The organism is Rhodococcus yunnanensis NBRC 103083 (assembly GCF_001895005.1).
Classification (GTDB): Bacteria; Actinomycetota; Actinomycetes; order Mycobacteriales; family Mycobacteriaceae; genus Rhodococcoides; species Rhodococcoides yunnanense.
This window is the reverse complement of the sequence record NZ_BCXH01000029.1, coordinates 1-46,591: the sequence shown is the minus strand read 5'-3', so window position 1 is coordinate 46,591 and position 46,591 is coordinate 1. Positions and strand designations below refer to the sequence as shown.

General features: G+C 62.9%; 48 protein-coding genes, 1 tRNA gene and 1 other RNA gene. 18 read left to right on the top strand and 32 right to left on the bottom strand.

The window, feature by feature from the left end; genetic code table 11:
- The coding region (locus tag RY1_RS28245) for a cbb3-type cytochrome c oxidase subunit I (RefSeq protein ID WP_174565485.1) at positions 1 to 998 on the bottom strand (998 nt) is incomplete at its 3' end.
- Between the two features lie 248 nt (positions 999 to 1,246).
- Here RY1_RS28245 and RY1_RS28240 point away from each other — a divergent pair.
- The 4 genes from RY1_RS28240 (at position 1,247) to RY1_RS28225 (ending at position 4,104) form a co-directional block, all read left to right on the top strand.
- Positions 1,247 to 2,371: an ABC transporter substrate-binding protein gene (locus RY1_RS28240; protein ID WP_245819994.1), complete on the top strand. Its 1,125-nt coding sequence runs from the start codon at positions 1,247 to 1,249 to the stop codon at positions 2,369 to 2,371.
- Position 2,372: 1 nt separating this feature from the next.
- Positions 2,373 to 2,846: an NUDIX hydrolase gene (locus RY1_RS28235; RefSeq protein WP_072807359.1), complete on the top strand. Its 474-nt coding sequence runs from the start codon at positions 2,373 to 2,375 to the stop codon at positions 2,844 to 2,846.
- Positions 2,847 to 2,985: 139 nt separating this feature from the next.
- Positions 2,986 to 3,903 carry an SPFH domain-containing protein gene (locus RY1_RS28230; RefSeq protein ID WP_072807358.1) on the top strand — a complete coding sequence of 306 codons (918 nt, stop codon included), beginning with the start codon at positions 2,986 to 2,988 and terminating at the stop codon, positions 3,901 to 3,903.
- A 3-nt stretch (positions 3,904 to 3,906) separates the two neighbouring features.
- Positions 3,907 to 4,104 (top strand): type II toxin-antitoxin system antitoxin, encoded by a 198-nt coding sequence (locus tag RY1_RS28225; protein ID WP_072807357.1) that lies wholly within the window; start codon positions 3,907 to 3,909, stop codon positions 4,102 to 4,104.
- A gap of 27 nt (positions 4,105 to 4,131) precedes the next feature.
- On the opposite strand, the gene nrdF is transcribed toward RY1_RS28225, so the two are convergent.
- The 6 genes from nrdF to RY1_RS28195 form a co-directional block, all read right to left on the bottom strand.
- Positions 4,132 to 5,133 carry a class 1b ribonucleoside-diphosphate reductase subunit beta gene (nrdF, locus tag RY1_RS28220; protein ID WP_072807356.1) on the bottom strand — a complete coding sequence of 334 codons (1,002 nt, stop codon included), beginning with the start codon at positions 5,131 to 5,133 and terminating at the stop codon, positions 4,132 to 4,134.
- Between the two features lie 48 nt (positions 5,134 to 5,181).
- On the bottom strand, positions 5,182 to 7,344 hold the full coding sequence (gene nrdE, locus RY1_RS28215; protein WP_072807355.1) for a class 1b ribonucleoside-diphosphate reductase subunit alpha: 2,163 nt from the start codon (positions 7,342 to 7,344) through the stop codon (positions 5,182 to 5,184).
- A gap of 34 nt (positions 7,345 to 7,378) precedes the next feature.
- Complete coding sequence (gene nrdI, locus RY1_RS28210) at positions 7,379 to 7,843, bottom strand: class Ib ribonucleoside-diphosphate reductase assembly flavoprotein NrdI (protein WP_072807354.1); 465 nt, start codon at positions 7,841 to 7,843, stop codon at positions 7,379 to 7,381.
- 20 nt (positions 7,844 to 7,863) lie between these two features.
- Complete coding sequence (gene nrdH, locus RY1_RS28205; RefSeq protein ID WP_072807368.1) at positions 7,864 to 8,097, bottom strand: glutaredoxin-like protein NrdH; 234 nt, start codon at positions 8,095 to 8,097, stop codon at positions 7,864 to 7,866.
- Between the two features lie 588 nt (positions 8,098 to 8,685).
- A complete protein-coding gene (ykgO, locus tag RY1_RS28200) occupies positions 8,686 to 8,808 on the bottom strand; it encodes a type B 50S ribosomal protein L36 (RefSeq protein WP_072807353.1) in 123 nt (40 codons plus the stop codon).
- A 41-nt stretch (positions 8,809 to 8,849) separates the two neighbouring features.
- The gene (locus RY1_RS28195) at positions 8,850 to 9,422 is read right to left on the bottom strand and encodes an NAD(P)H-dependent oxidoreductase (protein ID WP_072807367.1); all 573 of its coding nucleotides are present in this window, start codon (positions 9,420 to 9,422) and stop codon (positions 8,850 to 8,852) included.
- A gap of 118 nt (positions 9,423 to 9,540) precedes the next feature.
- On the opposite strand from RY1_RS28195, the gene RY1_RS28190 reads away from it, so the two are divergent.
- Both RY1_RS28190 and nadE read left to right on the top strand, forming a co-directional pair.
- Positions 9,541 to 10,122 (top strand): TetR/AcrR family transcriptional regulator, encoded by a 582-nt coding sequence (locus RY1_RS28190; protein ID WP_174565497.1) that lies wholly within the window; start codon positions 9,541 to 9,543, stop codon positions 10,120 to 10,122.
- 104 nt (positions 10,123 to 10,226) lie between these two features.
- Positions 10,227 to 11,072 carry an NAD(+) synthase gene (gene nadE, locus RY1_RS28185; RefSeq protein ID WP_072807352.1) on the top strand — a complete coding sequence of 282 codons (846 nt, stop codon included), beginning with the start codon at positions 10,227 to 10,229 and terminating at the stop codon, positions 11,070 to 11,072.
- Positions 11,073 to 11,088: 16 nt separating this feature from the next.
- Here nadE and RY1_RS28180 read toward each other — a convergent pair whose 3' ends face one another.
- The gene (locus RY1_RS28180; RefSeq protein ID WP_072807365.1) at positions 11,089 to 11,376 is read right to left on the bottom strand and encodes a MoaD/ThiS family protein; all 288 of its coding nucleotides are present in this window, start codon (positions 11,374 to 11,376) and stop codon (positions 11,089 to 11,091) included.
- Entirely contained in the window at positions 11,324 to 12,412 is a 1,089-nt protein-coding gene (moaA, locus tag RY1_RS28175) for a GTP 3',8-cyclase MoaA (RefSeq protein ID WP_072807351.1), read from the bottom strand. Before moaA ends, RY1_RS28180 begins: the two co-directional genes overlap by 53 nt.
- Before the next feature lie 188 nt (positions 12,413 to 12,600).
- On the opposite strand from moaA, the gene RY1_RS28170 reads away from it, so the two are divergent.
- From RY1_RS28170 to RY1_RS28160, 3 genes are read left to right on the top strand one after another with little or no spacing between them, the layout of a single operon-like run.
- A complete protein-coding gene (locus RY1_RS28170; RefSeq protein WP_072807364.1) occupies positions 12,601 to 13,785 on the top strand; it encodes a molybdopterin molybdotransferase MoeA in 1,185 nt (394 codons plus the stop codon).
- Positions 13,782 to 14,780, top strand: a complete 999-nt coding sequence (moaCB, locus tag RY1_RS28165) for a bifunctional molybdenum cofactor biosynthesis protein MoaC/MoaB (protein ID WP_072807350.1) — start codon at positions 13,782 to 13,784, stop codon at positions 14,778 to 14,780. The genes RY1_RS28170 and moaCB overlap by 4 nt, the downstream gene beginning before the upstream one ends.
- On the top strand, positions 14,777 to 15,190 hold the full coding sequence (locus RY1_RS28160; RefSeq protein ID WP_072807349.1) for a molybdenum cofactor biosynthesis protein MoaE: 414 nt from the start codon (positions 14,777 to 14,779) through the stop codon (positions 15,188 to 15,190). The genes moaCB and RY1_RS28160 overlap by 4 nt, the downstream gene beginning before the upstream one ends.
- On the opposite strand, the gene RY1_RS28155 is transcribed toward RY1_RS28160, so the two are convergent.
- The 3 genes from RY1_RS28155 to RY1_RS28145 are packed head-to-tail and all read right to left on the bottom strand — an operon-like array spanning position 15,187 to position 18,678.
- Positions 15,187 to 16,518 (bottom strand): class I SAM-dependent methyltransferase, encoded by a 1,332-nt coding sequence (locus RY1_RS28155; RefSeq protein ID WP_072807348.1) that lies wholly within the window; start codon positions 16,516 to 16,518, stop codon positions 15,187 to 15,189. The two genes, RY1_RS28160 and RY1_RS28155, sit on opposite strands and share 4 nt — an antisense overlap.
- Positions 16,519 to 16,540: 22 nt before the next feature.
- Positions 16,541 to 17,587, bottom strand: a complete 1,047-nt coding sequence (locus tag RY1_RS28150) for a CobW family GTP-binding protein (protein ID WP_072807347.1) — start codon at positions 17,585 to 17,587, stop codon at positions 16,541 to 16,543.
- Positions 17,588 to 17,598: 11 nt separating this feature from the next.
- The gene (locus RY1_RS28145; RefSeq protein WP_072807346.1) at positions 17,599 to 18,678 is read right to left on the bottom strand and encodes an N-acetylmuramoyl-L-alanine amidase; all 1,080 of its coding nucleotides are present in this window, start codon (positions 18,676 to 18,678) and stop codon (positions 17,599 to 17,601) included.
- A 315-nt stretch (positions 18,679 to 18,993) separates the two neighbouring features.
- On the opposite strand from RY1_RS28145, the gene RY1_RS28140 reads away from it, so the two are divergent.
- Entirely contained in the window at positions 18,994 to 20,715 is a 1,722-nt protein-coding gene (locus RY1_RS28140) for an FAD-dependent oxidoreductase (protein WP_072807345.1), read from the top strand.
- Positions 20,716 to 20,893: 178 nt separating this feature from the next.
- The gene (locus tag RY1_RS28135) at positions 20,894 to 21,241 is read left to right on the top strand and encodes a histone-like nucleoid-structuring protein Lsr2 (RefSeq protein WP_072807363.1); all 348 of its coding nucleotides are present in this window, start codon (positions 20,894 to 20,896) and stop codon (positions 21,239 to 21,241) included.
- 184 nt (positions 21,242 to 21,425) lie between these two features.
- Here the strand turns inward: RY1_RS28135 and RY1_RS28130 are convergent.
- The 19 genes from RY1_RS28130 to prfB form a co-directional block, all read right to left on the bottom strand.
- Positions 21,426 to 21,498 (bottom strand) — tRNA-Ala (locus RY1_RS28130).
- 97 nt (positions 21,499 to 21,595) lie between these two features.
- Positions 21,596 to 22,345 carry a DsbA family protein gene (locus RY1_RS28125; protein WP_072807344.1) on the bottom strand — a complete coding sequence of 250 codons (750 nt, stop codon included), beginning with the start codon at positions 22,343 to 22,345 and terminating at the stop codon, positions 21,596 to 21,598.
- Between the two features lie 39 nt (positions 22,346 to 22,384).
- On the bottom strand, positions 22,385 to 23,614 hold the full coding sequence (locus RY1_RS28120) for an MFS transporter (protein ID WP_072807343.1): 1,230 nt from the start codon (positions 23,612 to 23,614) through the stop codon (positions 22,385 to 22,387).
- Positions 23,611 to 25,251: a phosphoglucomutase (alpha-D-glucose-1,6-bisphosphate-dependent) gene (pgm, locus tag RY1_RS28115; protein WP_072807342.1), complete on the bottom strand. Its 1,641-nt coding sequence runs from the start codon at positions 25,249 to 25,251 to the stop codon at positions 23,611 to 23,613. The genes RY1_RS28120 and pgm overlap by 4 nt, the downstream gene beginning before the upstream one ends.
- A gap of 123 nt (positions 25,252 to 25,374) precedes the next feature.
- Positions 25,375 to 26,169: a DUF1295 domain-containing protein gene (locus tag RY1_RS28110; protein ID WP_072807341.1), complete on the bottom strand. Its 795-nt coding sequence runs from the start codon at positions 26,167 to 26,169 to the stop codon at positions 25,375 to 25,377.
- A complete protein-coding gene (locus RY1_RS28105; RefSeq protein WP_072807340.1) occupies positions 26,166 to 27,482 on the bottom strand; it encodes an SAM-dependent methyltransferase in 1,317 nt (438 codons plus the stop codon). Before RY1_RS28105 ends, RY1_RS28110 begins: the two co-directional genes overlap by 4 nt.
- A complete protein-coding gene (locus RY1_RS28100; RefSeq protein ID WP_072807339.1) occupies positions 27,479 to 28,750 on the bottom strand; it encodes an SAM-dependent methyltransferase in 1,272 nt (423 codons plus the stop codon). Before RY1_RS28100 ends, RY1_RS28105 begins: the two co-directional genes overlap by 4 nt.
- Positions 28,747 to 29,481: a DUF1365 domain-containing protein gene (locus tag RY1_RS28095; RefSeq protein ID WP_072807362.1), complete on the bottom strand. Its 735-nt coding sequence runs from the start codon at positions 29,479 to 29,481 to the stop codon at positions 28,747 to 28,749. Before RY1_RS28095 ends, RY1_RS28100 begins: the two co-directional genes overlap by 4 nt.
- Positions 29,478 to 30,743 (bottom strand): NAD(P)/FAD-dependent oxidoreductase, encoded by a 1,266-nt coding sequence (locus RY1_RS28090; RefSeq protein WP_072807338.1) that lies wholly within the window; start codon positions 30,741 to 30,743, stop codon positions 29,478 to 29,480. The genes RY1_RS28095 and RY1_RS28090 overlap by 4 nt, the downstream gene beginning before the upstream one ends.
- Positions 30,740 to 31,408, bottom strand: a complete 669-nt coding sequence (locus RY1_RS28085) for an alpha/beta hydrolase (protein WP_072807337.1) — start codon at positions 31,406 to 31,408, stop codon at positions 30,740 to 30,742. Before RY1_RS28085 ends, RY1_RS28090 begins: the two co-directional genes overlap by 4 nt.
- A gap of 132 nt (positions 31,409 to 31,540) precedes the next feature.
- Positions 31,541 to 31,911, bottom strand: a transfer-messenger RNA (tmRNA) gene (gene ssrA, locus RY1_RS28080).
- Positions 31,912 to 31,993: 82 nt separating this feature from the next.
- Positions 31,994 to 33,361: an NAD(P)H-binding protein gene (locus RY1_RS28075; RefSeq protein WP_072807336.1), complete on the bottom strand. Its 1,368-nt coding sequence runs from the start codon at positions 33,359 to 33,361 to the stop codon at positions 31,994 to 31,996.
- A 67-nt stretch (positions 33,362 to 33,428) separates the two neighbouring features.
- Positions 33,429 to 34,292, bottom strand: a complete 864-nt coding sequence (locus RY1_RS28070; RefSeq protein ID WP_174565496.1) for a DMT family transporter — start codon at positions 34,290 to 34,292, stop codon at positions 33,429 to 33,431.
- Complete coding sequence (gene smpB, locus RY1_RS28065; protein ID WP_072807334.1) at positions 34,289 to 34,762, bottom strand: SsrA-binding protein SmpB; 474 nt, start codon at positions 34,760 to 34,762, stop codon at positions 34,289 to 34,291. Before smpB ends, RY1_RS28070 begins: the two co-directional genes overlap by 4 nt.
- 121 nt (positions 34,763 to 34,883) lie before the next feature.
- On the bottom strand, positions 34,884 to 35,789 hold the full coding sequence (gene ftsX, locus RY1_RS28060) for a permease-like cell division protein FtsX (protein WP_072807333.1): 906 nt from the start codon (positions 35,787 to 35,789) through the stop codon (positions 34,884 to 34,886).
- Positions 35,790 to 35,854: 65 nt separating this feature from the next.
- Positions 35,855 to 36,544, bottom strand: a complete 690-nt coding sequence (gene ftsE, locus RY1_RS28055) for a cell division ATP-binding protein FtsE (RefSeq protein ID WP_072807332.1) — start codon at positions 36,542 to 36,544, stop codon at positions 35,855 to 35,857.
- A 61-nt stretch (positions 36,545 to 36,605) separates the two neighbouring features.
- Positions 36,606 to 37,055: an Rv3103c transmembrane domain-containing protein gene (locus RY1_RS28050; RefSeq protein WP_072807331.1), complete on the bottom strand. Its 450-nt coding sequence runs from the start codon at positions 37,053 to 37,055 to the stop codon at positions 36,606 to 36,608.
- On the bottom strand, positions 37,052 to 37,969 hold the full coding sequence (locus RY1_RS28045; RefSeq protein WP_072807330.1) for a mechanosensitive ion channel family protein: 918 nt from the start codon (positions 37,967 to 37,969) through the stop codon (positions 37,052 to 37,054). The genes RY1_RS28050 and RY1_RS28045 overlap by 4 nt, the downstream gene beginning before the upstream one ends.
- A 5-nt stretch (positions 37,970 to 37,974) precedes the next feature.
- Positions 37,975 to 39,087, bottom strand: a complete 1,113-nt coding sequence (gene prfB, locus RY1_RS28040) for a peptide chain release factor 2 (RefSeq protein WP_072807361.1) — start codon at positions 39,085 to 39,087, stop codon at positions 37,975 to 37,977.
- Positions 39,088 to 39,487: 400 nt separating this feature from the next.
- Between prfB and RY1_RS28035 the strand changes: the two genes are divergently transcribed.
- Both RY1_RS28035 and hisN read left to right on the top strand, forming a co-directional pair.
- Positions 39,488 to 39,979, top strand: a complete 492-nt coding sequence (locus RY1_RS28035; RefSeq protein ID WP_072807329.1) for a beta-class carbonic anhydrase — start codon at positions 39,488 to 39,490, stop codon at positions 39,977 to 39,979.
- Positions 39,980 to 40,039: 60 nt separating this feature from the next.
- Complete coding sequence (gene hisN, locus RY1_RS28030) at positions 40,040 to 40,822, top strand: histidinol-phosphatase (RefSeq protein ID WP_072807328.1); 783 nt, start codon at positions 40,040 to 40,042, stop codon at positions 40,820 to 40,822.
- 9 nt (positions 40,823 to 40,831) lie between these two features.
- On the opposite strand, the gene RY1_RS28025 is transcribed toward hisN, so the two are convergent.
- Positions 40,832 to 41,200: a DUF1304 domain-containing protein gene (locus RY1_RS28025; protein ID WP_072807327.1), complete on the bottom strand. Its 369-nt coding sequence runs from the start codon at positions 41,198 to 41,200 to the stop codon at positions 40,832 to 40,834.
- Between the two features lie 124 nt (positions 41,201 to 41,324).
- On the opposite strand from RY1_RS28025, the gene RY1_RS28020 reads away from it, so the two are divergent.
- From RY1_RS28020 to RY1_RS28000, 5 genes are all read left to right on the top strand, one after another.
- Entirely contained in the window at positions 41,325 to 42,731 is a 1,407-nt protein-coding gene (locus RY1_RS28020; protein ID WP_072807360.1) for an acyl-CoA dehydrogenase family protein, read from the top strand.
- A gap of 55 nt (positions 42,732 to 42,786) precedes the next feature.
- Positions 42,787 to 44,010 carry an acyl-CoA dehydrogenase family protein gene (locus RY1_RS28015; protein WP_072807326.1) on the top strand — a complete coding sequence of 408 codons (1,224 nt, stop codon included), beginning with the start codon at positions 42,787 to 42,789 and terminating at the stop codon, positions 44,008 to 44,010.
- Positions 44,011 to 44,163: 153 nt separating this feature from the next.
- Complete coding sequence (locus RY1_RS28010; protein WP_072807325.1) at positions 44,164 to 44,499, top strand: YciI family protein; 336 nt, start codon at positions 44,164 to 44,166, stop codon at positions 44,497 to 44,499.
- 13 nt (positions 44,500 to 44,512) lie between these two features.
- Positions 44,513 to 45,769, top strand: a complete 1,257-nt coding sequence (locus tag RY1_RS28005; protein ID WP_072807324.1) for an RNA polymerase sigma factor — start codon at positions 44,513 to 44,515, stop codon at positions 45,767 to 45,769.
- 292 nt (positions 45,770 to 46,061) lie between these two features.
- The gene (locus RY1_RS28000) at positions 46,062 to 46,286 is read left to right on the top strand and encodes a hypothetical protein (protein WP_072807323.1); all 225 of its coding nucleotides are present in this window, start codon (positions 46,062 to 46,064) and stop codon (positions 46,284 to 46,286) included.
- The last annotated feature ends 305 nt before the right edge of the window (positions 46,287 to 46,591 follow it).

The following is a 46,591-nucleotide window of genomic DNA, read 5'->3' as shown; positions in this document are numbered from 1 at the left end:
AAAAACGTCATGAACGAGAAGAACGGCAACAACACCGCACCGGTCGCATACATGTGATGCGCCCACACCGCGATCGACAGCGCCGCGATCGCGATCGTCGCATAGATCAACGTGGTGTACCCGAACATCGGCTTACGCGAGAACACCGGGAAAATCTCCGACACGATCCCGAAGAACGGCAACGCGATGATGTACACCTCGGGATGACCGAAGAACCAGAACAAGTGCTGCCACAACAACACCCCACCGGTCGCCGGATCGAACAGATGCGCACCCAGATGCCGATCCGCCGCCAACCCCAACAACGCCGCCGTCAGCAACGGAAACGCCAGCAGAATCAGAATCGAGGTCACCAGAATGTTCCAGGTGAAAATCGGCATCCGGAACATCGTCATCCCCGGCGCCCGCAAACAGATCACCGTGGTGATCATGTTGACCCCACCCAAAATGGTGCCCAAACCAGCCACCGCCAACCCCATGATCCACAAGTCCGCACCCACACCCGGCGAATGCAACGCCGACGTCAGCGGCGTGTACGCCGTCCACCCGAAGTCCGCGGCACCACCCGGGGTGATGAACCCGGCCGTGGTGATCAACGCCCCGAACAGATACAACCAATACGAAAACGCATTGAGCCGCGGGAACGCCACATCAGGGGCACCGATCTGCAACGGCAGAATGTAATTCGCGAACCCGAACACGATCGGCGTCGCATACAACAACAACATGATCGTGCCGTGCATGGTGAACAACTGGTTGTACTGCTCGTTGGACAAGAACTGCATCCCCGGCACAGCCAACTCGGCGCGCATCAACAACGCCATCAACCCACCGACCAAGAAGAACCCGATCGAGGTCGCGATGTACATGATCCCCAACACCTTGGGATCAGTCGTCGTCACCGCCTTGTGAAGAAAAGAACCCTTCGGTCCCATCCTCGGCGGAAAAGGCCTCGCCGCCGTCACAGCGGGAGTCGGCCTAGGCGCTAGGGCAGTCACTGATCCTCCTGAAGATGCGTCCCACCCCGAGCATGCGAGGGGACGTCCTGGTGTCTTGCGCTCTAAGAATCGTAGACCGTGTGACGGCGGCATGCCGAACCGGTCCTACCGTGTGTCGTATTCGAGCGTCGGACCTGCAAGAGAACCCCGCCGGTACTGCGGCGCCCACCGGATACGTCGGCCCGGTATGCCTCCGACACGACCCACCTGCGGTGAATGTCGTGAGCCCATCGGACGGTGGATAAGGTGTGACAGCACCCCACTTCGGTAAGGAATTCGACGAGTTGCCCACACACACGCACGTGCCCGCCGTGTCATCCGCACGACGCGTCGGAGTCGCACTCGCACTAGCCCTCGGCGCCGCGCTCGTCGCCGCGGCATGTGCGGACACCCCGGCATCGAACGACGACGCGTCCACGATCGTGCGCAGCACGACCAACGTCGCTGGCGCAGGAGTGGTCGGTAACAACCGCCCCACCACCGGGGTCTGCCCGGCGACCGCACCGGTCGACCCGGCCGGAGCAGAAGGAGCGGTTCGATCCGTCGGCTCCAGCGAGGGCGTCGTACAGGTTCCCGCAGATCCGATGCGGATCGTCGTTCTCGACTCCGCGTCCGTGGACGCCACGTGCGCCCTCGGGGTATGGGAGCGGGTCGTCGGTGCATCGACGCTGGATCCCGACTTCCGCGGCGACGGAGACCAGGCCCTGTACCTCGGAACCGGTATTGCGGAGATTCCGAGTGTCGGCGTAGTCGGATCCCCCGACGTCGACGCCATCGCCGCCCTGAATCCCGATCTGATCATCGGCGCCGACTCTCTCGGGTCGAAGACATACGCCTCCCTCACCGACATCGCGCCGACAGTCCTCACAGGCTCCGACGCCGGGTGGAAAAGCACATTCCTGCAAGCTGCAGCGGCACTGGGCCGTGGCCAGACCGGATTCGACGAACTCGCCCGCTTCAGCGCCGACGCCCAGCAGGCCGGACGCGACGTGAACGCAACACAGACGCAGGCGTCCGTCGTACGGTTCCTGCCCGATTCGATCGTCACCGATGCGCCGACGTCGTTCGCCAGGGAAGTTCTCGGCGAGGTCGGAGTCCAGCGTCCGCCGACGCAGACCGAAGCAGCAAACACCGTCTCGACCGACGATCTGTCCGCTGTCGAGGGCGATATCGTCTACGTCCGTTTCGACGGCGACGACGGTGAGTCCTTCGGAACCGACGTCATGGGCAGTACCGGGTGGGAAGATCTCGGGGCGGCGAAGGACGGCCGCATTTTCGCTGTCGACGACACGGTGTGGTCCGGCAGCGGAATCGTCGCAGCACGCGCCATCGTTGCGGATGTGACCAACTCTCTGAACGCGTACGTTTCCTGACATGCCGATACCCGAATTCGTCCTTGCTCTTCGCGACCGGGTCGGCACCTCGCCGCTATGGTTGTCCGGCGTCAGTGCAGTTGTGCTCGACGCCGAAGGCCAGGTGCTGTTGACGCTCCGACGAGACAACGGATTGTGGGCGATCGTCTCCGGCATCCTCGAACCCGGCGAGGAACCAGGTCCTGCGGCGCTCCGCGAGATCGGTGAGGAAACCGGAATCGACGCCGAGCTCGTGCGGTTGACCAGCGTCGACGTGACCGAGAAGATCACCTACCCGAACGGTGATGTGGCGCAGTACCTCGACATCACCTTCCTCGCGCGCCATACCGGCGGCGAAGCCCACGTCGCCGACGACGAGAACCTCGCCGTGCAGTGGTTCGCACCCGACGCACTGCCCGAGGATCTCTCGGACACCTCGCGCCTACGAATCGACAAGGCGCTCACCGGCGGTCCCGAGGCCTGGTTCCGTCGCTGACATCCGCTCCCCCGGTCACCCCAGAGTGAGTGAATGTCACACCCGATAACTCAGAGTGACCGAATGTCGCCCTCGGTCACCCCAGAGTCACCATAAATGTGATATCACTTTAGTATCACCACGACGCGGGGAGGTTCACATGTCCACACTGACGACCGTTGCCGAGAAGCCCACGGGTACTCCGACGACCACGATTGCCGAGCGCCCGGGCTGGGATCTGCCGGGGTGGTCGATGCTCGGCGTCGGCCTCGTCCTGTTCTTCGGCGGTATTGCCGCGTTCATCTTCGGCCTGCCGCTGTCGTTGCCGGCATTGAGCGTCGCGGGCGTCGTACTGTTCATCCTGTCGCTGCCGGCCCTGATCGGACTGACCCTCGTGCAGCCGAATCAGGCTCGCGTGCTGCAACTTCTGGGCAGTTCGTACAGCGGCACGCTCCGCACACCCGGACTCCGCTGGACCAACCCGCTGACCATCAGGAAGGCGATCTCCACACGGATCCGCAATCACGAGACCGGTCAGTCCAAGGTCAACGACGCCGACGGCAATCCGATCGAGATCTCGGCGATCGTGGTGTGGCAGGTCGCCGACACTGCGCTCGCGTTGTTCCAGGTCGACGACTACGAGGAGTTCGTCGCGGTGCAGACCGAGTCCGCGGTCCGTCACATCGCCGGCAGCTACCCGTACGATGCCGAGGGCCGAATGTCGTTGCGCGAGAACGCCGATGAGATCACTGCGGCAATGTCCCTCGAAGTACACGCGCGCGTCAGGTCAGCAGGCGTCGAAGTCATCGAGACACGCATCAACCGCCTCGCCTATGCGCCGGAGATCGCACAGGCGATGCTTCGACGTCAACAGGCGGGTGCAGTGATCGCGGCGCGTCAGCAGATCGTCGAGGGAGCTGTGGGAATGGTCGAGATGGCCTTGGCGAAACTCGAGGACAAGCATGTCGTGGAGCTCGACGAGGAGCGGAAGGCGACCATGGTGTCCAACCTTCTCGTCGTCCTGTGCAGTGATCGAGATACACAGCCCGTGGTGAACACCGGATCGTTGTACCAGTGACCCATGGCTGCCGAACGTAAGAAGATCCTTCTTCGGCTGGACCCAGCGGTGCACGACGCATTGGCCCGCTGGGCTGCCGACGACCTCAGGAGCACCAACGCGCAGATCGAATTCCTGCTACGGCGTGCGCTTTCCGAGCAGGGACGTATGCCGAAGAACGCGGACGACATCCGGAAGCAAGGAAGGCCCCCCGGTTCGTAACCGGAGGGCCTTGCTCGCATAGGGGGATCAGAAGTCCCAGTCGTCGTCCTCGGTGTTGACGGCCTTGCCGATGACGTACGACGACCCGGAGCCGGAGAAGAAGTCGTGATTCTCGTCGGCGTTCGGTGAGAGTGCCGACAGAATCGCCGGGTTCACGTCCGTCTCGTCCTTCGGGAACAGGCCCTCGTAGCCGAGGTTGTTCAGCGCCTTGTTGGCGTTGTAGCGCAGGAACTTCTTGACGTCCTCGGTGAGTCCGATCTCGTCGTAGAGGTCCTGGGTGTACTCGACCTCGTTGTCGTAGAGCTCGAAGAGCAATTCGAACGTGTAGTTCTTCAGCTCCTCGCGCTGAGCTTCGCTGACCTTCTCCAGGCCCTTCTGATACTTGTAACCGATGTAGTAGCCGTGCACGGCCTCGTCGCGGATGATCAGGCGGATGAGGTCGGCGGTGTTGGTCAGCTTGGCCCGCGAGGACCAGTACATCGGCAGGTAGAAGCCCGAGTAGAACAGGAACGACTCGAGCAGCGTCGACGCGACCTTGCGCTTGAGTGGATCGTCACCCTTGTAGTAGTCGAGGACGATCTCGGCCTTGCGCTGCAGGTTCGCGTTCTCCTCGGACCAGCGAAACGCATCATCGATGTCGCGGGTGGCGCTGAGTGTGGAGAAGATCGAACTGTAGCTCTTGGCGTGGACGGACTCCATGAACGCGATATTGGTGTACACCGCTTCTTCGTGCGGAGTGATCGCGTCGGGAATGAGGCTGACTGCACCCACGGTGCCCTGGATCGTGTCGAGCAGCGTCAAACCCGTGAACACACGCATCGTCAGCTGCTTCTCGACGGCGTTCAGCGTTGCCCACGACGGGATGTCGTTGGAGACCGGCACCTTCTCGGGAAGCCAGAAATTGCTGGTGAGCCGCTCCCAGACTTCCGCGTCCTTGTCGTCCTGGACACGGTTCCAGTTGATGGCGGAGACGCGGTCGATCAGTTTGATCTTTGCCCCGTCCGCGGGTGAATGCGGTGCAGCAGTCATGAGATGTCCTTGAATGGGTTCGAGTGGGTGTCGATCAGAGAGCGCCGCTCACAGCATGCACGAAACGCAACCCTCCACCTCGGTCCCCTCCAGCGCCATCTGACGCAGGCGGATGTAGTACAGCGTCTTGATGCCCTTGCGCCATGCGTAGATCTGAGCCTTGTTGATATCGCGTGTGGTGGCGGTGTCCTTGAAGAACAGCGTCAGCGACAGGCCCTGGTCTACGTGTTGCGTCGCAGCAGCGTAGGTGTCGATGATCTTCTCGTAACCGATCTCGTATGCGTCCTGGTAGTACTCCAGGTTGTCGTTGTCGAGGTACGGCGCCGGGTAGTAGACGCGGCCGATCTTGCCTTCCTTGCGGATTTCGATCTTCGACGCGACCGGGTGAATCGAGGACGTCGAGTTGTTGATGTACGAGATCGATCCGGTCGGCGGGACGGCCTGCAGGTTCTGGTTGTAGATGCCGTGCTGCTGCACCGATGCTTTCAGCGTGGTCCAGTCGGCCTGCGTCGGGATGTGCAGGTCTGCTTCGGTGAACAGCGACGCGACGCGTGCCGTGCTCGGCTCCCACACCTGATCGGTGTACTTGTCGAAGAATTCACCGGAGGCGTACTTCGACTCCGGGAATCCTTTGAAGTAGCTGCCCCGGTCCTTGGCGAGCTGGTTCGACGCCTGGAGCGCGTGGAACAGCACTGTGTAGAAGTAGATGTTCGTGAAATCGATGCCCTCGGTCGACCCGTAGTGGATGCGCTCGCGGGCGAGGTATCCGTGCAGGTTCATCTGGCCGAGACCGATGGCGTGAGAGTCGTTGTTGCCCTGCTCGATCGACGGCACCGAATAGATGTGCGTCTGGTCGGAGACAGCGGTCAAACCGCGGATCGCGACAGCGATCGTCTTGCCGAAGTCGGGCGAATCCATGGCCTTGGCGATGTTCAGCGAACCGAGGTTGCAGGAGATGTCCTTGCCCACATGACTGTAGGAGAGGTCGTCGTTGAACTCCGACGGCGTCGAGACCTGAAGAATCTCGGAGCACAGATTCGAGTGAGTGATCTTGCCCTTCACCGGGTTTGCCCGGTTCACGGTGTCCTCGAACATGATGTAGGGATAGCCGGATTCGAACTGCAGCTCGGCGAGAGTCTGGAAGAATTCGCGCGCCTTGATCTTGGTCTTGCGAATTCGCTTGTCGTCGACCATCTCGTAGTACTTCTCGCTGACGTTGATGTCGGCGAAGGGAACTCCGTAGATGCGCTCGACGTCGTACGGCGAGAACAGGTACATCTCTTCGTTCTTCTTCGCCAGCTCGAACGTGATGTCCGGGATGACGATTCCCAGCGACAGAGTCTTGATACGAATCTTCTCGTCGGCGTTCTCGCGCTTGGTGTCGAGGAACTTGTAGACGTCGGGGTGATGCGCATGGAGGTACACGGCACCGGCGCCCTGACGCGCTCCGAGCTGGTTGGCGTAGGAGAACGAGTCCTCCAGCAGTTTCATGATGGGGATGACACCGGACGACTGGTTCTCGATCCGCTTGATCGGAGCGCCGGCCTCACGAATGTTGCTGAGCAGCAAGGCAACACCGCCACCGCGCTTGGACAGCTGCAGAGCGGAGTTGATGGAACGACCGATGGACTCCATGTTGTCCTCGATACGCAACAGGAAGCAGGACACCGGCTCGCCGCGCTGCTTCTTTCCCGAGTTCAGGAACGTCGGGGTCGCCGGCTGGAAGCGCCCTGCGATGATCTCGTCGACCAGGTCGGTTGCCAGTGCCTCGTCACCTGCAGCGAGGGTGAGCGCGACCATGCACACCCGGTCTTCGAATCGCTCGAGGTAGCGCTTGCCGTCGAACGTCTTGAGTGTGTACGACGTGTAGTACTTGAACGCTCCGAGGAACGTCGGGAACCGAAACTTCTTGGAATACGCGTGGTTGATGAGGAACTTGACGAACTCACGGGAGTACTGGTCGAGAACCTCTGGCTCGTAGTAGTTCTCCTCGACGAGGTAATCCAGCTTCTCGTCCAGATCGTGAAAGAACACGGTGTTCTGGTTGACATGCTGAAGGAAGTACTGATTGGCGGCTTCGCGATCCTTCTCGAATTGGATCTCGCCGTTGGGACCGTACAGATTCAGCATCGCGTTCAGCGCGTGGTAGTCGAGATCACCATCCGCTCGGACGGAATTGACGGGTGCTACCTCGGTGATGGTCGGTGCCACGGCTTGTCGCTCCAGTTTCTTTCGAGTCTTGTAACTAATGTGCGTGCGCTGCTCGCCGAGACTCTCGCTCCCAGAAATCTACGAGCCCCTCTCGGACCCTCTCGACGTCTTCGGGAGTCCCCATCAGTTCGAATCGATAGAGATACGGAACCGCGCACTTCTGTGAAATGACATCGCCTGCGAAGCAGAAGGAATCACCGAAATTGGTATTGCCCGCTGCGATGACCGCTCGAATCAGTGATCGATTGTGCTTGTCGTTGAGGAATTTGATGACTTGCTTGGGGACATACCCCGTGTCCCGTCCCGCGAATGTGGTTCCGCCACCGTAAGTGGGAAGGATCAGCACATACGGCTGGTCTACTTCGAGGCCCTCCGAGCGACGCAGGGGAATCCTCGTTGCGGGGATCCCCAGCTTGGTGACGAATCTATGCGTGTTCTCCGACGCACTCGAGAAGTAGACCAGCGGGTGTGTCGACGGTGGAGTGAGAGCCGAAGTCACAGCTCATCTCCGTCCTGTCTTCAAGCAGCGTTTGCGGTGAGCGACTTGATGCGATCGGGACGGAATCCCGACCAGTGATCCTCGCCGGCGACGACGACCGGAGCCTGGAGGTACCCGAGCGCCATGACGAAGTCACGTGCTTCGGGATCCTGCGAGATGTCGACGACGGAGTATTCGATGCCCTCTTTGTCGAGAGCGCGGTAGGTGGCATTGCACTGTACGCAGGCGGGCTTGGTGTAGACGGTGATGCTCATGTGGGGGTCCCTTCTCCCTGGCCGAAATCGCGGGTTCGCCGAGATGTCGATATGCGCCGAGATGTCGATATGCACTGCGATGTCGATTTGCACTGCGTGTTCGTTGACGTGTGCCGTCCGAGGTACCATTCGAGGCTCGAAGACACCGGCCAGGATCCAGATCAGGACCCGAGTCGGAGTCCGGAATCGAACCCGGAATCTCGACGGTTTCGAGGGGATTTCCACGGGCTCGATTCGGGTTTTCACCGCTTCGCGCGTTGTGGCCTCTCGACGGTTCAGACACTACACCTAGTGTCCGACATATGCCTACAACACGAGATGTTGCGAACAACATCCATGGAATTCGCTGGTCAGCGTCCTACGATTCCAAGAAATTTCGGCCCATACCGGCGTGTCGTGCGTCACATCTCCTCGCTCGCCGATGACTTACCGGACAGGCCCGTGAGCCACGCTCCGGACAGCAAGTCGACACGCCGCGCACCGAGGGTGAAATCGACCCATTTCATCCCTTCGTTCTCGGTCGGATCACATACGAGAAAGGGCCCCCGAACCGCACGGTTCGAGGACCCTTGCCCGAGCAACTGGATCTCAGCGCTGACGCGCTTTGAAACGTGGCTCCTTCTTGTTGATGACGAACACCTTGCCGTGACGTCGCACCACTTGCGCACCCGGCTTGGCCTTCAGCGATTTCAGCGAGTTCCGTACTTTCATGACAACACTCTACATGAAAACGATACTCATCACCGATAGGGTCAGGCGGACACCAATTCGTTCGAAGCCTTCACGAGCTCGGCGACGACCGACGAGATCTGCGCAGACACCTCGGAGTTCTCACTCGGGTGAGCCGTACCGAACTTGTCGATGGTTCCGCCGATGGCGAGCTCGACATCCTTGAGCACCTTGCCGCCTGCGATGCCCACGGCCTTACGCGCGTCGTCGTGTGCCCACTTGGCGCCGTTCCCGGACGGGGAGGCACTGATGACTGCGACAGGCTTGCTGCTCACAGCACCGGAGCCGTACGGGCGCGAGAGCCAGTCGATGGCATTCTTCAGGACGGCGGGGATGGTGCCGTTGTATTCAGGAGTGACGAGAAGGAAGGCGGTAGCCTTTTCCGCCTCGGCGCGCAGTGCGAGAGCCGCAGCCGGAACCTTTCCGTCGACGTCGATGTCCTCGTTGTAGAACGCAACCTCGGCGAGTGCAGCGGTGGAGTAGACAAGAGCGGTCGAACCCTCGGGAGCGAGCGAGGCCGCTGTGTCTGCGATCTGCTTGTTGACGGAATCGGCGCGGAGACTTCCGACCAGAACCAGTACGTGTGCTTGCGACATGTCGATCTTCCTTCGGTTTTCGGGTAGTGGCCGGTGTTCGACCCAATTCATACCACCCAACCGGACCGCGGTCCACATCTATTCCCGTACAGGTACAGTGTCCGATGTGACCGACTTCATGCTCCCGATAGCAGGCGAGGAGACCGAGCGATGCGACGCAGCACGCAATCGCCGTCTACTACTGGACGCAGCAGCAGAGTTGGTCGCAACGATCGGCGCCGACGCCGTCACCATGGACGGTCTCGCAGCCAAGGCGGGTGTGGGCAAGGGCACAGTATTTCGCCGCTTCGGCAGCCGGTCGGGCCTGATGCGGGCGCTACTCGATCACACCGAGAAGGAACTCCAGAGCGGGTTTCTGTTCGGTCCACCTCCCCTCGGCCCAGGAGCCGAACCGATCGACAGACTCGTCGCATTCGGCCGAGCACGCCTGAGCATCGTCGAGGTTCAAGGCGAGGTCATGCGGGCAGCGGAGAACTCCCTCGAATTTCGATACTCGGCACCGGCGCACATGGTCAACTACACGCACGTGCTCAACCTCCTCCGAGCGGCAGGTGTCGAGGGCGACCTCGAACTCCTCGCATACGGCCTACTGACGCCGCTGGAGGCCTCCCTGGTGCTCCATCAGTTCCGCGATCTGGGAATGCCGATGGATCGTCTCGCCGACGCCTGGGAAGACTTGGTGCGCAGAGTTACTCGGTAGAACGCATCGGTCGGTCTTCGGAGAGAGCGGGCATCGCGTCGGAAACACGGCCCGTCGGCAGACGTCGCGCCACGGGCGGCCGAGTGCGGACATAGGATGGCCCGATGGCACTACTACGTTCGGAACTGCGCACGCGCATCCTGCGCGAACTGGCGGTCCAGTCCACCATCGACCCCAGGGCCGAGATCACGCGACGCGTCGACTTCCTCAAGGCCTACCTACGCGCGACGCCTGCGAAGGGCTTCGTCCTCGGAATCAGCGGCGGCCAGGACAGCACGCTCACCGGAAAGCTCTGCCAGCGCGCAGCTTCGGAGCTACGCAGCGAAGGCGGCGAAGCCGCATTCCTTGCGGTCCGACTTCCGTACGGAATCCAGGCCGACGAGGCCGATGCCGTGATCTCGCTGAAGTTCATCGATCCGGATCGGACGGTGACGGTCGACATCAAGGCCGCAGCCGACGCATCGGCCGTCGCCACCGCGCGTGCTCTGGGTACCGAGGGCATTCGAGATTTCGTGCGGGGCAACATCAAAGCCCGCGAGCGCATGGTCGCTCAATACGCACTCGCGGGCGAACTCGGATACGTCGTCGTCGGCACCGATCATGCCGCCGAGGCGATCACCGGCTTCTTCACCAAGTTCGGCGACGGCGGCGTGGACATCACACCGCTCACCGGACTCACCAAGCGACAGGGCGCGGCACTTCTCCGCGAACTCGGCGCCCCGGAGAGTACCTGGAAGAAGGTGCCGACCGCCGACCTGGAGGACGACCGCCCTGCCCTCCCCGACGAGGAAGCACTCGGCGTGACGTACGACCAGATCGACGACTACCTCGAGGGCAAGGACAGCCCGGACGACGTCGCAGACACGCTGGAGCGCATGTTCTTGAACACCAGACACAAACGCGCCGTTCCGGTCACTCCGTTCGACGACTGGTGGACGACCGAGAACTGACCGACCCCGTTCGGCACTATCCGCCGGCGAACGGCGGCAGGATGTCCACCCTGTCGCCGAACGTCGCGCTGAGATCGCGGGTGAGATTCTCGCCCACGAGAAAAGCAGATACCCGAAGAACGTCCTCGAGCGCGTCGCCGTGCCTGTGCAGTACCGCGGCCTTCAATGCCGCGAGATCGCTTCCTTCTTGCAGGTCGAACGTCTCCGCCGTGCATCCCGACGCGTCCGCCGCGCCCGCAAAGTACCGGACCTCAACCACCGATTGCTCCCATGCTCCGTTCGGGAGGCACGAAATCAGCGGCATCGATTCCGTGTCCGGCCCATTTGTTCCACATTGCGCCGCGCCACAATTGCGCGATGTCGTCGTCGGTCGCTCCCCCGCGCAACGCGGCGCGCAGATCGGTTTCCTCGTCGCTGAACAGGCACGACCTGACGGTGCCCTCTGCCGTCAGGCGAGTGCGATCGCAGTCCGAGCAGAACGATCTCGTGACGGACGCGATGATGCCGACGGTGCTGCTGGTTCCGTCGACGACCCATTCCTCGGCAGGCGCGGACGGATCCGAGCGTCCGACCTCGCGCAGATCGAAGCGCGAGGACAGCACCTCGAGCAGTCGCTGCGCGTCGAGCATGTCGGCACGTGCCCACTCGTGATCGGCGTCGAGCGGCATCTGCTCGATGAATCGCAGCGCCACACCCTCGTTCAAGCACCACGCGAGGAGGTCCACCGCGCCGTGCAGCGTCTCGGGCATGAGCACGGCGTTGACCTTGACCGGTGTGAGACCCGCCCGTTGTGCCGCTCGAATCCCGGCCAGGACGGACGGCAGGCGATCGCGGCGCGTCAGTTCGGCGAAGTGTGCGCGGTCGACAGAATCGAGCGAGACGTTGACCCTGGTGAGACCGGCAGCAGCGAGGCGATCCGCCCGATGCTCCAACCCGACTGCATTGGTGGTCATCGCAAGCGGAATTCCTGGCACCCGTTGTGAGCACTCGGCGAGAATCTCGGCGAGATCTGCGCGCATCAGCGGCTCTCCGCCGGTGAACCGCACTTCCTCCACGCCGAGCTGCTCCACCGCGATGGAGACGACCCTGCCGATCTCGGTAGGGCTCAGAAGGTCGGATGTCGCAATAGCGGGCAGTCCCGCCTCCGGCATGCAGTACGTGCAGCGGAGGGAACATTTCTCCGTGATGGACACCCGAAGGTCTTTCGCGATTCGGCCGAAGCGGTCGATCAGCCCTGGCACATCCGGTCTGTCGTCCATCACCACGTCACCTGTGGTCTTCACCGAAGGTATTCCGAGCGCGACAGGTATTCCGGGCCCGACGACACCGCTGACGGACATGGACACCCACCTTCGACTCTCGAACCGCAGCGACGATCGTACGACGCAACTACATCCAGTATGCAGCCCGCGGCAAATCACGTTCGATCCACCGAGCATTGGCACCGATCCGGCGCGCTTAGGATCGGACTCATGACGAACCGATATGTGACGGCTGCACCGGATCGGGCGACTCGGGTGTGGACAGCGTGAGCGCAGCATCGGTAGAGGAGCACAGAGTGCTCACTCGCCGGCTGCTGAATCCGTTGACGATCCGGTCGGCCGAACCGGTTCCGGTGTCCGACGCACTCGGCCGGGTGGCCTACGCCGATGTTCTCTCACCGTTCGATCTCCCCCTGTTTCGCAACTCTCAGATGGACGGGTACGCCGTCCGATCGGCGTCCGTGGCAACAGTGCCGACAACCCTGCGCGTCACGAGAACCATCGCGGCCGGAGACACGGGATCCGAAGCGCTGGCACCGGATACCGCGATGAAGATCATGACGGGCGCGCCGGTGCCCGAGGACGCGGATGCGGTAGTGCCCGTGGAGAACACGACGCTCGACGGTGACCACGTGACGATCACCGTGTCTCGACACTCGGGTGAGTACGTACGCGAGCAAGGCAGCGATGTCCGTGCCGGGACGGTGTTGGTCCGCGCCGGACAGTTGCTCGAACCGCGCCACATCGCGGTCCTGGCCGCAGTGGGGTTGCCGTACGTCGACGTCTGCAGCAGACCGAGGGTCGCGGTGGTCACCACCGGCGCGGAATTGGTGTCCGCAGGCGAGAAATTGCGTCCCGGACAGATCTACGACTCCAACGGCGTCACTCTCGCATCGCATCTGCGAGCGAACGGCGCCGACGTCGTCGCAGTGTTTCGCAGCTCGGACGATCCTGAAGTGTTCCGCGGCATCCTCGACGACGCCGTCGCATCCGCCGAACTCGTCATCACTTCGGGCGGCGTCTCCATGGGCGACTTCGAGGTCGTCAAAGATGTGCTCGGGCCTCTCGGCGGGGAGTTCGGTTCGGTGCGAATGCAACCCGGTGGACCGCAGGGCACTGCCGTCGTCGGCGGCGTACCGGTACTGAGCTTTCCGGGCAATCCGGTGAGTACCGTCGTGTCGTTCCTGGTGTTCGCACGCGACATCGTGCGCGAGGCGGCAGGATTGGCGCCCATTCCCACTCGACGGCTGCCGCTGAAGAATTCGATCACCTCGGTCGCAGGCAAACGACAGTTCCTCCGCGGCACAGTGCAGGATGGACAGGTGACATTGATCGCAGGTCCCGGATCCCATCTCGTCGCCGCGATGGCGTGGGCGGACGTACTCGTCGACGTCGATGCAGACGTCACCGCTCTAGGGGCTGGTACCGACGTATCGGTGGTGGCACTGTGACCGGGTTCTCGCACCTGGACGCCGAAGGTCGTGCGCGGATGGTCGACGTCTCGCACAAGGCCGATACGACCCGAATCGCCGTTGCGGCCGGCGAATTGGCGACGACGGCCGAAGTGGTGGCACTGGTGCGCTCCGATGGGATGCCGAAGGCAGATGTCCTGGCGACCGCGCGCATTGCCGGGATTTCGGGTGCGAAGAAGACCTCCGAACTGATTCCACTGTGTCATCAGCTGTCGCTGTCCTCGGTCGATATTCGGTTCGGATTCACCGACACCACGATCACCGTCGAGGCGACCGCGAAGACCACGGGGCCGACCGGGGTCGAGATGGAAGCACTCACCGCCGTCGCTGTCGCCGGTCTCACTCTGCACGACATGGTCAAAGCCGTCGACCCTGCGGCGACGATGAACGGCGTGCGCGTGCTGACCAAGGAGGGCGGCAAACACGGACGTTGGTCACGCGAGAGCGCCGACGACCGAACATCGCCGCGATCGGGCCCACGTTCGGCAGTCGTGCTCGTCGCGTCCACCGGCGGCGCCAACGGAACCAGGGAAGACACGACGGGTCCGTCGATTGCTCGGTGGCTCACCGAGCGCAGCTTCTCCGTACGTGGACCGCTCGTCTACGCCGACGCCGATATCGCAGCCGGTCTCGGCGACGCCCTGAGCGGTGCACCGTCGATCGTGATCAGCACAGGCGGTACCGGTGTCTCCCCGACCGACGCGACTCCCGAAGCCACCAAGGCCGTCCTCGACAGAGAACTCCCCGGGATCGCCGACGCGATTCGACTGAAAGGCACTCATGTCACCCCGCACGCGACTCTGAGCCGAGGACTGACCGGACTCGCGGGCTCGACCGTGGTGGTCAACCTGCCGGGGTCGCCTGGCGGTGTGAAGGACGGTCTCGCTGTCCTCGGCCCGATTCTCGACCATCTGCTCGCCCAGGTCGCAGGCGACGGGCTCCACGACGACACGTCAGGAAGTGACCAGGCATGACCGAGCCGCTCGCGAAGATCTCCGCGGAACCACTCGATACCGCACTCGTCGAAGCAGCAGTCGCCGGAGTGGAGCACGGTGCTGTCGTGCTCTTCTCCGGCGTCGTACGCAATCACGATGGTGGCCGGTCGGTGACCGCGCTCGAATACCGGGCGCACCCGGATGCCGAACGGTTCCTACGACACTGTTGTGCAGAGGTGGCATCGGAATCCGGACTTCCTGTTGCCGCGGTACATCGGGTCGGCGACCTCGTCGTCGGCGATATCGCTCTCGTCGCCGCGGTGGCCTCGCCACATCGCGCCGAGGCGTTCGCTACGTGCGCGACACTCGTCGAACGAATCAAATCCGAGGTCCCGATCTGGAAGCGGCAGCATTTTGCCGAAGGCACCTCCGAATGGGTCGGCCTCTAGAGACGGTCCGCCGTTTCCCGCGGATCACCCAGCCATTGCGTCCGGGTCCGAGGAAGGCCGCTGACGCCGTCCTCGTCCGGTCGCACGGCCAGTACCTGATGGATCGTCAGACGCGAAGCTTCTTCGAAGCCGAGTGCGCTGCCCGCCAGATACAGCAACCACGTACGCGCCCGCGGCTCGCCGACTAGGTCGACCACACGATCCCACTCCCCCCGAAGTCGGGCTATCCAGGCGCGCAGCGTGATCGCGTAGTGCTCGCGCAGTGACTCACTGTCTCGCGTCTCCAGTCCTGCGCGCTCGAACGCGTCGAGAGTGCGGCTCAGCGGCAGGATCTCACCGTCGGGAAAGATGTATCGCTCGATGAACTCCGACATGTGTGCGTTCACCTCGGCGCCTCGATCGGCAATGGACGCCACCGATGCGATCGCGTGGTTGAGGAGTCTGCCCTTGGGCCGCAGCAACCCGAACAGCGTTCTCGCGTACTCGGCGAGCTGCGCATCGCCGACATGCTCGGACATTCCGATGCTCGACACCGCGTCGTACGGGCCGTCCGTGACGTCACGGTAGTCCTGAACGCGAATCTCGACCAGGCCGCTGAGCCCCTCGGCCGCAACACGTTCGACGGCCCACTGGAACTGCTCCTGACTGAGGGTCACACCGACGACCGAGACTCCGTAGTGCCTGGCCGCATGTATCGCCATCGATCCCCAGCCACAGCCCACGTCGAGCAACCGCATTCCCGGAGCCAACCCCAGTTTGCGGCAGACGAGGTCGAGCTTGTCGAACTGAGCCTTGTCCAACCCGTCGTCCTGCGCCCAGTACGCACACGAATACACCATGCTCGGGCCGAGAAGAATCCGATAGAAATCGTTTCCGACGTCGTAGTGATGCGACACCGACGACGAATCCCTCGATCTCGAATGCTTGACGCCGCGACGCGGTCTCGCCTCGATCGCCGGAGGCGCCGGACGAGGACCGACGGCGCCGAGCGCCACGAGCGAGGCCGCTGCGGCCACCAACTCCTTCTTCGGCACCGATCCGATCCCCGCGGCACCCAGGTTCTTGGTCAGACCAGGAAGGGACAACAGCTCGAGCACATCGCCCTCGATGTCCAGATCGCCGGATACGTAGGCGCGCACCAGCCCGAGTTCGCCCGGCGCCCACAGCACGTGCCGAAGGGCACGTCGATTCTCGAATACGATGGTGACCGAGCCGGGGACTCCGGCTTCACTGCCGTCCCACGCACGAACTCGCAGAGGAATCTGCATCCCCAGCAGACTTTCGAACATGGTCAGAATACGTTGCGCAATAGTGGAAGTACGCGACATCGAGCCCCCATCCGGTACCGAATCACTCTTTCTGCGGAGTGTATCTATGTACGGGAAGCATCGCAGATCTATCGACGACGTCGCCTCGTCTCCGTACGCAGTCGAGAAGGCGAACCTCGGCGTAGTCGAAGTCGATATCGGTGCCGATCAAGACGATTCGAGTACGCCTCGGCTCGTCGTGTTCCCAACGCCCGGCCTCGAACCGGATGTGACGGCCCACGGTGTTCAGCACGTATTTCCCTCGGTACCCCTCGACGTCGAAATCGACGAAGCCCTTCATTCGGTAGATGTCACCCGCCGGATTCTCCAACGCGTCCACCAGCCGTCGCGGATCCATCGGTTCATCGCTCTCGAACAGCGTGGTGGTGTATCCCGAATGAAGATGCGATGCGTGGTCGTCGTCCTCGTACAGCATTTCGTCGAAGGAGAGTTGGCGCGCACCGGCTCGATCAGGTCTCCGATCGGGGACATCGAAGAGTAGTTCTGCATCGATTCGTCCGTGCGTCGTCTCGAGAATCGGGGTCTCCCCGGTGATGTCACGCACCGTCTCGATCACCCCGCGCAGGTCCTCCCCCGACACTCGGTCGACCTTGTTGACGACCACCAGGTCCGCGAGGCCGAGGTGGTTGTCCAGTTCGGGGTGAGCTGCGCGCGTGGCGACGAATTCGACAGCGTCGACGACTCCGACAAGCCCCCCGTAGACGATCCGAGGATTTTCGCTGGCCAGCACAAGACGAATGAGATTTCGCGGCTCGGCCAGTCCGCTGGCTTCGACGACGATGACGTCGATGCTGGACTCGGTACCGGCAAGTGCGTCGAACATCGCGTCCATATCGGCGACGTCGACGGCACAACACAGGCATCCGTTGCCCAACGACACCATCGAATCGACTTGGCCGGCCACCATCATGGAATCGATGTTGACCGACCCGAAGTCGTTGACCACCACGCCGATCCGAATACCGCGATTGTGGCGAAGCAGATGATTGAGCAGGGTCGTCTTTCCAGCACCGAGAAATCCCGAGACGAGGACGACGGGAATCTTTCGCTTGTCTCGCGCGCGTGCCACGCACCGGAAGGTTACTCGGGTGCCAGTAACTGTCTCAGTAGACCCTGCGCAACGTTCGATACCGCGCTGACATTGTCCTCGGTCACGAGGTCTGCCAGCGCACCAATGCCCGCCGAATCGACATAGGGCGCGATTCCCGCAATCAATCTGGAAACCGCACTCGGGTTCGACACTGCATTCGGCGCTCTCGTGCCTGCAGTATCGGCCACAGCAGTATCGGCCACAGCAGTATCGGCCACAGCAGTATCGGCCACAGCGGTGACGGCCTCAGCAGTCGATGGCTCCACCGCCGTGTCGGGGCCGAGCAGGTAATCGATGACACCGGTCGAGATGGCGATCGCATGCTTCAGTTGGCCCTCGGGGCTTTCCAGTACCGAAGCATCATCGGGGTTGGAGCCGTTACCCATCTCCACGAACACGAGCGGAACGCTCGTCAGCGCCGGCCCTGCGATGTCGGAGCGTTCCTGAATGCCGTCGACGACGCCCGCGTAATTGGCAGGGGTGAACCCGGCACGCTGATACGCATCGCGCATCGAAGTGGATGCGGCGCGGCCGCCCTCCGACTGAGCGGCGTTCGCAGCGGCGTCCGGAATCGGCAGAGTCGGAACGATCAGGTGGAATCCATGCTTGTCGGCATCGACGCCGGTAGTCGTCGAGTCGGCGTGAATGCTGACCGCGACGTCGGCGCCCGACGCACTCGCTGCCCGTGCGCGGTCGTCGACGCAACCGCCCCAACCCGAGTCGTCGGGGCGGGAGGAGACAACGGTGGCGCCGAGGCTCTCCAGACTGGATGCGACGAGTTGCGAGATGTTCCACGTGATGGTGTGTTCCGGAACCCCGTCGACTGTGGTCATTCCGGTGGTCTGGCAATCCTTCGTGCCGCCCCGTCCGTCGTCGACCTGCTTGCCGAGGTTCTCACTGTGCCCTGTCCCCTGGTGACCGGGATCGACGAACACCGTTCTGCCCGACAATTCGTTTCCTGTCGAGGCAGCATCAGGGACATCGGGATCCGCACTTGCGACCCCTGGCGCCAGGACCGCGGCAGCCAACAATCCGGCCGACATGACGCTCAGCAGAGCAGATCGAGTCATTCCGGTTTGGACACACTCACGTCGATCGAGCGTGCCACTCCCCTTCCCCATCGAGTTTCACGAGCCAGCCGAGTTTCACGAGCGAAAAGAACACCGGTGACACGCCACCGGCACGATCCAACAACCAAGAACCAAGAACCAAGACGAGCCACACCGGCAACAGCAGACACTTTCGCAACAAGTGAAACAGACGGATGCCGCAGAGTCGACCCCCGGACGCAACGAGGATCGATCGTGAGCGTGTCGTGACCGAAACGTTGCGCCAGTCCCTCCGAACCCAGCACCCGACGAGAGCCTGCGCGGTAGAACCAATACATGACGTTCGTGATTCTCCAGCAGTGCTGCAACGACGCGTCCTGCACCGATGTCTGCCCGGTCGACTGCATTCATCCCACACCCGACGAACCCGGCTTCATGACGGCCGACATGCTGCACATCGACCCTGACGTGTGCATCGATTGCGGAGCGTGCGTCGACGAATGCCCCGTGGACGCCATACGCGCCGACCACGAACTGGAGGTAGGGCAAGCCCGGTACCTCGATCTCAACGCGGACTATTTCGACTCACACCCGACATCGGGGACGTACGAGGACCCCTCCCCCACTTGGAAGGGCGTCGACTTCAGTGGAAAGCGTGTAGCGATCGTCGGGACCGGCCCGGCGGCCTTCTACACAGCGATGGAACTGGCCTCCATTCGAGGGATCGAGGTCGAGATGTTCGAGCGCCTTCTTTCCCCGTACGGTCTGGTGCGCGCCGGAGTCGCGCCCGACCACCCAGGCACCAAAACGGTCTCCGATCTGTTCCGCACGGCCGCGGGAAAGAAGAGCGTCCGAGTGCATTTCGGAGTCGACATCGGCAGGGACATCTCTCATGAGGAATTGATCGCTCGGCACGACGCTGTCGTGTATGCGACGGGTGCCTCCGGTGATCGCCGTCTGGGTATCGACGGCGAAGAATTGGCGGGCAGTGTCTCGGCCTCTGAGTTCGTCGCCTGGTACAACGCGCATCCCGACCACGCGCATCGTCGATTCGATCTATCCGGAGAAAGAGCGGTGATCATCGGCAACGGGAATGTCGCGCTGGACGTGGCCAGAATCCTTCTCGCCCCCATCGAGGTCCTCGAACGAACCGACATCGCCGACCATGCTCTGGAGGAGTTGCGGCACAGCACTATTCGGGAAGTCGTCATCGTCGGACGCCGCAGCTCGGCGCAGGCCGCGTACACGAACCCCGAACTGCTCGAATTGATGGACTGCCCGTGGATCGATATCGAGCTGGCCGCGGCCGATGCCGAACCCGACGACTCGACCCGCGCTGCAATCGAAGCCGGTACCGCGGACTCGTCGACGGCGCTCAAAGTACAACTTGCCAGGGAAATCGCAACCAAGTCGTCAACCGTTGATTTCGAAGGTTCGCAAAAGAAACGACTCGTGTTCCGATTCTGTATGTCTCCTGTGGAAATCTTGGACGATGAGGGAAATCCCGACCGGCAATCGGCCACCGCCATTCGTCTCGCGCGGAATACGCTGACCGTCGACGAAAAAGGCACGGTCGAGGCCGCCCGGACCGATGAGATAGAGACACTCCGGACCGGACTCGTCCTTCGATCGGTCGGATATCGCGGGCAACCTATCGCGTCCGTACCGTTCGACGAACGTCGCGGCACCATTCCCAACCTCGGTGGGCGCGTCACCGACACCACCGGAGCGGAACTGCCCGGCGTTTATGTCGCCGGATGGGTCAAACGTGGACCGTCGGGTGTCATCGGAACCAACAAGAAATGTGCAGCCGAAACGGTGCGGTCGATTCTCTCCGACATTGCCGGTGGGCGCCTGACGCCGCCTGCAATGGGGCGTGCTGAACTCGACGCGCTTCTTCAGGAAAAGTCACCCGAATCGCTGGACTTCTCGGACTGGTCTCGAATCGACAAGGCGGAGATTACGGAAGGGCAGAAACAGGGGCGTCCACGGGTCAAGTTCATCGGAATGGACGAGATGCGTAACGCGCTGCAGACCGAACAGTCCGATCGTTACTGATTTGCAATTGTTTCGTTCTTGGAACCTGCCACTCATGGGCGCGAGTTCACGATTCTAGAACGCGCAATCATCTATCCGAACCGTCGCATGACGAAGCCACATGGATTATTCGGGAGCACAGTCGTATAGTCGTTGAGTTGCATACGGACGCACCCCGAATACATTGGAGAACTACGGAATGGCCAAAAAAGTCTATGTACAACTCGTCGATGATATCGACGACAAGCCAATCGATTCCGGTGGCGAGCACATAACCTTTTCCGTCAACGGCGCCAGCTTCGAAATCGATCTGAGCGACAAGAACGCCAAAGAATTTCACCGCAAACTGAACTACTACATCGAACACTCCGCGCGAGTCGGTGGAAAACGAACCAAGAAGTCAGTCGGCGCCCAGGCATCGGGCGCGAAGCGCGACGCCAATCAGACCAAGGCCATTCGCGAATGGGCGAAGTCCAACGGCTACACCATTTCGGCACGAGGGCGTATCCCCGCCGAGGTGGAACAGGCATTCGACGCCGCTCACTGAGAACGTCGAACCCAAGTACTGGGAGTTGAACCCAAGTACTGGGAGTCGAACCCAAGCTCAGTCAGGTGTGCCGACGTTGGGGTGCGGAATCGTCGGCACACCTCGGCTGTGCTGCATGGGGTGACCGGACAGAACAAAACAGGGAGCCAACCCATTTGGATTGGCTCCCTGTTTCAGTATTACGTGGAGCTAAGGGGACTCGAACCCCTGACCCCCACACTGCCAGTGTGGTGCGCTACCAGCTGCGCCATAGCCCCGTACTTCGCTTCCGCGTTTGTCATGCGGTTGCTCGAACGAAGTTACACCATGCCCGCTCGGAGCGACAAATCACCTGGTCGTGGCTGTACCTCGAAGTCAGCCGATCGACTCGACCCACCCGGAATCGCGCAGCGCGTCGACCAGTTCTCCGTTGACCAGAACACCGGGTGTTCCCTGGGCTCCCGACGCAGCGAGCGCCTCCCGTGCGGCAGCTGCATCGGTCGTTGCCTCCGCTGATTTCTCACCCGAGGTGATGCATCGGGCGGTGGAATCGGACGCGCCGCTGGTGTGCGCGAGCGCGGCAAGCTCCGAATCGGATCGATCGGAGTCCGCGTTCTCCTCGGGCTGGAAATTCGAGTCGAACAGGCCTGCATGGAATGCGGAATACACAATCGCGTTCTCGGAGGCGGCGACGCAATGCGATGCGGCGACAGCACGACTCGAATAGTTCCCGCTCGCCGATGCCTCGTCCAACTGTGGGAGCACCACCATGTGATAGCGGACTGCAACGGATCCGTCGTCGATCTTCTGGGCGAGTTCCTGTCCGTGCTTGGTCTCGAGTTGCCCGCAGAACGGACACATCGGGTCTTCGAAGATGTCCACCGTGTCAGGTGCCCCTGGACGGCCGAGCTGGACTACGCCGCCGTCCTGCACCGTCGACACCACGGCCGGATCCTTGACCGAACCGTAACCGTCGTTGCGCGGAGCGTCGTCGCCGCGCTGCCACAGAATTGCGACGACGACCACCACGACCACCACAACGAGCGCCACACCGGCAAGAATGTAGGTGGACCTACTCGACGTCGGCTGCGGAGTGTGTTTGACACTGGATTTCTTTTGACTCACAGTCCGAATAGTACGGATGAGCCCACGATCGGCCCTATCTCACGCGGAAGATTCAGCTGCCTTCGATCGCACCATGGTGTCGGAGACACACAGCCACCACAGCGCCGCGGCGAGGAGAACGGCACCGGACATGACGAATGCTGCTCCGTACGAGTAGTACTGCACGACGGCGCCTGCCACGACGGGGCCGAGAATCGCACCGACGTCGGCCGTCATCTGGAATGTCGACAGAACCGGACCTCCGCGGGCTCTGGATCCGATGATGTCGGCCACCGCGGCCTGTTGCGGCGGCGTCATCGATCCCGAACCCAACCCGGCGATGAAGGACGCAGCCATGAACAGCAGCAGATTGTCGGTCAGACCGATCGCCGCTGTTCCCCCGGCCGACACGACGAGTCCGAGCACGATGAATGGTTTGCGGCCGCGGACGTCCGAGAGTCGACCGGAGGTGATCAACACCAAAGCGTTCCCGACGGCGAATACCGTGAGCGCGATCGCTGCAACCGCTGCCGACCGGTCGAGAACCTCGATCACGAACAGCGGAATCAGGGCTACACGAACCCCGAACACAGCCCAACCGGTGGCGAAGTTGGACGAGAGCGCCGCGCGATACGCCGGGATTTTCAGAGCGGCCCGCAGCGACAGCACAGGTACTGCCGAATCATTCTCGCCCCGTGTGTCGTTCGAATTGTCGAGGCTGAAGAAGACGACGGCTGCCGCGATCACGAGGGCGACGGCATAGATGATGAACGGTGCCCGCAGCCCGAGCCCGACGACAGCGCCGCCGAGCAGAGGCCCGCCGATCGACCCCATGAGAAAACTGGTCGCGTACATTCCCGACACACGACCACGACTGTGCGCCGGGCTCATTCGAATCAGAAGACCCAGTGCAGATACGGAGAACATCGTCGAGCCGACACCACCGAGTCCACGAAAGACCAGAAGTTGCCAGTATGTCTGCGCGAAGGCGCATGCACCCGTCGATACCGCGACGATGAGCAGACCCGTCAGATAGACCGGGCGTTCACCCAGTTTCTGTACGAGCGTTCCACTGGCGGGCGCGAACAGCAGACGCATCATGGCGAACGCACTGATCACCGCCGACGCCGCGACCACTCCGACACCGAATTCGGTCGCGAACTGGGGCAACGCAGGCGAGACGATCCCGAAGCCGAGCGCGATCACGAAACTCGCCGAGATCAGTACCCAGATTTCCGACGGCAGAGTTCGAACTTCTTCGACGTTGTCCGCTGTGTTCTGGCTCGTCACGATTGATTCAAGGCCTGCGACACCAGATCTCGTGCCGCGGACTGAACCTTCGCAAGGTGCGCCTCACCGTTGAACGACTCGGCGTAGATCTTGTACACGTCTTCCGTTCCGGACGGCCTCGCCGCGAACCAGGCGTTCTCGGTGGTCACTTTGAGTCCCCCGATAGCCGCACCGTTCCCCGGAGCCGCGGTCAGTGTCGCCGTGATCTTCTCACCCGCCAACTCCGTTGCCGTCACCTGCTCGGGTGAGAGGGCGGCTAGCACAGCCTTCTGCTCCCGAGTGGCGGGAGCATCGACACGCGCATATGCCGGACTTCCGTACTGCGCCGCGAACTCCGAGTACCGCTGAGACGGCGTCGTGCCGGTGACCGCGGTGATCTCGGACGCCAACAACGCCAGAATGATGCCGTCCTTGTCGGTGGTCCACACGCGTCCGTCCGCCCGAAGGAACGATGCTCCCGCGCTCTCTTCGCCGCCGAAACCGAGTTCGCCGTTCAACAGCCCTGGCACGAACCACTTGAACCCGACGGGAACCTCGAGAAGGTGTCGACCCAGGCCTGCAACGACTCGATCGATCATCGACGACGACACCAGGGTCTTGCCCACCCTGGTGTTCGGTGACCAACCGGGTCGGTGAGTGAAGAGATAATCGATCGCAACGGCCAGATAATGATTCGGATTCATCAGACCGCCGTCCGGGGTCACGATTCCGTGGCGATCGGAATCGGCGTCGTTTCCGGTAGCGATGTCGTAGGTGGTGCGGGCCGCGATCAGCGACGCCATCGCATTCGGCGACGAACAGTCCATCCGGATCTTGCCGTCGGTGTCGAGCGTCATGAATCGAAAAGTGGAGTCGACGAGTGGATTGACGACGGTGAGATCGAGGTTGTGGCGTTCGGCGATGGCATCCCAGTAGTCGACACTCGCGCCGCCGAGGGGGTCGGCGCCGATGCGCACTCCTGCGGCCCTGATCGCGTCGACGTCGACGACGTTCGGCAGGTCGTCGACATAGGTTCCGAGGAAGTCGTAGGTATCCACCATGGTCCGCCGGGCGGTCGCCAACGATACTCGCTTGACCCCGGTCAACCCGTCGCGGATCAGTTCGTTGGCCCGGGCCGCGATGACCGAGGTCGCATCGCTGTCGGCGGGCCCCCCATGCGGAGGGTTGTACTTGAAACCGCCGTCACGGGGCGGATTGTGCGATGGCGTCACCACGATGCCGTCGGCGCGGGCCGCGGACCCGGACGAGTTGTATCGCAGAATCGCGTGGCTCACGGCGGGCGTAGGGGTGTAGCGGTCACCCGAATCGACGAGAACCGAGACATCGTTGGCGGCAAGGACTTCGAGGGCGGTGGTCCACGCCGGCTCGGACAGCGCGTGCGTGTCGCGTCCGATGAACAGCGGTCCCGTTATGTCCTGCGCGGCGCGATACTCGACGATGGCTTGCGTCGTCGCCAGGATGTGCGCCTCGTTGAACGCGGTATCCAGACTGGACCCTCGATGCCCGGATGTGCCGAACACGACCTGCTGACCCGGATCGGACACATCCGGTGTCCGCGAGTAGTAAGCCGTCACGAGCTGAGCTACATCGACGAGGTCCTCGGGCAGTGCAACCGTTCCAGCTCGCTCGTGCGCCACGATGCGCCTTCCTCTCACCTCGGGGGTGTCACCGGGGATCTGTGTGACCGGGGATCGACCATCTCTCTACCGGTCAACACTAGTTCCCCCGACATCGATCCCGTCGGCGCACTGCACCAAGTGTCAGGTTCGCTTGGGCGGACGCGGAAGGAAGTAGCTGGTTCTCTCTTGATAGTGCTCGTACCCCGGCCGGGTCGACATGGTCTTCTCCAGCAGACGCGCACCGGTAGCGAACACCAAGAAGTAGGTCATCGCCACAGGAGAGAGCACGGTGACGACTCCCGGCCACGCCGACGCACACAGCAGAAAGATGCCCCACCACACGCATGCGTCGCCGAAGTAATTGGGATGACGCGTCCACGACCACAACCCGCGATCCATGATCTTGCCCCTGTTCGAGCCATCCGCTTTGAAGGCATTCAGCTGCGCGTCTCCGACGGCTTCGAACGTCAGCCCGATCACCCAGAGCACAACTCCCGCGGCGACGACCACCCCGACCGAACCGTGCGCTACAGCCGAAACCTGAATCGGCAGCGACACGAACCACAGCGCAACGCCCTGCGTCAGATAGATCTTCCGAAGCGCGTACAGAGTCCGATTGCCCGGCGCCTTCGAGAGCATCTCCTCGTATCGCGGATCCTCGCCCTTGCCGAGCGAACGACGAAACATGTGCGACGCGAGTCTCAGTCCCCAGATGGCGACGAGGGCCACGAGAAGCAGACGGCGCCACAGCTCACCGGTGCCCACGGCGGCCGCGACGACGGCGATCAGTACGAATCCACCGCCCCACGTCACATCCACGACGTTGTGCCTGCCTGTACGAGATCCGATCAGCGCTGTCACCGCCATCAGAATCACGGTCGCGGCGAGGCTGCTCACCGTGACGATCAGGAAGTCCGACCAGTCGAACGAATTCACAGTTCGTGCCCTGCCGCGCCCACCCAGTGCGGGCGAACCGGATCCATGTCGACACGGCCGTGCGAGTCGGGACGTACCGACAGAATCTGGTCGACGCCCATGCGTCCGTCACGGAACGCCATACCCCCACCGACGAGGTACAGCCGCCACACCCGTGCGACTTCCTCACCCACGAGGGCGACGACGTCGTCCCATCGGTTCTCGAATCGCTCGGTCCATTCCTCGACCGTCCGGACGTAGTGCTCGCGCAGTGCATGAACGTCGCGTACCTCCAGCCCCGCCTCCTCGATCATCGCGACGGTTCTTCCGACCGGCCGCATGTACATGTCGGGCGCGATGAAGGACTCGATGAACGCACCTCCCCCCGGGTTGTCACCCTCCTTGCGCGACATCTGTTGAATCAGCACACGACCACCGGGGCGCACGTTCCTGTGCAGCGCCGCAGTGTAGGTCGGGTAGTTCTTCTCACCGACGTGCTCACCCATCTCGATCGAGGCCACTGCGTCGAACGGACCGTCCGGAATCTCGCGATAGTCCTGAATACGGATCTCGACACGGTCCTGCAGTCCAAGGTCGGCAATACGCTTGTCCACGAATGCCTTCTGCTCGCGCGAGATCGTCACGCCGACCACCTGAGCGTCGTAGTGCTCGGCGGCATGCAGGCTCAGTGAACCCCACCCGCAGCCCACGTCGAGAAATCGCTGCCCTGGTCTCTCGTCGAGCCCGATCTTTCGGCAGACCAGATCCAATTTGTCTCGCTGGGCGTCGGCGAGCGTGTAGTTCTCGCTCGTCGACGTCCAGTATCCCGACGAGTACGCCATGCGTGGATCGAGTACCAGCTCGTAGAAATCATTGGACAGGTCGTAGTGGTGACTGATGGCTGCTCGGTCACGCACCAGAGAATGCAGGCGCCCCTTCACCACTGCCTGCGAGCGAGGTGGTGCAAGTGGCTTACCGAATACACCGAGTTCCTTCGCGAGTGCAGCCAGTTTCACCACTGCGATCGGAGACGGGCGCACCGCCTGCAGGCGCCTGGACCGTACCTCGGACCAGACATGATCGAGTGCGTCGCCCACGTCCCCGTCGACATCGAGTTCGCCGAGCACGTAAGCCTGTGCAGCACCCAGCTCGCCCGGGTTCCACAGCAGTCGGCGCAGAACGTCGGGGGTCTTCACCCTCACCGTCGGAGCTCCGAGCGTGCCCGCAACGCTGCCGTCCCAGGCCTCGAGGCGGACCGGCAGGTCACCCCCGACGAGCGGCCGCAGTAGTTCGGCGATGCGCGAAGCAATGCCGTCGTCTCGAGTGCTGCTCATCTGTCTTCCCTCCGGTCGAGCACGATCTGTTGTACGTCCAGGTAACCGGACCGAAATCCGGCCGCCGAGTAGCACAGGTAGAAGTGCCACATTCGGCCGAACACGCTGTCGAAACCCAGATCCGCCGTCTCCCGTGCATGGGCGCGGAAGGTCTCGTCCCAACGCTCCAACGTCCGCGCGTAATGGTCACCCATCGACAAACGTTCTCGCACACGAAGTCTCGTCTGCTTCTCGGTCACCTCTTCGATGGCGCGAATGGACGGGAGGAACCCACCGGGAAATATGTACTTGTGCACCCAGGTGTAGGTGTTCCTCGTGGCGAGCATCCGGTCGTGCGGCATGGTGATCGCTTGAATCGCGACGCGTCCGCCGGGTGCGAGAAGGCGGTCGATCGTCTCGAAGTACGTACCCCAGTACTGATGTCCGACGGCCTCGATCATCTCGACCGAGACCACAGCGTCGTATTCGCCGTCGACCGAACGATAATCCAACAGATCGACCTGCACTCGCTCGGCGCATCCGGCTTCCGAGATGCGTTTGCCGGCGAGTTCCTGCTGCTCGGTCGACAGCGTCACCGAGCGAACCGTCGCGCCGCGCTCGGCGGCCCGGATCGCGAGTTCTCCCCAGCCGGTGCCGATTTCGAGGACCCTGCTGCCGTTTCCGACTCCCGCCCGATCGAGAAGACGGTCGATCTTGCGCCGTTGTGCATCGGCCAGCGATTCACCGTCGTCGTTCGTGCCGGGGCGTGCGAAGAGGGCGCTCGAGTAGGTCATCGTCTCGTCGAGGAAGAGCTCGAACAGATCGTTCGACAGATCGTAATGTCGCGAAATGTTCGACCTCGTATTCTTGGTCGTATTACGTTCCGCACGAGGCGGTTTGGGAACATACAGGCCACGAAGTCGCTGCAACGACCTGGGAATGAGCGAGGCCATTCGCGTGGCGAAGACCTCGAGAACCGCGGTGAGGTCGTCTGCGTCCCAGTCCCCTGCCATATATGCCTCGCCGAAACCGATGAGCCCGCTCTCTCCCACACGAGCGGCGAAATCCGCAGGGCGCCTGATCGTCATCAACGGAGACTCGGCTGTGCCTCCGCCGATGAGCGAACCGTCGTCCATCAGCACTCGGACGGGCAGCCTGCCGACGGCTCGGCGGAACAGGAAGTCGGCGACCGGGGCCGCCACTGTCGACTTCACGCCGGCCGGCACGTGCGCGATCCCGGGCCATACCTGCCGATCGACGTCCGAATCGGCTCGAAGAACCGTTGTCATCTGTTCACCTTTCCTACAGCGGGAGCGCTCGGCTTCGGACGGATCGGAAGGCCTCTGGCCCACAACCGAATTCCTTGCCAGCGGATCTGCAGCACCACTCGTAGCGGCGCCAGCGGGACTGCACATGCCGCCCGTATCAGGGCTCGTGTGCTCGCGGCCCGCCGCGAACCGACCACGTTCGCAACGAACGGCGGAGAATCGTCTCGCTCGAGCACGATGGACAGCGCCAACGATGTCTCGGGCTCGGGAAGCCGCATCCGATATTCACCCTCGACGTCGTTGAACGGCGAGACGTAGAACTCCTTGCGTGTGCGTGCCGCGCCGCGTTCGTCGGTATGGAGCAGATACGCATGGCGTTCGCCGTAGGTGTTGTGCACTTCGGCAACCACGCAGACCAGCCGATCACGACGGTCATGGCACCAGAACACGCTGAGCGGGTTGAACGTGTGTCCGAGCACCCGTGCGCTCGCCAGCATCGTGATTCGTCCACCTTCCAGGTCGACGTCGCGCTCGGCGAGAAAGGCGTCGAGATTGGCTCGGATCGAGCGATCGGGGTCGCCGATGTGATCTCGCGCGTCGAACACGGCCAAAGGGCGCGCCCACGAAGCGATACGCGGCATGTCGTCGAGATCGACGAACCAGCTGTAACTCCGGTAGCGGAATCGATTGCGAAGGGGCGCAGTGCGGACGTGCTCGATCGTGGTGGTGTAGATCGCGTTGGTCCCCGTCATGTCCACCGTCCGCCGATGCGTTCGGCGGCCTCCTTGCCCGATTTCGCGCCGTCTTCGTGGAAGCCCCATCCGTGATACGCGCCCGCGAATGCCAGCGTGTCCGTGTCCAGCTCCGGAAGTCGTTTCTGCGCAGCCAACGACTGCGGCGTGTACTGCGGATGTTCGTAGGTCATCTCGTCCACGACGGTCCTCGGGTCGACGACGTCGGATCCGCCGAGCGTGACGAGATACCGGCCAGGACCGTCCAGCCGTTGCAGCCGCGTCATGTCATAGCTGACCAGAACGTTCTCCGGTTCGGCGCCACACGTCGGTATCCGATAGTTCCAGGACGCACGTGCCCGAACGGCTGCAGGCAGAACCGACTCGTCGGTGTGCAACTGTGTTCGATTGACCGAGTACGGCATAGCACCCAGCACCTGATGTTCGGTCGCGGTCGGCTCGGCAAGAATTTTCAGTGCCTGGTGTGGATGCACCGCGATCACCGCGGCGTCGAAGTGTCGGAGCTCATCCGCGGAGTCCCGGATGTCCACCCCGTTCTCGTGCCGATAGACCGCCCGCACAGGCGTACTCAACCGGACCTCGTCGATCTGCTCGGCCACGCGTGTCACGTACTCGATGGATCCACCTGTCACCGTTCGCCATACGGGCGACCCGGTGACACTGAGCATTCCGTGGTGGTCGAGGAACGTGAAGAGATAGCGTGCCGGATAGCGCAGTGATGTCGCAGGGTCGCACGACCACACCGCCGACACCAGCGGTGCCATGAAGTGCGAAGCGAAGTAACCGGAGAATCGATTTCGCGACAGGAACTCGGCCAGCGTCTCGTTCTCGTGCGGAGTACCCGATCCGAGCACCGCGATCGCCTCGCGATGAAAGCGCTTGACCTCGAGCAACATCGCCAGGTACCGCGGACGAGCAAGCGTTCGGATCGATGGGATCAGGCCTTTGGTTCCCTGCCCGCCCGAGTACTCGAGGCCGCAGCCGTCACATCGAATGGACATGCTCATATCGGATTCACTGGTCGGCACATCGAGTTCGGCGAACAGACGAAGTAGCGTCGGATAGGTGCGATCGTTGTGGACGATGAATCCCGTATCCACCCCGATCGGCCCCGTCGGGCCGTCGACGTAGTGGGTATCGGCATGTCCGCCGAGTCGGTCATCTGCTTCGAACACGGTGACGTGGGCCGATTTCGACAACACGTAGGCGGCGGTGAGGCCCGCAACTCCGCTCCCCACGACTGCAACGGATCGGCGCGTCACCCGGTCACTCCGTCCGTCTCGGCAGGAACACGCCCGACCATGTCCATCACGAACTCGGTGGTCGTCTTCACCCACGACCGCGGTCGACGAATCATGAAGTGTCCACCGGGCATCGAGAAGAACGCGGCATCCACCCCTGCGTTCGCTGCAGCTTCGGTCGCACGCCGCGATGTGGCCGCATCGGTCCAACTGTCCGAATCTCCGTGCACGACCCTGAGAATCTGACTCGTTCTCATCGCCTCCACCTCACCTCCGTCCGGCCACCACGGCGCCAAGGCCACGACCCCACGGACGAGAGGATCGTCGGCGACTGCGGCGGCGGTTCGACCACCCATCGAATGCCCGACGACGACGACATGAACGTCGGGATAGTCGTGGTGAATCCGGCGCAGCGCCCATCTGGCATCCCTCACCGGACTGCGCTCGATGCCGTTCCATCCCCGGAACCGGTACTGCAGCTGCGCCACGAGAAGACCTCGGCTGCGCCCTGCGCTTCGGAGTGCACGCGTGAACTGCCACATCCGCACCGCCGACAGATGCCATGGCCTACTCGGCGAGAGACTGTCGACCTTGCCTCCGTGCAGCACGAGGACGACGCACTCTACGGGCGCGCCGGAAGAAGGTGTGCGTCCGGTCCACAGCCTCGGCTCATGGGGCTTGTTCATACCCCGTATTCGACACAGCTCGCGGCGCGGGTTGGGTCGATGTTCTGGGGGCTCGAGTTACTGGAATCACAGACAGACATTGGACGAAAAAACGCCGGGCCGGTGAGCATGTCGCTCTCCGGCCCGGCGCCTGTGTGGAGCTGCCGGGAATCGAACCCGGGTCCTCCGCTGCGTTGCCAGGGCTTCTCCGTGTGCAGTCTGCTATGCCTCTACTTGGATCTCCTGATCTCGCAAACAAGCCAGGATGACGATCCCAGCCACTGTTTGATGTTCCTCATCACTCCGTGGCCGAGTGAATCGGTAAGCCCTCTAGCTGATGCCAGTACCCGGACCGAGGGCGAATCCGGACTGACAGACACGCAGTCGCTACTTAGGCAGCGAGTGCGTAGTCGCGCTGATTGGAATCGGCGCTTATATGTTTGCGATGACGCTTACGGTGGTCTCTCGCCTGCACCGACACGCTTCCCCTGACTCAACATACAGAGTCGAAACCGTTCAGCCCCGTATGGCCCGTGCACTCTGCTCGGGCTGTTCAGTGTAACAAGCTCGCCGGACAGAATCATCCCGATATATGCCGGCTCCTCGTCAGGCCCGATCGATCTGCTCGACGACGGCCGCCAACATGCGCCCTGCCAGCACCTTCCGCAGTGGAAACGAGCCGTACCAACTCACACGCCCGGCGAGCCCTCGTGGGAAGAAGTCGAGCCGTTGCTCCAGACGCGTTCCGCCACCTGCTGATTTCGCCTCCAACCGAACCCACGCGTTCCCGGGGATCGACGCGGTACAGACCAGCCGAACGCTATCCGTCGACCCGTCGTCGTCGATGCGCCATCCTGACGACCCGACCGCATGGACGGCGTCTCGGAGGCGGCGGCGGATCGCATCCGGTTCGGTGCCGAGATAGACGCTCCGAATATCCGAGTAGACCACTTCGCCCGCCCAATCCGGATCGGACGGAAGCGGATCCGACGGTGCGGACGAGGTGTCGGCCCACGTCGACTCCGTCTCGCCCTCCTCGATGTTGCGTAGTGCCAGGCGAACGGACTCGCGATAGGACGTCAGCCCGTTGTCGGGACGGCCGATGACACGGTCGATATCCGACTCGTGCATCACCGCGTCGTACTGCAACGACTCGATCAGAGGCATCGCCAGACCGCGAGGCATCGGTGTCACCAGCCCGATCCAATGGCCGGCAAGCCGAGGTGTGAGGACCGGCAGCACGAGCATGCGGCGCTGGCGCAGACCCGCGACGTCGGCATAGGTGTTCATCATTTCGCCGTATTCCATGACATCGGGTCCCCCGACGTCGAACGTTCGGCTATGAGGAAGTTCGGCGGTGGCTGCCTCGGCGAGGTAGTGCAGGATGTCACGGACGGCGATCGGCTGGATCCGATTGTGTACCCACCGCGGCGTCGTCATGACTGGCAGACGGTTGGTCAGATGGCGAATCATCTCGAACGATGCGGAGCCCGCACCGATCACGACACCGGCTTGCAGTACGAAAGTCGGCGTCGGCGACTCGATCAGAATTCGGCCCACCTCGGCGCGAGACGACAAGTGAGGCGACAGCTCGCCCGTCTCGGGATGGAGCCCACCCAGGTAGACGATCCGACCGACGCCTGAGTCCGCGGCGACGGCCGCCACGTTCTCCGCGCTCGCCCGCTCGGCCGCGGCGAAATCCTCGTGCCCGGGCGCGCCCATCGAATGGACGAGGTAATAGATGACGTCGACGTCGGCGAACGCCGATTTCAGCGACTCACGATCGCCGAGGTCACCGCGCGCGACCTCCACTCGGTCAGCCCACGGCACGCCGTGTAACTTCTCGGGATTTCGGGCCAGAACCCGGACTGTGTATCCCGCATCGAGAAGCCGCGGTGCCAGCCGTCCACCCAGATATCCTGTTGCACCGGTGACGAGTACTCGCGTGGGGGCTGCGCTGTGTGGGACGGTCATCGTCTGTCGATACCCCTGCCCGACGGGATTCAATCTGCGCCCGTAGCTGTGCGACGGTAGTCACGCGCTATGCGACGGCGATCAAACCCACCGCCGCGAGAGCCAGAAGCATTCCTGCCTGTTGCAGTCGCCCCACCCGCTCTCCCAGCATGATCATCGCCAGCATCACCGTCGCTGCAGGGTAGAGCGATGCGATGACGCTGACGAGCGAAAGCAACCCGCCCTGGTACGCGTAGAGCAGCGCCGCGTTCGCGGCAACGTCGAGCACTCCCACGAAGGCGGCCAATTTCAGTACGCTGCCGTGCGGCGGGGAGAAGTGTCCCGAGGCGAGTGCCACGCACCACACGACGGCGGTGGCCGACGCCCGCGACGCGGCCAACGGCCACAGCCCCGACCCGTCGCCGATCCGATGCAGGCAGATGAACGCCACCGCGAACGTCACGCCCGACCCGACCGTCAGCCACGCGACGGTCCGCGTGAACTTCATCTCACGGCCGCCTGCCACCTCGCCGGTGGTCGTATCGGGAGATTCCTTGCTGACGAGCAGAACCGCGACCAACGCCAACGCGATGCCGACGAAGGCGAGTGCTCCGGGACGCTCCCCGATCGCGAATCCTGCAACCACCGGAATTCCTGCGACGAGCACAGCGGTCAACGGAGAGACCACCGCCATCGGCCCCGAGGCCAGTGCCAGGTAGAACCACCAGACGGCGAGACCGCCGGCGACTCCCGACGCCAATCCCCACAGGATCGGTGTCAACGACACCGATCCGCCGACGAACGGCGCGATCAGCAGGACCACCACCAGGGAGAACGGATACGAGACTATGACGACTCGCAGCGCCGCCACTCGCCTGGACGCGACTCCACCCACGAAATCACTGACGCCGTACCCGACTGCCGCAACCAGAGCGAGGAGGATCGCGGTCAGCGCATGCCCTTGATCCGACGACCCAGTTCGCGGGTCACTTCACGTTCTGCCGTTCGCCGAGCCAGGTCCTGCCGCTTGTCGTAGTCCTGCTTACCCTTGGCGAGCGCGAGTTCGACCTTGACCTTGCCGTCGGAGAAGTACATGGACAACGGAACGAGCGTCAGGCTTCCTTCTTTGACCTTGCCGACGAGACGTTCGATTTCACGCTTGTGCAACAACAGCTTTCGGGTACGACGCGGCGCATGGTTGGTCCAACTGCCCTGCGTGTATTCGGGAATGTGCAATCCACGCAACCAGATTTCGCCGTCGTCGACCGTCGCGAACGCATCCGCCAGCGACGCTTTTCCTTCGCGCAGACTCTTCACCTCGGTGCCGACGAGCGCGATCCCTGCCTCGTACACGTCGAGGATCGAGTAGTGGTGTCGCGCTTTTCTGTTGGTCGCAATGGCCTTGCGGCCCTTTTCTTTCACTGCAGGGCCCTTTCTCGAGCGCCGTCATGGCGTGCGCGTGTCGCCGCACACAACCGCTCCAGCATAGAACCGACGCGCAATCGATTTTCTTCCGGCAGTCATCCGACCGACACGGGCACTCTCACTCGCGTACGTACAGACGAAGCGTGATGTAACCGGTAATAGCTGCCATTCCGACTCCGACGAGCGCAAGGAACGGTGAGACCAGCAGAACGTCGCTGTTCGAGATCCGCGCCAGTATGTTGGCGTCGTAGACATCGGACAGCACGTCGTCGATGAAGATGTTCTTGGCCGTGAACAATCCGGCGATGGCAAGCGCGGAACCGATGAGCGCTGCCACCACCGCCTCGAGCAGGAACGGTAGCTGCGTGTACCACCGCGTCGCACCCACCAGACGCATGATCCCGACCTCTGTTCGTCTGGTGAACGCGGCGATCTGGACCATGTTGGCGATCAACAGGACAGCGGCGATCGCCTGGACGATGGCAATCGCGAACGCAGCATTGCGAACACCGTTGAGGACACTGAAGAGCCGCTCCACCAGGTCACGCTGGTTGAGCACACTCTGCACCCCCGGCCGTCCCGCGAAGTTGTCGTTGATCACGCCGAACCGTTCCGGGTCGTTCAACTTGACCTTGAACGACGCCGGGAAGCTGTCCGGACTGACCAATTCCGCCAGCTCGGGCTGATCCTTGAACACACGCTCGGTGGCGTCCTTCACCGCATCGTCGCGGTTGAGGTACTGCACGGACTCGACGGACGGTGTCTGTTCGAGATCGCTGCGCAGAGTGCGGCACGTGTCCTGCGCGCAATCGGGGTCCGTTGCCGAGATGTCGTCGGTGAGGAAGATCTGCACCTCGACCCGGTCAAGGAAGATCTGCTGCGTCTTGCCCGCCATCTGAACCACGAGCAGTCCGCCACCGAACAGACCGAGCGAGATCGCGGTCGTGAGAATCATGGCAATGGTCATGGTGATGTTCCGACGCAATCCGGTCAGAACCTCACTGGTGATGAAACTTGCGCGCATCGCGGTATCCGGGCCCTTCGGTGTGTGCAGAAAGAAGAAAGTCGTCGTCGGGTGTCCGAGAAGCGCTACCTGCCGACGCCGTACACCCCGCGGGCCTCGTCACGCACCACACGGCCGTTGTCCAGTTCGATGACCCGTCGTCGCATCGAATCCACGATGTGGTTGTCGTGCGTGGCCATCAGGACGGTCGTCCCGGTGCGGTTGATCCGCTCCAGCAGCATCATGATGTCCTGGCTCGTGTCCGGGTCCAGGTTGCCGGTCGGCTCGTCCGCAAGAAGCACAAGGGGCCGATTGACGAATGCGCGTGCGATAGCCACACGTTGCTGTTCGCCACCCGAGAGTTCGGTGGGTAGCCGATCGGACTTACCGCCGAGACCGACCAGATCGAGGACCTCCGGGACCGTTCGCTTGATCATCGAGCGCGGCTTCCCGATCACTTCGAGAGCGAACGCGACGTTCTCGACGACGGTCTTCTGCTGCAGAAGGCGGAAGTCCTGGAACACACATCCCATGCTCTGGCGCAATCTGGGGACGCGCCGCGAGGACAGCCTGTTGACGTGGAAGTCCGCCACATGGATGTCACCGGAGGTCGGCGTATCTTCCTTCAGCAGCAGACGCATGAACGTGGACTTGCCCGAGCCGGACGGGCCGATGAGGAAGACGAACTCGCCCTTGTCCACGGAGACGGTCACGTTGTCCAGTGCAGGCCTGGTCGACGTCTTGTAGGACTTGGACACATTCGTGGTGCTGATCACGGGTCGCCAGTGTAGTCCTTACCGACCGGTAACCGGCCGAAGCATCGGACCGGGCGAGGCGTCATGGAGTTCCGGTGGCGCTCGGCGGCGCGGGCAGCAACGAACGCAGCTGAGGCGGAATAGTCAGCCCTGGTAGATATGTCGGATCCTGCGTCGTCGACCCCTCCTGCCCGCCTGTCGACGAACCGGGCGCACCCGACGTTCCTTCCTGACTCGACGGGTCCTGCGTGCCCGACGGCGAGGTAGTGGTTACCGTCGGCACGGTGGTCGACGGTTCGGTGTACTGCTCCTCGGGCTGCTGCTGCGGCCCGGTCTGGTACTGACTGGTGTCCACCGCAGTCGGACCGTTGACCACAGCGGCAGGCTCGGGCCGCACCTGGTCGTAGAGGAGCGCCGTGAGGATGAAGCACACTCCGATCAGCACCGTCGACGTGCGTACCCGGCCGAACAAGCGCGTCGGGATCACCCAGGATCGACGCGGCCGATCCGGATCGGAGTCGGGTTCGGTCACAGATCTTCCTCCCGGTTGCGGGTCGTGCCGTCGGGAGCGACGCCCGCGGTGGAAACGTCCGGACTGACGCTGATGCCTTCGGGCTGCAATGCGGCTGCGACGCGCACTCGCAGGTCGCGACCGACCTGAAATTGCTTGCCCGGCAGAGTACGAGCAACGAGTCGTACGTTCACCTGGTCGACCTCGATGCTCTCGACACCCATCACCGTGGGTTCGTCGAGCAGCAGCGGCCGAAGGCGTGCGTCCTCGAATGCCGTGTGCCCGACCTGTCGCAGTATCTCGTTCACTCGGTTCAGGTCCGCGATCGACGGCACCGGCACGTCGACCACTGCGCGCGCCCAGTCCTTCGACAAGTTGATCGCTTTGACGATCTGCCCGTTCGGCACGGTGATGACCTCGCCGTCGACGCTGCGGACCCGGGTCACGCGTAGCGTCACGTCCTCGACGGTTCCCTCGGCGTCCTCCGCCGAACCGTTGACGGCGATCTGGACGACGTCGCCGTAACCGTACTGGCGTTCAGTGATGATGAAGAATCCGGCAAGAATGTCCTGCACCACGCGCTGCGCGCCGAAGCCGAGCGCTGCACCGAGAACCGTCGCCGGTGCCACGAGGCTCGTCACCGCGAAGCCGAATCTACGCAGCACTTCGATCGTGACGAGTACGTAGACGATGGTTACCGCTACCCACGTGATGACCTGTGCGAGGGCGTGACGGTGTTTGGCGGCCTCGGTCCTGACGAGGGCGTCGCTGTGCTGGTAGTTCGAGTCGATGCGAGTGGTGATTCGCGAACCGACCCAACTGATCAACCGCGCGACGAGCATTCCGCCGAGGACGTACAGCACGATTTCCAAGCCGCTGCCGTACATCCATCCCCGCAGATCGGATGGGAGGCCGAGCGAGAGCGCCGAGTACATCGTCTCTACTCGTCTCCCCTCATACGCCAGCGAATTCCGGCCTCCAGGAATCCGTCGATGTCGCCGTCGAGCACAGAGCTGGGGTTGTTCACCTCGTACTCGGTCCTCAAGTCCTTCACCATCTGGTACGGATGCAGAACGTAGGAGCGCATCTGGTTTCCCCACGAGCTGCCGCCGTCACCCTTGAGGGCATCCATCTCGGCGCGCTCTTCCTTGCGCTTGACTTCGAGCAACTTGGCTTGGAGCACGCGCATCGCGGACACCTTGTTCTGAAGCTGCGACTTCTCGTTCTGACAGGTCACGACGATGCCGGTCGGAATATGCGTCAGACGCACAGCAGAGTCGGTCGTGTTGACCGACTGCCCACCGGGCCCCGACGAGCGGTAGACGTCGACTCTGATGTCGCCTTCCGGAATCTCGATGTGATCGGTGGTCTCGACGACCGGGAGTACCTCGACCTCGGCGAACGACGTCTGCCGACGACCTTGGTTGTCGAACGGGCTGATGCGGACGAGTCGATGCGTGCCTTGCTCGACCGAGAGCGTGCCGTATGTGTAGGGCGCTTTCACCGCGAACGTCGCGCTCTTGATACCTGCTTCTTCCGCGTACGAGGTGTCGTACACCTCGACGCTGTATCCATGCTTCTCGGCCCACCGAATGTACATGCGCATGAGCATCTCGGCCCAGTCGGCGGCGTCGATACCGCCTGCGCCGGATCGGATGTTCACCAGCGCGTCGCGTTGGTCGTACTCACCCGACAGCAGAGTGCGCACCTCGGCTGCGGCGATGTCCTCGCGTAGAGATGCGCGCTCGGCATCCGCATCGGCCGTTGCCGACGCAGCGGCGTCGCCTTCCTCTCCTTCGGCGAGTTCGTACAGCACCGGCACGTCCTCCAGCCTTTGCCGAAGAGCCTCGACGCGACGCAGTTCCGCCTGCGCGTGCGACAGCGCACTGGTCACCTGTTGCGCGTGTTCCTGGTCGTTCCACAGATCGGGTGACGCGGCCTGGTGTTCGAGTTCGTCGATCCGTCGACGCAGTTCCTCGACATCGAGAACCGACTCGATGGTGGTGAGGGTGATGTCGAGTTCGTTCAGGTCCGCGGAGACGTCAGGATGCACGAGAGACAACGTTACCGGCAGCGGGCCCGTCACCGAACCGGCGCCTGCGCCCGGTAGCGACACAGGTCACACTTTCGCACTCACCTTCCGACCCATCCGCGCCGTGAGCAGGTTCGATGCCCCCGAGATCCCTGGTCAGCAGCGCGTATGCCTGCTACTTTTCCCTCATCGACACATACGCATGCGGCTATGCCTCACGACCCGCAACTTCGGTACCGGACACAGGCCATGCGCGCTGCGTCAAGGATCCGCTGCTCGTTGCCCGTCGACATGTGGACTTCTGCCGAACCGATACCAGCCTCTGTCGCTGAACCGGTTCACCCCGATCGCCAGGGCCCGACCGGCGCCCAGGCGTACCGACCCCCCAGAATCCACCCCCCAGAATCCACGAGGAGCACCCATGTCCGTCACCGACGACTACCTGAAGAACAACGCCGACTACGCAGCCCAGTTCGACGGCCCACTGCCTCTACCACCGTCGAAGCACGTCGCCGTTGTTGCTTGCATGGACGCACGCTTGGACGTGTATCGCATTCTCGGACTGAAGGAGGGCGAGGCGCACGTCATCCGTAATGCGGGAGGCGTGGTCACCGACGACGAGATCCGGTCGCTCGCCATCAGTCAGCGACTTCTCGGCACCAAGGAAATCATCCTGATCCACCACACGGATTGCGGCATGCTCACCTTCACCGACGACGACTTCAAGAAGGGGATTCAAGACGAGATCGGCATCAAGCCCAATTGGGCTGCGGAAGCGTTCGGCGATCTGGACGCCGACGTCCGCCAGTCGATTGCTCGCATCGAGCAGAGCCCGTTCGTCACCAAGCACGAATCGATTCGCGGATTCGTCTTCGACGTCGCAACCGGAAAGCTGAACGAGGTCACCGCCTGATCTCGTACGACTCGCTGGAGGGGGTGACGGTCGTACCGTCACCCCCTCTACTGTTGACGCGTGACCGACCACATCGCTGACCTGCAGCTCGCTCTGTCCATCGCCGACCAGGCCGACGACATCACGCGCGATCGCTTCCTTGCTCTCGATCTCGAGGTCGACGACAAACCCGACCTGAGCCCGGTCAGCGACGCAGACCTCGCCGTGGAGAAGAAGGTCAGATCGATCCTCGGCCAGGAACGTCCTGCCGATGCGATCCTCGGGGAGGAATTCGGTGGTGACGCAGTGTTGAGCGGCCGCCAGTGGGTGGTCGATCCGATCGACGGAACCAAGAACTACGTCCGCGGGGTACCGATCTGGGCCACGCTCATCGCACTGCTGGAGGACGGCATTCCGGTCGTCGGGGTCGTCAGCGCTCCCGCATTGAATCGTCGGTGGTGGGCAGCACTGTCCAACGGTGCGTGGACGTCGTACGACGGCGGCGACGCCCGCAAGATATCCGTCTCCTCGGTACGTGAGTTGTCGTCGGCGAGTTTGAGTTTCGCGAGCCTGTCCGGATGGAAGGAACTCGGGCTTCGCGAGAAATTCGTCGATCTGACCGACGCGGTCTGGCGCGTGCGCGGTTACGGCGACTTCTTCTCCTACTGCCTGCTCGCCGAGGGAGCTCTCGACGTCGCCGCCGAACCCGAGGTGTCGCTGTGGGATCTGGCGCCACTGGACATCCTCGTGCGCGAGGCCGGAGGACGGTTCACCTCGCTCGACGGCGCACCGGGGCCCCACGGCGGGAATGCCGTTGCCACGAACGGAGTACTGCACGAGAACGTTCTCGCAGCGTTTGGATAGCCGTTCGCGTCACCCGATTGCGGCGATCACGACCGCAATCAACGGAGTGATGCCCTGCACGAATGCGGCCCGGAAGTACTTTCTGCCGCCCGTTGCAAGCACGAATGCTGCTCCGACGATGCTCAGACACGCGAAAACGACGATCGCGTGGCCTGCCGATCCCCCGATGACGAGACCGACCACGATGCCGACGGCCAGGAACAGATTGTAGAAACCCTGGTTGAACGCCATCGGCTGCACGATGTCGGCGTCGGACTGCGACGCAACGCCGAACCGCTTCCAAATCACGGGTCTGGTCCACACGACACTCTCCATCACGAAGATGGCCGCGTGAAGGACAGCTGCGACTGCGGCGAATATCTGAGCAAGTACCGGCACGGCTCAGATGCTGCCACACCTGCCCTGACGTGCACAGAGCGTGGCTTTCTTACTCGGGAGTAGACAGCTAACTTACTCCGCAGTAAGATCGATGGAGTCCGAGCCCGACACCGAGAAACAGCTGGTGATCATGAGCAAGCAAGACAGTGCGATAGAGACGAAGCGCCAGGCGCCTCGCGATACGTCCGCGGTTGGCCTCAACCCGTTCAAGCGAGATGCCATCGGCACCGCGATGCGCGTGCTCACGGCCATCACCGGATCGGAGCTGGCGGAGAAGTACAACCTCCGGCAGACCATCGACCGGGTGACGTACCAGAGCACCAAGTCCGGGTTCAGAACCCTCGGCGCCGCGACGCGCACATTCGCGAAAGTCGCCGGAGGCGACAAGCCTGCACGTCTGGACGACGCAGCGGTCAAGAACCTCGACTACTTCGACCTGACTCCGGACGACGAGCAGCGCATGATCGTCGAAACCGTGAAGGAATTCGCCGAGGAGATCCTCCGCCCAGCCGCGTTCGACGCAGACGCGTCCGCATCCTCACCCGAGGATCTGGTTCGTCGCAGCGCCGAATTGGGCATCACCCTCATCAACGTGCCCGAAGAACTCGACGGCGCGGCAACCGAGCGCGGCGCCGTCACCAACGTCTTGGTCGCCGAAGCTCTCGCGCACGGCGACATGGGACTTGCACTCCCCATTCTGGCACCGAGCGGTGTCGCGGTCGCCCTCACACAGTGGGGCACCGAGGCTCAGCAGAAGACATATCTGCCTGCCTTCGTCGGCGAGAAGGTCCCCAACGCTGCAGTCGTCGTCAACGAACCACGCGCCCTGTTCGATCCATTCGCTCTGCAGACCAAAGCGGTCCGCTCCCCCAGCGGCTACAGGATCAACGGCGTCAAGAGCCTCGTCCCGGCCGCCGGGAGTTCCGAGCTGTTCGTCGTCGCAGCCGAGCTCGAAGGCCGACCGGCATTCTTCATCGTCGAGTCCGACACCAAGGGTGTCGTCGTCGAGGCCGATCCAAGCATGGGACTCCGCGCTGCAGGCCTGGGCAGAATTCACCTGACGGACGTCGCCGTCCCCGAATCCGCTCTACTTGGCGACGGTGACAGCGACCGGCGCGCTCTGGATTACGCGGACGCGATCAGCTCGGCTCGGCTCGGGTGGTCAGCCCTCGCAGCCGGTACCAGCCAGGCTGTTCTCGACTACGTCGTGCCGTACGTCAACGAGCGCGAGGCGTTCGGTGAGCCGGTCAGCCATCGCCAGGCTGTCGCATTCATGGTCGCGAACATCGCGATCGAGCTCGATGGTCTACGCCTGGTCACTCTGCGCGGAGCCTCCCGTGCAGAGCAGGGCAAGTCGTTCGCGCGCGAAGCCGCACTGGCCCGACGCCTGGCATCGGAGAAGGGCATGCAAATCGGGTCCGACGGGGTTCAGTTGCTCGGCGGGCACGGATTCACCAAGGAACATCCAGTGGAGCGTTGGTACCGCGACCTCCGCGCGGTAGGCGTTGCCGAGGGCATCGTTCTCGTGTGATTCGCCGTCTTTCGTAGACATCACCCCTGCAGACCTTGACCCAAGGACACATACGATGATCAATCTCGAACTACCCAAGAAGCTTCGGGCACAGGCGAATCAGGCACACCAGGTCGCGGCGGAGATACTGCGCCCGATCTCGCGCAAGTACGATCTCGCCGAGCACTCGTACCCCGTCGAACTCGACACCATGGCGTCGATGGTCGAGGGCATGTCCGACGCAGGAAACGACATCGGCGGGGCCGCCGGTGGTCGCGAGAAGGACAGCGAATCCGCACCCAAACCGAGCAAGACTGCCAATTCCAACGGCGGCAACATGGCCGCGCTCATCAACGTCATCGAAACCTGCTGGGGTGATGTGGGTCTGACGCTCTCGATCCCGTACCAAGGTCTCGGAAACTCGGCCATCGCCGCCGTCTCGACCGACGAACAGCTCGAGCGGTTCGGCAAGGTGTGGGCATCCATGGCCATCACCGAGCCCAGCTTCGGATCGGACTCCGCAGCCGTCACGGCAACTGCGCGGCTCGATGGAGACGAGTGGGTTCTCAACGGAGAGAAGATCTTCGTGACTGCGGGTGAGCGATCCACTCACGTGGTGGTGTGGGCGAGCGTGGACAAGTCGAAGGGGCGGGCCGCGATCAAGTCGTTCGTCGTGCCCCGTGACGCACCCGGTCTCAGTGTCGCGCGCCTCGAACACAAGCTGGGCATCAAAGCGTCCGACACTGCAGTTCTCCTGCTCGAGGATTGCCGCATCCCGAAGGACAACCTTCTCGGCTCCGCGGAAGTCAACACCGAGAAGGGCTTCGCGGGCGTCATGCAGACGTTCGACAACACTCGGCCTCTCGTTGCAGGCATGGCAATCGGTGTCGCTCGCGCGGCACTCGAAGAACTCCGATCGATCCTCGACGACGCGGGCGTCGAAATCTCGTACTCGACACCCGCGTACAACCAGCATGCGGCCGCCGCGGAGTTCCTGAGGCTCGAGGCCGACTGGGAGGCATCGCACCTCCTCGCGCTACGTGCAGCGTGGATGGCGGACAACAAGGAACCCAACTCGCTGCAGGCGTCGATGGCGAAGGCGAAGGCGGGAAGGTCCGCAACCGACATCACCCTCAAGGCCGTCGAGCTCGCAGGCACATACGGCTACTCCGAGCGTCCTCTTCTCGAGAAGTGGAGCCGCGACTCGAAGATTCTCGATATCTTCGAAGGCACTCAGCAAATTCAGCAACTGATCGTGGCGCGTCGCGTGCTCGGCAAGACCAGCGCCGAGCTCAAGTAGTTCGGTCACTCACGAGAAAACCCGCCGACGGCACCTGCCGACGGCGGGTTTTTCGCATGTTCGAAGATTCTTCACGCATCGTGTCGAAAGCGGCCGACTCCGTTCGTCGTCATCATGTAAGTAACGTCGGACACGCCACTGAGGAGCCTCACCATGAAGTACATGCTGCTGATCAACGCACCGAGCGCCGATTTCGACAACGGCTGCACGCCCGAGGACTGGGTGCGCTTCGGTAAGGAGATGGAGAACGCAGGCGTCTGGGTAACCGGACACGCCCTTGCCGACCTGACATCCGCAACCACCGTGCAGGTGTCCGACGACGGACACCGAAACATCACCGACGGCCCGTTCGCCGAGACTCGCGAAGTTCTCGGCGGCTTCGAGGTCATCGATGTTCCCGATCTCGACGCCGCCCTCGACTGGGCCGCCCGCTGCCCCGGTTCTCGCGGTGGCGGTTCGGTGGTCGTTCGTCCGATCGCGGATTTCTGAGAACGTCTCGGCGATGGACGGCAGCACAGGGATGTCCCTCGAGTCGGTGTTTCGCGAGGAGCACGGTCGACTTCTGGCCACGCTCGTGCGGCGCTACGGTGATCTCGACCTCGCAGAGGACGTCACCTCGGACGCAATCGAGGCTGCGCTGACGCACTGGCCCACCGACGGTGTGCCGACCAAGCCCGGTGCCTGGCTGCTGACCACAGCACGGCGCCGGGCAGTCGACAGGCTCCGACGCGACACATCGTATGCCGCACGTCTGGCCATCCTGCAGGTCGACCAGGACCGAGCCGGGCCTGCGCCTGACGCCGACGTCACCGGTTCGGGGATTCCCGACGATCGGTTGCAACTGTTCTTCACGTGCGCTCATCCCGCGTTGGGAGCGGACGATCGTGTCGCGCTCACATTGCGCTGCCTCGCGCACCTGACGACGCCCGAGGTCGCCCGTGCGTTTCTGATCTCTCCGTCGACTGCAGGACAGCGAATATCGCGGGCCAAGAAGAAGATTCGCGACGCTCGGATTCCCTTCCGTGTTCCCGACGCCGCGGAGTTGCCGGAGCGGCTTCCTGGCGTACTCCAGGTCGTGTACTCGGTGTTCACCGAGGGGTACGCCGCGTCGTCCGGCGAGATACTGATGCGCGTGGATCTTGCCGATGAAGCAATTCGATTGGGCCGCATACTTCGTACGTTGTTGCCGCGTGAGCGCGAGACCGCCGGGCTGCTCGCGTTGATGTTGCTGGTGCATGCCAGGCGGAACGCACGCACCGGCAGGGACGGCGAGATCATGATGCTCGACGAGCAGGACCGTAGCCTATGGGATCGAGAAATGATCGCAGAGGGAACCTCCCTGGTCGTCGATGCGCTCACCGGCGGGCATCCCGGTTCGTACGGTGTGCAAGCTGCGATCGCGGCGCTGCACGACGAGGCCTCTGACGCATCCACCGTCGACTGGCCTCAGATCGTGGCGCTGTACGGAGTGTTGTCCTCCATCGCGCCGTCGCCGATCGTATCGCTCAATCGAGCCGCAGCCGTCGCGATGCGAGACGGCCCGGCCGAGGGTCTCGCGCTGCTCGAGTCACTTGCCGACGAGCCGCTCCTGCAGAACTACCACCCGTTCCCCGCTGCCCGAGGCGATCTGCTGCTGCGGCTCGATCGAAGACCAGAGGCCGCCCAGCAGTTCCGCAGAGCCCTGGAACTGGCACGCACCGAACCGGAGCGGAAGCACTTGCGCCGAAAGATCCTGCACACGGAGACATTCGACGCCTGAGTCGCCAATTTGCTTGATGTCCCAACGGATCGGATCGCCCGGCTGCGCCCGTCCCGGGTTCCGAGCGCGGGCGTGTAGCAGTGTAAACGCACCGCTGTATAGCAGAGAAAAGCCGTGCAGGCGGGCAGCACTGTAGGCGGCACATGTGTTGCTCTGTGCCGCTCCTGGCGTCTCAGGCCCCCTGCGCGGAGCCCCACCCGCGGGGCGCAGGGACGACAAGCCCCCTACGCCCCGCGGTCAGGCAGGCGGTGGTACGCCCGGCTCCGACCCGCAGGTCCCAGGCCCATCAGACTTGTCCGATCCTGCACTGCCCGATCCTGCGCTGTCGGAAGCTGTGATGTTCGATCCTGCGCTGTTCGATCCTGCGCCGTTCCATCCTGCGCTGTCCGATCCTGCGCTGTTCGATCCTGCGCTGTTCGATCCTGGGTTGTTCGATCGTGCGCCGTTCGATCCTGCGTTGTCGGAAGCTGTGTTGTTAGGTCCTGTCCCGCCCCAGAATCTACTGTCCTGCGCCTGACCGCCCTGCGCCTGCCTGCCCTGCGCCTGCCTGCCCTGCGCCGCTGCGTCCTGCGCTGCCCGGTCTTTCGGCACCTGCACCGACCCCGCCCCGGACTGCGCAGAATAGATGTACTCGTTCGGATGATGAAAATGATTGACCCGACCCCGACGAGAAGGATCCACCGACACCGGAGCATGCCACAACGTACGACCCGGATACTCATGACCCGGACCCGCCTTCGTCGTCGCCCACTGACCATCACCCGAACCCACCCACCCATGATGCTCATCGCACCCGAACGTCAACGAATCGATATCAGTACT

Coding starts and splice junctions, on each gene's coding strand:
- RY1_RS28235 (WP_072807359.1), top strand. CDS start 2,373: ATGCCGATACCCGAATTCGTCCTTGCTCTTCGCGACCGGGTCGGCACC.
- RY1_RS28230 (WP_072807358.1), top strand. CDS start 2,986: ATGTCCACACTGACGACCGTTGCCGAGAAGCCCACGGGTACTCCGACG.
- RY1_RS28225 (WP_072807357.1), top strand. CDS start 3,907: ATGGCTGCCGAACGTAAGAAGATCCTTCTTCGGCTGGACCCAGCGGTG.
- nrdF (WP_072807356.1), bottom strand. CDS start 5,133: ATGACTGCTGCACCGCATTCACCCGCGGACGGGGCAAAGATCAAACTG.
- nrdH (WP_072807368.1), bottom strand. CDS start 8,097: ATGAGCATCACCGTCTACACCAAGCCCGCCTGCGTACAGTGCAATGCC.
- ykgO (WP_072807353.1), bottom strand. CDS start 8,808: ATGAAAGTACGGAACTCGCTGAAATCGCTGAAGGCCAAGCCGGGTGCG.
- RY1_RS28195 (WP_072807367.1), bottom strand. CDS start 9,422: ATGTCGCAAGCACACGTACTGGTTCTGGTCGGAAGTCTCCGCGCCGAT.
- RY1_RS28190 (WP_174565497.1), top strand. CDS start 9,541: ATGCTCCCGATAGCAGGCGAGGAGACCGAGCGATGCGACGCAGCACGC.
- nadE (WP_072807352.1), top strand. CDS start 10,227: ATGGCACTACTACGTTCGGAACTGCGCACGCGCATCCTGCGCGAACTG.
- RY1_RS28180 (WP_072807365.1), bottom strand. CDS start 11,376: ATGCCGCTGATTTCGTGCCTCCCGAACGGAGCATGGGAGCAATCGGTG.
- moaA (WP_072807351.1), bottom strand. CDS start 12,412: ATGTCCGTCAGCGGTGTCGTCGGGCCCGGAATACCTGTCGCGCTCGGA.
- RY1_RS28160 (WP_072807349.1), top strand. CDS start 14,777: ATGACCGAGCCGCTCGCGAAGATCTCCGCGGAACCACTCGATACCGCA.
- RY1_RS28155 (WP_072807348.1), bottom strand. CDS start 16,518: ATGTCGCGTACTTCCACTATTGCGCAACGTATTCTGACCATGTTCGAA.
- RY1_RS28145 (WP_072807346.1), bottom strand. CDS start 18,678: ATGACTCGATCTGCTCTGCTGAGCGTCATGTCGGCCGGATTGTTGGCT.
- RY1_RS28140 (WP_072807345.1), top strand. CDS start 18,994: ATGACGTTCGTGATTCTCCAGCAGTGCTGCAACGACGCGTCCTGCACC.
- RY1_RS28135 (WP_072807363.1), top strand. CDS start 20,894: ATGGCCAAAAAAGTCTATGTACAACTCGTCGATGATATCGACGACAAG.
- RY1_RS28105 (WP_072807340.1), bottom strand. CDS start 27,482: ATGAGCAGCACTCGAGACGACGGCATTGCTTCGCGCATCGCCGAACTA.
- RY1_RS28100 (WP_072807339.1), bottom strand. CDS start 28,750: ATGACAACGGTTCTTCGAGCCGATTCGGACGTCGATCGGCAGGTATGG.
- RY1_RS28095 (WP_072807362.1), bottom strand. CDS start 29,481: ATGACGGGGACCAACGCGATCTACACCACCACGATCGAGCACGTCCGC.
- RY1_RS28085 (WP_072807337.1), bottom strand. CDS start 31,408: ATGAACAAGCCCCATGAGCCGAGGCTGTGGACCGGACGCACACCTTCT.
- RY1_RS28075 (WP_072807336.1), bottom strand. CDS start 33,361: ATGACCGTCCCACACAGCGCAGCCCCCACGCGAGTACTCGTCACCGGT.
- ftsX (WP_072807333.1), bottom strand. CDS start 35,789: ATGCGCGCAAGTTTCATCACCAGTGAGGTTCTGACCGGATTGCGTCGG.
- RY1_RS28045 (WP_072807330.1), bottom strand. CDS start 37,969: ATGTACTCGGCGCTCTCGCTCGGCCTCCCATCCGATCTGCGGGGATGG.
- RY1_RS28035 (WP_072807329.1), top strand. CDS start 39,488: ATGTCCGTCACCGACGACTACCTGAAGAACAACGCCGACTACGCAGCC.
- RY1_RS28015 (WP_072807326.1), top strand. CDS start 42,787: ATGATCAATCTCGAACTACCCAAGAAGCTTCGGGCACAGGCGAATCAG.
- RY1_RS28010 (WP_072807325.1), top strand. CDS start 44,164: ATGAAGTACATGCTGCTGATCAACGCACCGAGCGCCGATTTCGACAAC.
- RY1_RS28005 (WP_072807324.1), top strand. CDS start 44,513: ATGGACGGCAGCACAGGGATGTCCCTCGAGTCGGTGTTTCGCGAGGAG.